Origin of the sequence: Phytohabitans sp. LJ34 (genome assembly GCF_052068095.1) — a bacterium.
In the GTDB taxonomy this organism is placed as follows: Bacteria; Actinomycetota; Actinomycetes; order Mycobacteriales; family Micromonosporaceae; genus Phytohabitans.
In genome coordinates, this window is sequence record NZ_JBQHDG010000002.1 from 452,564 (window position 1) to 506,457 (window position 53,894).

Consider the following 53,894-nt stretch of genomic DNA (forward strand, 5'->3'; position numbering starts at 1 on the left):
TCAAGAACGCGTTCAAGGAGATCTGCCTCGACGGCAAGCCGGTGCAGGGCGTGCTGGACGCGCAGGCCCGGCAGCTCAACACCATCCTCGACGAGCTCAAGGTGGCGTGCTGGCGCCCCGACCCCGCCGGCTCCCCCTGCCGGGTCGCGTAGTGGTCCGCAAAAGAGCCCGCGTACCGGCGGCGGTGCTGCTCATCGCGCCGTCGCTGGTGGTGATGACCGCGCTGTTCGCCTGGCCGCTGCTCGTGGGCGTCGGCCAGGCGTTCAGCGGGCCGGACGGGCCGACCACCGGGTACGTGCGGCGGATGCTCGACGACCCGTACTTCTGGCCCGCCGTGCGCAACACCGCGCTGCTGGTCGTGGTGTTGGTGCCGCTCCAGTTCGCGTTCGCGCTGACGATGGCGCTGCTGCTGCGCGAGCGGCCACGTTTTCACGGCGCGCATTTCTTCGTCTGGGTGATACCCCTCGCGGTCAGCGACCTCGCCGCCGGCCTGGTGTGGCTGTCGATCTTCGCCGACCGCGGCTACCTCAACTCCACGTTGGACCACCTGGGCCTCGACGGCTATGCCTGGCTGTCGTACGAGAACACGACCTCGATGTTCCTCGCCGTGGTGGTCGCCGAGCTGTGGCGGTCGACCTCGCTCGTGCTGGTCATCGTGGTCGCCGGCCTCCAGGGCATCCCGAAGGACTACGACGAGGCGGCGGCGGTCTTCGGCGCCACCTACTGGCAGCGGCTGCGCCACGTGGTGCTCCCCCAGCTCCGGCCGAGCCTCCAGGTCGCGCTGATCCTGCGCACGATCCTGGCGCTGGAGACGTTCGCGGTGGCGCAGGCGCTCACCGGCCGCAACCTGCCGCTGCTCGTCGGCGAGACCTACCAGTGGTACAACGTGCTCCAGAACCCCAACGTCGCCTCCGCCATCGCGCTGGTCGTGCTGGCCGTGTCGATGCTGGCCGCCGTCGGCTACCTGCGGCTGCTGCGCGACCGGACGGTGACGAGATGAGCCGCCGCCGTCGCTGGAATCGCGCGGCCGTCCAGGCCGCCTGCGTCGCGATCACCCTTTTCATGGGGGTACCGCTTTACTTGATCACACTCGCGGCCCTGTCCAGCCGCGCGTCGCTCAACGAGTTCCCGCTGCCACTGGTGCCCACGGACCCGTCGACGGAGACGATGTCGACGTTCCTCGAGTCGACGGGCGTGACCGGCGGCTTCCTCAACTCCCTGACCGTAGGCCTGCTGACGGTCGTGGCGGCGCTGCTCGTGGGCGTGCCGGCCGGTTACGCGGTGGCCCGCTACACGTTCCGGGGCAGGGACACGTACCAGCTTTTCCTGCTGCTCATCCGGGCGCTGCCGATCGTCGTGCTCTCCGTCCCTCTGGCGCGCATCTTCCTGGACACGGGCCTGTACGACACGACGTACGCGGTGACGCTCATCCACACCGCCCTCGCCCTGCCGACCACGGTGCTCATCACCGCGGCGATCTTCGTGGGCGTACCCCGCGAGCACGAGGAAGCCGCCATGATCTTCGGGGCGTCGCCCGCGCGGGCCTTCCTGCGCGTGGTGGCCCCGCAGGCGCTGCCGGGCATCGCCGCGGCCGCGATGTTCGCGTTCATGCTCTCCTGGAACGAGGTGCTCGGCGCCACCGTGCTGACCCTCAACCAGCGCACCCTGCCCGCGCAGGTGCTCACCACCCTTTCCGACTCGCCGCTGGCTTACCGCTTCGCCGGCGGCCTCGCGCTGGTGCTGCCAGCCGTGGTCTTCATCGCCGTGATGCGGCGCTATCTGCTCAACATGTGGGGGACGACGCTGCGATGAGCGCTGTAGTGGTGCGAAACCTCGTCAAGACGTACGCCGGCGGCGACCGCCGCGCCACCGACGACGTGTCGCTGGAGGTGGCCGACGGCGAGTTCCTGGTGCTGGTCGGCCCGAGCGGCTGCGGCAAGACCACGCTGCTGCGCATGGTCGCCGGCCTGGAGTCGCCCGACAGCGGCACGGTCAGCATCGCCGGCAAGGACGTCACCGACCTGCCCGCCCGCCAGCGCGGGCTGTCCATGGTCTTCCAGTCGTACGCGATCTTCCCGCACATGAAGGTCCGCCAGAACATCGGCTTCGGCCTCACCATGCGCAAGGTCCCCAAGGACGAGGTCGACCGCCGCGTCAAGCAGGCCGCCGAGCTGCTCCACCTGGAGGAGTACCTGGACCGCTACCCCGCCCAGCTCTCCGGCGGCCAACGCCAGCGGGTGGCGGTGGCCCGCGCGATCGTGGTCGACGCCGCCGTCCTGCTGATGGACGAACCACTGTCCAACCTGGACGCGCTGCTGCGGCTACAGTTTCGTGCCGAGCTGAAGCGGATCGTCAGCCAGCTCGGCACCACCACCCTCTACGTGACACACGACCAGGCCGAGGCCATGTCACTGGGCGACCGCGTCGCGGTGATGCGCGAGGGCAAGGTGACCCAGCTGGGCGCCCCCCTGGAGGTGTACGACCGCCCGGCCAACCAGTTCGTCGGCGGCTTCCTCGGCTCTCCGCCGATGAACTTCCTGACCGCCCGCGTGACCCGGGGCACCCTGGCGATCGGCGACGCCACGCTGCCCGCGCCCGACCATCTGTCCACCTGGGACGGACGCGAGGTGGTGATGGGCGTCCGCGCCGAGAACATCCAGGTCGCGACGGACCCGGCCGAGGGCTGGGTGCCCGCCCGGGTCGAGGTGGTCGAACCCACCGGCGCCGCCCTGCTCCTGACCGTCCGCCTGGCCGACGAGCAACTGAAGGTCCAGGCCCCCGCGACGTTCCCGGCCCGCCCCGACACCGGCGTACACCTCCGCGCCGCACCTGACGCGCTGCGCTTCTACGACCCCTCGACCGGCCTGGCCCTGACCTCCGACCGGTCACATGATCAGGGCCCGTAGCCCCGCGACCACCGTGCGCCGGTCCGGTTCGCCGGTGAGCGTGTGCTGGACCGCCCACCCCGGCACCAGCGCGAACAGGGCCGCCCCCACCGCGCCCACGTCCGCGTCCGGCGCGAGTTCGCCGCGGTCGCGGGCCCGCCGGGCGAGTGTCACGAAGGTGGCGCGCATCGGCGCGTAGCGGGCGGCCATCAGCTTGTGCAGGCCGGGATCGCGGGCGGCGCCGGCCCACACCTCGAGCGCGAGCGGAAACGCGCCGCCCGGACCGGTTTCCGCCTCGGCGTAGGCGAGTGCCTGGTCGATCGCCTCCAGGAGCGGGGCCGCCGCCGGGTCGGCGGCGAAGCGGACGAACGCGGCGATGACCCGGTCGGTCGCGTCCTCGGCGACCGCCAGCACGATCTCCTCCTTGCCGCTGAAGTAGCGGTAGACGGCGCCCACCGACAGGCCCGCCTCCTCGATCACCTCCTGCATCGACGTGGCCTGGAAGCCCTTGCGCAGGAAGCACGTCCGCGCGGCGTCGATGATCTGGCGGCGGCGGGCGGCGAGGTGGGCTTCGGTGCGGCGTGGCATGACACACATCGTAAAACGAACGCTCGTTCTTGACATCAGATGCCCGTCGATGGGAGTCTGGGCGCAAGAGAATGAGTGTTCGTTTTAGAGGAGTTGTCATGGCTCAGCCGGGAGATGGCACCACCCGTACGCCAGCTCGCCGCCGCCCCTCGCCCGCCGCCCTCGCCCTGGTGATCGCGGTCGGCGTGGTGGCGCTGCAAGCGCTGCTCGTGCCCCTGTTCAGCGCGCCCGCGGCCAAGATCGAGCCGCGCGACCTGCCGGTGGTCGTCGCGGGGCCCGCGCCGGCCGCCGACGGGTTCGCCGGCCAGCTCGAGTCGGCCCGCCCGGGCGCGTTCGAGATCACCAGGCTCGCGGACGCCGCGGCGGCCGACGAGGCGCTGCGCGACCGCGACGCGTACGCCGCCTTCGTGGTCGGGCCGGACGGGCTCACGCTGCGCACCGCGCCGGCCGCCAGCCCCACGGTCGCGACGCTGCTCACCCAGGCCTCCGCGCAGATGAACGGTGGCCAGCCCGTCCGCACCGTCGAGGTCGTGCCGCTGGACCAGGACGACCCGCGGGGCACGGGGTTCGCCAGCGGGTTCCTGCCGCTCGCGATCACCTCGCTGCTCGCCGGCGCCGCGATCTACTTCGCCACCCGCGGGCGCCGGCCGCGCCTTGCCGGCCTGGTCGGGTACGCGGTGCTGGCCGGCCTCGTCTCGGCCGCGGTGCTCCAGATCTGGCTCGGCGTGATCCCGGGCACCTACCTGGCCAACGCCGCCGCGATCGGGCTCTTCACGCTCGCGGTCGCCGCCTCGGTCGCCGGCCTCGCCTCGGTGCTCGGCGAGGCGGGCATCGGGCTCGGCGCGCTGGTGGTCTTCCTGATCGGCAACGCGCTCTCCGGGGTCTCCTCGGCGCCGCAGCTGCTCCCCCAGCCGTGGGGCGAGGTGGGCCAGTGGCTGCCGATCGGGGCGGGTGGCACGCTGCTCCGCTCGACCGCGTTCTTCGACGGAGCGGGCGCCTCGCGGGCGGTGTGGATCCTGGCCGGGTACGCGATCGTGGGTCTGGCGCTGGTGGCGCTGGGCCGGACCAAGGCGGAAGCGGCCACGCCGGCGCCCGCCGAGGACAAGGTCGCCACCACTGTCTAAAGCGGAGAGTCACAGTGGATCCCGCCCGGGAGCGATCCCGGGCGGGATCTCGCACGAGCGTGATGATGTAGCATCGGGCAGCTTGGGCAGTGCGTGACAACTCCCTTCTGATATTTTGCTTTGTTCGAGGAGGCTCGATGCCGACGGGCCGGCCGGCACCCCCCACACACCGGACCCTCGCCGACGCCGCCACCGCGCAGCTGCACGAGGCGATCCTGGCCGGCGATCTCGCCGCCGGTTCGCCGCTGCGCCTGACCGACCTCGCGGAAAGCCTCGGCATGAGCATGATGCCGGTCCGCGAGGCGATCCGGCGGCTTGATTCGCTCGGCCTCGTCGAGGTCGTGCCACACAAGGGCGCGTGGGTCCGCGAGCTGACCCTCGACGACGCGCACGACACCCACGAGATGCGGCTGCTGCTGGAGATCACGGCGATCGAGCGCGCGGCGCCCCGGTTCACCGACCGCGACACCGAGCGGGCCCGCGCCGCGCTCGACCGCCACGTCAGTGCCAGCCAGCTCGGCGACCAGGCCGCGGCCCGCCAGGCGCACACCGACTACCACTTCGCGATCTACGCGGCGGCCGGCTCTCGTTGGCTGCTGCGCGCGCTGGAGCCGGTCTGGCAAAACAGCGAGCGCTACCGTTTCGCCGGCACCCGCAGCCCGGAGGCGGCCGCCGAGCGGCACCGCGAGCACCAGGCGATCCTGGCCGCCTGCATGGCCCGCGACGCGGTGGCCGCGGTCGAGGCGCTGCGCGTGCACATCCACAACTCCCGCTCCCGCGTCATCCAGAAGATGACCCGGCTCGACGAAAAGGACGCCTAGGTGGCGGAGCAGCAGCCCGAGCTCGGACCGGTCGGCTACCGCATCATCCTGGAAAACGACCTGGTGCGGGTCTGGCAGGTCATGCTCGGGCCGGGCGAGACCCAGCCGCTGCACCACCACGAGCACCCATACCTGGTGATCACGATCGAGGGCGCGATCAACCTCGTCGAGACGGTCGACGGCCAGCTCCGTGACGCACCCGAGCCGACCGGCAACGTGATCTTCCGTCCGCCGGGCGACACCCACACGCTCACGAACGTCGGTGAGACGCGCTACGTGGCGCGCATCGTCGAGTTCAAGACACAGTAGAGCGTGCGGGTGGCCCTCGGCTCAGGACAGCGCGACGTAAAGCAGCGCGCCGACCAGGGCGGCGAACGCCAGCAGCAGCCCGCCGACCAGCAGGGTCTCCCCCGCGCCGCCGCCTTCTCCGGTGGTCTTCCGGTCGCCCACGATTCCGCTCCAAGGTTTGATATCTGATCAAAACTCGGCTCGGAGCATAGCGAGATCCCACGATCTTGGGAAGGTCCGGACGGATCTGTCGAATTTTGGGCGTACGAGACGGCGTGGCGACGCCTCCTGTGTATAGAAAAAGTGTCATACCTGAAGGCGACACTCTTGTAGTCGGAAGCCGTTGAAGCGGAAGGCGCATTGGTGGGCAGTAACCATGTATCAGCTGGATCTTTGCAGGTGCGAGGCGCTCTTCGCCTCCGACCTACAGCACTCACAGCACCCCGACCCGACTGACGTGCGCGCGGCGGTGGCGCACACCATCTCCCGGCTGGGCGAGACCGCCTGCCTGGCCCGGATGGCGCAGGAGTTCGGCGATCACCCCGAGGAGGCCGCGGCGCGCATGCGCTGGGCCCGCGAGGCGGTGGAGTCGGCCTACGCACACCACATCCCGACACCGCGCAGTCCCCTGCGGACCGCCGCACCCTGAGGCCCCGACGAGCAGGCCTCTGGCGGTAGCGGAGGACCGCCAGGGCCCGGGCCTCCCCAGGCCCTGCCTCGTGGATCTCGGTAGAGCGAGGCAAGGTCCAAGAGCCAGGCCTTAGGTGTCGATCGGCGACGGAGCCGCGACGTCCGCAAAGCGAAACAGGCCCGGCTCCGGCTCCACGCGGGCGGCCCGCAGGATAAAGCTGACGGCGTGATACCAGCCGCAGAGCGCGAGCAGGTCGAGCAGCTGCCCCTCGTCGAAGTAGCGGCGCAGCTCGGCCCAGAGCCGGTCGTCCACGTCGGAGTGCTCGTGCAGCTGCTCGACGAGCTCCATCAGGGCCCGGTCGCGCGGCTCGCACCAGCAGGGGTCGGCGCTGGAGCCGTGCGCCATCGAGCGCATCTGCTCCTCGGTAAAGCCGGCCCGCTCCGACCAGACCGCCATGTGCAGGCCCCAGTGGTACTCACAGCCGCACAGCGCGCAGGTGCGCCCGATGATGACCTCCCGGGCGCGCAGGTCGACGCTGAGCGCGGTGCTCAGCTCATACCCCATCCACTCGCTCATGGCGTGTGCCATCCGCCGGTTGCGCGCGAAGGTGCGGGCCACCCGTAACGGCGGGATCCCCGGGGGGATCATGCGGGCGAACAGGGCCTCGATCTCCGGCGGAAAGGGCTCCTCCACCGGTGGAATGCGTACCACCACGCCATCGCCTCCAGACAGCGCCCGGCCATAGATCCATCTATGACGATATACCCCTAGGACCCCCTATGAGCCCTAAAGTTGTCCCCTATGGCGAGCTGGGAGGACGTGCGGCGGCTGGCGCTGGACCTGCCGGAGACCGACGAGCACGAGTCGTACGAGGGTGCCCGTGCCTGGCGGGTGAAGGAAAAGGGCTTCGTCTGGGAGCGGCCGCTGCGCAAGAGCGACCTCGCGGCCCTCGGAGAGGCGGCGCCGGACGGGCCGATCCTCTGCGCCCGGGTCCCCGACGAGGGTGCCAAGCAGGCGCTGATCGCGGACGACCCGTCCGTGTACTTCACGACACCGCACTTCAACGGGTACCCGGCCGTGCTGGTGCGGCTGGAGCGCATCGGCACGGCCGAGCTGCGGGAGCTTGTGGTGGAGGCGTGGCTGGCGAGGGCGCCGAAGCGCCTCGCCAAGCAGTTTCAGGAGGGCACGTAGAACTTCGTCGTCGCCTCGACGGCCGCCGCGACCACCTCGGGATCGCCGCCCGCCGCCAGATGCGCCTCGCCCCACGCCGCCGCGCTACGCCGGCTGAGCTCCTTGGCCTCCGGCGACGACTCGAACTCGGCCGGGTCGCCGAGGCTCTCCCCGGCCAGGTGCGCGACAAGGCCGAGCAGGCCGAGATCCCAACCCACGCCGGTCGCGCCCGGACCGTACGTCGGGAAGAAGACCGGGTCGACCACGGCCGCGTGCACCAGCTCGAACTCGGTGTCGCCGTCCGGGCCGGGCGACAGCCGCACCTCCACCTCGCTGGTGCCGTCCGCGGCCTCCGGGCCGAAGAGCCAGGACACCTTCAGCAGGCGCGGCGGCTCGCAGCGGAGGATCTCGCCGCCGGCGTTGCCCTCCAGCTGGTATCGCCCGCCGAGCCGCAGGTCGCCGCTGACCGGGAGGAACCACCGGCGCAGCCGCTCCGCGGTGGTGATGGCGTCCCAGACGTCTTCGATCTCCGCGTCGTACCGCCGGCGGAGCACCACCGCGTAGGCCTCGCCGGCCGGCACGCTGCCCTTGCCCAGCTCGCGGTGTGCGGCGGCCAGCTCGTCGAGTAGGTCCTTCATGTCTCATCCCCATCGATGTCGGAAAGGCTTTCGGTCCGGCGTGCGCGCTTGCCCCGCGCCAGCTCGGTGGCCAGCGCGTCGAGTCGCTGGCTCCAGAACCGGCGAAACGGCTCCAGCCACGCGTCGACCTCGCGCAATGGCGCGGGCTCGACCGCGTAGAGCCGGCGGGTGCCCTCGGCCCGGACCGACGCGAACCCGCTGTCCCGCAACACGCGCAGGTGCTGCGAGACAGCGGGCTGGGAGATCCCGAACTCGGCCCGGATCACCTCCGTGACCGCCCCGGAGGTCAGCTCGCCACCGGCGAGCAGCTCCAGGATGCGGCGGCGCACGGGGTCACCGAGGACGTCGAACGCGTGCACGGGCCAGACTATGCCAGCCGCCGCTTATATAAGTCAAGACTGCTCCAGCACCGACAGCACGTTGCCGGCCGGGTCGGCGAACCACGCGATCGCGGGCCCGTTGCCGCGCATGACGCCCTTGTCGTCCTGGGGGAAGTCGTCGTAGCGGAGCGTCGAGACGCCCCGCGCGGCGAGGTCGTCCACCGCCTTGTCGACGTCGCCGACCGGGAAGTTGAGGATTGTGAACGTGGCGGGCGTGTGGTTTTCCTTCGGGTAGACCAGGATCTGCGATCCGCCCTCGATGTGGAGGGTGAGCATGCCGTGCTCCTCGGTGACCTTCAGGCCCAGCGTGCCGGCGTAGAACGCCTTCGCGGCGGCGATGTCGTCCACCGAGAAACCGCTGAACGCCTTGGCGCTTTCGAACATGGTGTTCTCCTATCTCGCGTATGCCATCCGTGATCCGTACAGCTGATCGACCACACACCGTGCCCAACGCATGCGTGGGGCGGCGGTCTCGGGGTGGTCGCCGTAGGCCGCGGCCACGTCGGCGGCCACGCCACGCGTTCCACCGTGTGAGCGGATCGCGGTGCGGATGGCGGCGTCGACGTCCGCGTAGGACGGGGTGGAGCCGGCGGAAATGTGGCTGGTGAAAAGAGCCTCGGCGCGGGCGGCGGTCAGCGGGTCGATCGTGATGTTCATCGGACTCTCCTCCTCGGTAACAAGCCTTCAAGGAGTAGGACTACCCGGCTCCGGCGAACTCATCGGAACTCGCGAAGAATCCACGGATCTATCTATTCGCGTCCATTGTGGGTAGGGTCGCCGATGCCGACGGGGCGGGGGCCCCGCCGGATCGATTGGGGGAGAAGTATGCGTCGACGCATCGCGATGGTCGCTGCCTGCTTACTGGCGGCTGTCACACTCGCACCGGGTGGAGCCGCCGCGCGGGCCAACCCGGATGTGGACACCAAGAAGGCACTGGCGAACGGCCTCCAGGTCGCACCCAAGTCGACCGCGAAGAGCAAGACGGCCAACGCCAAGCCCGCCGGGGCCAACCCGTACCTCGCGCTCCTGCCCGACCCCGCCGCCGCGGACCTCTCCGGCTGGGACAGGTACCTGGCCGCGCAGGGCAAGGAGCGGGCGAAGACGAAGGCGAAGACACAGCAGCGGGCGCTCGCGGCCGCGCCGATCCTGGTCGACGAGGACGAGCCGACCGGCGTGCGCGGCTCCAACGACACTCCGGCCACCGCGCAGCGGGTCCCCGGCTTCGGCACCAACACCGGCCAGAACCCCGCGGCCCGCGTGCTCGGCACCCTCTCGCCCGAGCCGGTGAGCGCCGAGGACGTCGACCCCAACACCGAGGACGACGGCTCGATCCCGCTCGCCGGCGACACCGGCATCGGTGAGACCCGCGACGGCATCCGGACCTCGGGCGTGGTCGGCGACGGCCCGCACGGCAGCGCCGGCTCCGGTTCCGGTGACTTCGACGTGTACAAGCTGACCGCCACGGCCGGCGACAGCATCACCGCCGACATCGACACCACCACCGAGGAGCTCGACTCGATCCTGCTGCTGCTCGACGCGGAGGGCGAGATCATCGCCACCGCCGACGACGACGGCGTCAGCTTCGACAGCCTGCTCAACTTCCAGTTCACCGAGTCGGGCACCTACTACCTCTTCGTCACCGGGTTCCTGACCCTGCCGGACGACCCGTTCGACTCGGGCAGCGGCAGCGGCGCGGAGAGCGAGGGGCCGTACAACTTGACGATCCTGGTGGGCCAGTCGGACTTCGACTTCTTCGCGGTGCGGCTGCGCAAGGGCGACGTGCTCGGCGCCACGGTGTCCGGCAGCGCCGCGCGCCTGGCCGTGTACGACACGGTGCCGCGCGAGGTGCAGGGCTCCACCCAGGACGCCTCGTTCATCTTCCCGGTCGACACCCCGCTCCCCGGCGGCGGCAACGCGGTCGTCGACTACGTCGCCGAGACGGCCGGCTGGCACTACGTCGCGGTGACCTCCGGCAGCGGCACGTACGACGTGACCGTCGAGGCGCACCGGCCGACCCTGGAAGGCGCGACGCCGCCGGTGCAGACGCTCTTCCTCGACTTCGACGGCGCGCGGGTCAACACCGCACCGTTCGGCGGGCCGGGCGTGCGGACGCTGAGCCCGTTCGAGGCGTTCCTCGGCCGGTGGGGCCTGACCCGCGCCGACGAGGACGCGGTGATCGACGCCGTGATCGCCACGGTGACCGAAAACCTCAAGAGCGACCTCCAGGCCAGCGGCCTCAACAGCCGCTTCCGGCTCCAGATCAAGAACAGCCGCGACCACCGGGACACGTTCGGACAGGAGAACGTGAGCCGCATCGTCGTCGGCGGCACGATCGACGAGTCGGGTGTGCCGACGATCGGCATCGCGCAGACCATCGACCCGGGCAACTTCGAGACCGAGGAGACCGCGCTCGTGCTCCTCGACATCCTCAGCGACCCGGCCGGTGACGACGCCTCGCTGAACACCTACATCACGCCGGCCAGCGACAAGGTGGCCTTCGTCGGGCGGGCGCTCGGCAACGTGGTCTCGCACGAGGCCGGGCACTTCTTCGGCGACTGGCACGTCGACCAGTTCAACGACATCCCCAACCTCATGGACCAGGGCGGCAACTTCCCGGTCATGTTCGCGGTGGGGCCGGACAACGTCGGCGGCACCGAGGACGACACCGACGTCGACTTCGGCGAGGACGTCTTCAACCCGGGTGAGGGCTTCACCGGCACGGAGGACACCCTCAGCCGCATCGTCTTCGGCGTCACCAGCTGATTTTGGTCAAACTGAGCCGGAGCCCAGGAACATCTGGGCTCCGGCTCACCCATAACCAGATCTTCGGCCGTCCGTGGCGAAAAGTGGCCCCTCCAGGGGCCAGAATTCGCCACGCACACGCCGCTCCCCTGCCCCGTCTGTGCGGGCAGGTCGACAGCCCACGCAGCCGGGCCCCGTGGGGCCCGGCTGCGTGACGCTAGGGGTGAGCGTGAGCAACGACGGACGCGATCGCTGGCTAAGGACGTCCGGGTTGATCTAGGTATACCTAGCGCCTCCTTACGCCTGCTCCGGGCGCTGGGTAAGGCCCCCGGAGGGGCCAAGATACGCAAGCGCTCCCGATGTGGTCGCACCCCTTACCGGCCGAGGATGGACACATCAGCGGTACGAGGGAAACCACGAGGGAGAAAACGATGTTCATGCACCCGGACCAGTTTCTGACCCAGGCCAACGCCCGCCACCGCGAGCTCGTCGCCGAGGGCGACCGGGGGCGGCTGCTGGCCTCCGCGCGCAAGGCGCTCCGGGCCCGCCGCGCACGCCAAGCGGCGCCCGTGCGGGGGCAGCCCGCCGGTACGCTGGCCTCGTGCGAGCCGTCCGTGGCGGTGCCAGCCCGGTGATGATCGGGCGCGAACGCGAGCTGCGCCGACTGGCGCAGCTCGCGTCGGCGCGCGTGCCCGCCGTCGCCGTGATCGCCGGCGAGCCCGGCATCGGCAAGACCCGCCTGGTGCAGGAGCTGCTCGACGCGCTGCCGCCGGAGACCGTCGTGCTGGTCGGGCAGGCCGAGCCCGGCTCGCTGTCCCGGCCGTACGAGGTGCTGCTCGACGCGATCGACGGCCGCGCCGAGGTCGACGAGGAGCAGCTTGCCGCGCTCGGCGACCCCAAACGCAGCCCGGTCGAGCGGCTGCACACCGGCCTCGCGATCCTCGCCGACCTGGTCGGCGACTCCCCCGCCGTCATCGTCTTCGAAGACCTGCACTGGGCCGACTCGGAGAGCGCCGCGCTGTTCGAGCGGATCGCCGACCAGCGCGGGCCGCGCCTGCTGGTCGGCACCTACCGGCCCGACGAGGTGACCCGGCGGCAGCCGGTGGCCGGGCTGCTCGCCCGCCTGGAGCGGCGGCACACCGTCTCGCACGTGCGCCTCGACCGGCTCACCCCCTCGCAGACGGCGGCGCTGCTCGCGGCCGCGACCGGCGGGCCGGTGCCGATGCGCGCGGCGACCGCGCTGCACCACCGCACCGGCGGCAACCCGTTCTTCCTGGAGGAGCTGCTGCGCAGCATGCCCGGCTGCCAGCTCGACGACATCGTCGACCAGCCGCTGCCGTGGAGCCTCGCCGACCTGCTCCGCCGCCAGACCGACGACCTCGACCGGGTCAGCCACGGCGTCGTGGAGGCGGCCGCGGTGCTCGGCCAGCGCATCCCGTTCGACCTGCTCGCCGGCGTCACCGGCGCCACCGAAAACGAGCTGATCCAGGTGCTGCGCGACCTGGTCACCCGGGGCGTGCTGGTGGAGTCCGGGGAAGACGAGTTCGCGTTCCGGCACGCGCTGTTCCGCGAGGCGATCGCCGACCAGATGCTCGGCCGCCAGCGGCGCCGGCTGCACGAGGCCGCGCTGGAGGCGCTGCTCGCCGCCGGCTCGTCCGACCCGGCCATGCTCGCCCACCACGCCCGCGGCGCCGGGCGGTACGACGACATGGTGGCCGCCGCCCGCCGCGGTGCCGCGCTCTACCTGTCGATCGGCTCCGCGTACCAGGCGCTCCAGCTCGCCGAGATGGGGCTGGAGGAGGTGCCCGAAGACCCGGAGCTGCTCTCCGCCGCCGCCCGCGCCGCCTGGCTGGCCGGGCTGCTCGACGACGCTGTGCGATACGGGCGCGGCTGGCGCGACGTGGCCGCCTCGACCACCGACCGCGCCGAGTCGCTCTACCTGCTGGTCCGCCTCGCCTGGGAGTCCCGCGAGTGGGACGAGATGGGCGACCTGACCCGCGAGATCGAGACGCTGATCGAGGAGCTGCCGCCCGGCGCCGACCAGGCCCGCGCGATGACCGCGATCGCCCAGTCCTCGATGCTGCGCGACGACCTGCCGGCCACGATGCGCTGGACCGAGCGGGCGATGGAGCTGGCCGAGGAGTTCGACCTGCCGCAGGTCCGCCTCGCCGCCCTCGTCGAAAAGGGCTCGGCGCTCGTCGAGGTGCCGGCCCGCGCCGCCGAGGGGCGGGCGATCCTCTCCGGCATGGTCGACGAGGCGGAGAAGGCCGGCGAGTGGGTCCTGGCCGCCCGCGCGCTGAGCAACCTCGTGCAGGGCGAGCCGCCCGAGTCGCCGGCCGAGTTCGCCGAGGTGCTGGAGCGGATGCGCACCGACGCCGAGCGGGCCGGCTTCGAGTCGCTCGCGGTCGCCGGCTACTTCCAGGGCCGGGCCCGCCTCGCGATGCGCGCCGGCGACCTCGAGGCCGGCATCGAGGCCCTCGAAGAGGGGCGCGAGCAGGATCGCGGGTTCCTGCGCCACGGCCGGCGGGCCGACTACCACGGCGTCTTCCTCGCCGGCCTCTACCTGGAGGCGGGCGAGCTCGACAACGTCGAGAAGGTGATCGCGGAGCTGGCCGCCGTGCCCCGCCTGCCGAAGACATCGCTGCCCGGCCTCACGTTCCACCTCGCCTGCCGGCGCGGCGACCGGGCGACCGCCGAGTCCACTTTGGACGTGCTACTCGCCGAGATGGCCAAGCAGACCTGGCACAGCGGCGAGCAGGCACACGACCTCGTCTCCGCCGCGCTGGAGCTGGGGCTGCCGCTGGAGCGGCTCGACGAGATGGCCGCCGTGCTGCTCGACCACACCAGCTGGGACGCCTACCGCGTGCTCGTCGACGCGCAGATCGCCGAGGCGCGGGGCCGGCACGCCGACGCGCTGACCGGCTATCTGTCCATCGTGGACGCCGACATCCTGCCGCCCTCGACCCGCGGCACCGTGCGGCTCGGCGCGGCCCGCTGCCTGCTGGCCGCCGACCGCCGCGCGGAGGCCACGGCCCAGGTCGAGGCGGCCGCGGCCCTGCTCGCCTCGTGGGGTGGCTGGCGGGTGGCGCAGCTGGAGCAGGCGCGCGCGATGCTCGGCCTCGCTCCCGCCGACGCGGCACCCGCGGTGACCGGGGTGGCGGCGCTGACCCCGCGCGAGCGGGAGGTGGCGTTGCTGATCAGCGACGGGCTGACCAACACCGAGCTGGCCCGCCGGCTCTACATCTCACCGAAGACCGCCGCCGTGCACGTCTCCAACATCCTCCGGAAGCTGGGCGTGTCGTCCCGGACGGAGGTCGCCGACGCCGTCGGCCGCTCCACCTAGCCACTCGTCGCTGCTCACGTCCATGCCGCGCCGCCGGCGCGGTGCGGGCGCCGCGGGTGCCGCCGGCTTCGGCGCACGGGGCCGGCGGGTCGCCGCGAACGCGGCCAGCGCCGTGGTCAGCGGCACCGCGGCGATCAGGCCCATCGTGCCGACCACGCTGCGGACGATCTCCTGGGCGAGCATCTGCGAGGTGAGCGCCTCGCCCAGCGGCGCGTTGCCGGCGGCGAGCAGGATCAGCAGCGGCAGCGAGGCACCCGCGTACGCCAGCACGAGCGTGTTGATCACCGAGGTGATGTGTGCCCGACCGACCCGCGCCGCCGCCCGGTAGAGGCGGGTCGCCGGCAGCGCCGGGTTGGCGTGCGCCAGCTCGCTGACCGTCACCGCCTGGGTGACCGCCACGTCGTCGAGCACGCCGAGCGAGCCGATCAGGATGCCGGCCAGCAGCAGACCCTGCATGTTCACGTCGGTGTACACGATCGTCAGGAAGTTGGTCTCCTCGGTGCCCACCCCCGTCAGGTGCAACGCGGCGGTGGCGCCGGCGGCGAGCAGGCCGGTGAGCGTGAGGCTGGCGAGCGTGCCGACCACCGCCACGGTCGTCGGCACCGTGAAGCCGTGCGTCAGGTACAGCACCGACAGCATGATCGCGGCCGAGCCCACGACCGCGACGAGCAGCGGCGAACGCCCGTCGAGGATCGCCGGCACGATGAAGAACAGCAGCACCCCGAACGTGACGGCGAGCCCGCCGAGCGCCGCCAGCCCTCGCCACCGCCCGAAGGCCACGACCGCGAGCGCGAACGCGACGGCGAGCACCCACAGCCCGGTGCCCCGCTGGTGGTCGAGGATCTGGTAGTCGACGCCGCTGGCCGTGCCCTCGGTGTGGATCAGCGTGAGGTGGTCGCCCTGGCCGATCTCCGGCGAGCCCGGGCCGCGCGGCAGGTCGGTCTCGATCTGCCGGCCCTTTTCGGGCCCGGACGTCAGCTTGATCGTGACCGTGCCGCACTGCTGCGGGCCGCCCTTCGGCGTGACCTGCGGCTGGTCGGGCAGCTCCGGGCACGGCGTGATCGCGACCGCGACCACGTCACCGGTGACCTGCGGCTCGTCGCTCTGCTGGTCGGCGCCGACGTCGCCGCGCGGCCACAGGAGCACCATCGCCACGATCGTCACGACCGCCGCGCAGGCGAGCACGATCAGCGCGGTGCGCCCCGCCCGCTGGTGGTGTGGCCGATCCCCACTGTGCTGGTGGTGGTGCGCGTCCATCGCGCCAAACTATCGTTTCCGGCCCGCGATCAGTCGCGGTGGTCGCCGGTGGCGCCGTCGAGGAGCTCACGCACGATGTCCATGTGGCCGGTGTGGCGGGCGGTCTCCTCGATCATGTGGATCAGCGCCCACCGCATCGTCACCGCCTCGCCGAACCACGCCGTGCCCACGTCGTCGAGGTCGAGCTCGGCGATCACCCGGTCGGCCGCCGCGCGGGACCGGGCGTAGAAGGCGAGCACGTCGGCGGTGCTCTCCCCCGGCTCGACCCGCAGGTCGGCCTCGGGATCGTCGTCGTCGAACGGCAGCGGCTCGGTCTCCCGCCCGAACGTCTGGCAGAACCATCCGTACTCGTTGGCCGCGAGGTGCTTGACAAGGCCGAGCAGGTTGGTGCCCGAGGGGGTCAGGCGGCGCCGCAGGCGCTCGTCGTCGAGGCCTTCGACCTTCCAGAGCACGACCTCGCGATGGCGGTCGAGGCTGGCCTGGAGGCTTTCCTTCTCACCGCCGGTATACGGCACCGATTTCGTCACAGCGCGGACGTTAACAGCACCCACCGACACACTCACGGGCATTTCAGGGTGTGATGCCGCGCTCACCGCCCGTACTCCATCGATGTGTGTCGCCCCGAGCGGCTCGCGCGTCGCGTAGCATCTGCCGGCGTGACCCAGCCACCGAGACAGTTCGCCGAGGACGCCCCCACCGTGCAGTTCACCGCGGTGGGCACGCCGGAGCCGCGGCGGAGCCGGAAGCGGATCTTCCTCGCGGGCGGGATCACCGCGGCCGTGCTCCTCGCCGCCGGCGGTTCCGCCGCTTACGCGTACTCGGGCGAGGTGCCGCGCGGCACGAAGGTGCTCGGCGTCGAGCTGGGCGCGAAGAGCAAGGCGGACGCGGCGGCCGCGCTGCGCGCCGGGCTCGCCGGCCAGGCCGAGCGCCTCGAGGCGCCGTTGCCGGTGCGGCTGGGCGAGCGGGTCGTGGAGATCAAGCCGGCCGACGTGGGGCTGGGCGTCGACGTCGACGCCACGGTGGCGGCGGCCGCGGAGAGCGGCGGCGGGCCGTTGCGCCGGCTCTTCGGCTCGCGCGAGGTGGCACCGGTGATCACCGTCGACGCGGCGAAGGCCGACGGGGTGCTGCGCGCCGCGCTCGGCAAGGACGCGCAGGCGATGCGGATGCCGGCCGTGACGTTCTCCGGCACGACGCCGAAGGCGGTGCACCCCAAGCCCGGCAAGGGCATCGACGGGGAAAAGTCCGCGCAGGCGCTGCGCGAGGGCTGGCTCGGCATCCACCCGGTACCGGTGCCGCTGGTCGACATCCACCCCGCGACCTCCGCCGAAGAGGTCGACAAGCTCGTCGCCGACCTGGCCAAGCCCGCGGTGGCGGGGCCGGTGACCGTGACCACCGACCGCGGCGCCGTGACCGTGCCGCCGGCCGCGATCGCGAAGAGCCTGGTGCTCACCGCCGACAAGACCGGCAAGATCAACCCTCGGGTCGACGAGAAGAAGCTGCGCGCGGCGCTCGCCGGCCCGCTCGCCAAGGTCGAGGTCGAGGCGAAGGACGCGACGATCGCGCTCAAGGCCGGCAAGCCGGCGGTCGTGCCCGGCGTCGACGGCCACCGCCTCGACACCGCCAAGCTCAGCACCGACCTGCTCGCCGTGCTACCCAAGACCGACGGCCGCACCGTCGCCGGCACGCTGGCCACCGCGAAGCCGAAGGTCACCGAGGAGGCCGTGGCCAAGCTCGGCGTCAAGGAGAAGGTCTCGACCTTCACCACGAAGTTTCCCGGCGGGCTCTCCTCGCCGCGCAGCCAGAACATCGTGCTGGTGTCGAAGGAGACCAAGGGCGCGTTCGTGCTGCCGGGCAAGACGTTCTCGCTCAACACGCACACCGGCGAGCGCAGCTACCCGCAGGGGTACAAGGACGCGCCGACGATCGTGGGCGGCAAGCTCGTGCCGGGCGCGGGCGGCGGCGTCTCGCAGTTCGTGACCACGCTCTTCAACGCCACCTACTACGCCGGTCTCGAAGACGTCGAGCACAAGCCGCACTCGTACTACTTCAGCCGCTACCCCGCGGTCATCGAGTCGACGATCTACCCGCCGGCGCTGGACTTCCGGTTCCGCAACAACACGCCGTACGGGGTGCTCATCGACACCTCGTACACGTCGAGCACGATCACCGTGTCGATCTGGAGCACGAAGATCTACGACAGCGTGAAGACGGAGTGGGGGCCGCGGCGCAACCCGACGAGCCCGCAGACGAAGTACCTGGAACCCGGTCCGGACTGCATCGAGACGAGCGGGCTGCCCGGCTTCAGCCAGGACGCGTGGCGGGTCTTCCGCAAGGACGGCAAGGAGACCAAGCGGGAGAAGTTCAGCTGGACGTACCAGGCCGAACCACGCTTCATCTGCGACAAAGCACCCAGTTAGACTATTTCGGACATACCCTGAAATAAGATCTCCCACCGTGACGGTCCACATCGTCCGGTATCCGAAGGGGGATCCATGGCTCGCAGCCGCGTCGTCGCAGCCGCCGCCACCGCTCTGCTCCTGCCGCTGTCCGTCCTCCCGGCCTCGGCGGCGCCGGCCCAACCGTGGCCGGCGCCGGCGGACGACACGCGGGAGCTGACCCACAAGCGCTTCACGCTCGACGGCGGGCGCGGGGACGTACCGAAGGCACGCGCGCGGGCCGCCGCACAGACCCCGCCCGTCGGCACCACACGGCAGTGGCTAGGCCTCGACGACGTCAAGGGCGAGATCTACCGCAAGGACTACACGCTGCGCGGCGTCGGCCGGCACATCGAGGTGTGGGTCGCCAACGACCTCGCCTTCCCCGCCGGCGACTGCCGCGCCAAGGTGCCGGGCGCGACGCGGGTCACCGACGCGCAGGTGGCGCACCTGGTCGACGAGTTCGACACCAACATGTACCCGAAGGAGACCGCGGCCTTCAGCACCCCGCCGGACCGGGACGGCACGAACGCCCAGCTCGGGCCGGACGCGAACGGCTCCGGCGGGGTGTACACGGGTGCCGGCGACCGCACGGTCACGCTCGTCGACAACGTGCGCGACGACAACTTCTACGACTTCCCGGCCCACCCCACGTACACGGCCGGCTTCTTCTCCGCGCAGCTCAACGACCTCTTCGACCGCAACGTGATGACGGTCGACGCGTTCGACTGGGCGCACCGCACCGGCCCCAACCCGCCGAACGACCCGACCGGCGACGTGTGCACCAGCCGGCCGGCCCGGCCCAACCTGTACGAGGGCACGTTCGCGCACGAGTGGCAGCACCTGCTCCAGCACTACACGGACCCGCTCGAGACCACGTGGGTCAACGAGGGGCTCTCCGACTTCGCGCAGACGCTGACCGGGTACGTGGACGCGCGCGCGACCGTCCACCAGCGCGGCGCGGACAGCCACATCTTCTGCTTCCAGGGCTTCGGCACGGTCCGCACGGACTTCAACACCAACCCGCGCGACTGCGGCGGCCCGGAGAACTCGCTCACCCTGTGGGGCGAGAGCCCGAACCCGAACGCGACGCTCGCCGACTACGGCAACGCGTACTCGTTCATGCTCTTCCTCCACGACCGGTACGGCACCGACCTCATCTCCCGCCTGCACCGCGACGGCAAGCGTCAAGGGCTGGCGAGCGTGGCGGCGGCGCTGAAAGCCGAGGGCGTGCGCGACATGTACGAGGTGATCCACGACTACCAGTCGATGGTGCTGCTCGACAAGCTCGTGCCCGGTTGGCGTGTCTACGGGGTCGCGAAGAGCCGCGTCACCACCCGAAGCCTCCGCTCGACGGTCAACCTGGCCAACCCGGCGGTCAACGCCACGCCCGGCGCCGCGCCCAACGGCGCCGATTACGTGCCGCTCGCGGTACCCGGCCGCGACCTGCGCTCGGTCCGCTTCGACGGCGCTCGCACGCTGCCGCCGCTCCCCCTCGCCTGGACCGTCGTGAAGAACGACCCGGACCGGCGCGACAACCCGGTGCTCTGGTCGGGCAACGCCAGCGACCTCGACAGCGCCGCGGTCACCACCGTCACCGTGCCGTCGAGCGGGGCGACCCTGCGGCTGCTCGCCAAGTACGGCGCCGAGGCGGGCTTCGACTACGGCTACGTGATGGTCTCCGCCGACCGCGGGAAGACGTACACGCCGGTGGCCGGCGACAAGACCGTCGAGGGCCCGCTCGGGCCGGCGCTCAACGGGAAGACCAACGGCTTCGAACCACACACCTTCGACCTTTCCCGGTACGCGGGGAAGACCGTGCTGCTCGGTTTCCGGTACGTGAGCGACGCCGGCGTCAACGAGGGCGGCCTGCTTGTCGACGACGTCCGGCTCGGCGGCACGCTGGTCAGCGACGGCGCGAGCCTGGCCGCGTTCGACTCGCCCACCGAGATCCGGGCGACCGAGACGCACAACTGGAACCTGCGCCTGGTCGGCCTCGACGCGAAGCGGAAGGTGGCGGTGCAGGTGGAGGTCGACGGGCGGCGCGCGGTGCGGCTCGACCCGGTGCGGCTGGCCGCGCTGAAGCTCTTCCCGAAGGTGGTCGCGATCGTGGCCTACGACGAGCCGACCGAGCAGGTCGGCCAGTACGCCCCGTACACGCTGACGGTGAACGGCGAGCGCCAGCCCGGCGGCGCGGCGCCCGCGGCCTGAGCCCCAGGGGCGCCATCCCGCGCGGGTGGCGCCCCACCTACTGCTCCAGCTTCGACCAACCGCGAAGGGCGAGGCCGCGGGAGCAACGGTCTGGACCACGACGGACATCGCGGCAGCTCAAATCCCCGTGGTGGCGGCCTCCCGGCGGTCGTAGGCGGCGCGGGCCGCGGCGATCTCCTCCTGGTGCTCCTCGGTCCAGGTGACCAGCGACTTGATCGTCTCGTGCAGGGTGCAGCCCAGGTCGGTCAGCGCGTACTCCACCTTCGGGGGCACCACCGGGTAGACGGTGCGCCGGACCAGGCCGTCGCGCTCCAGCTGGCGCAGGGTCACGGTGAGCATGCGCTGGCTGATCCCGTCGATCTCGTGGCGCAGCTCGGTGAAGCGCAGCGTGCGCCGCTCCAGCAGCGCGATGACCAGCAGCGACCACTTGTCGGCGACCCGGTCGAGGATCTGGCGGACCTCGCAGTCCTCCCGGGTGTCCCACTGGAAGGGGTCGGAGTCGTCGTCGGTGACGTCGCAGCGACTAAGTGACTTCGAAGTGCCTTCTTCCATGCCTTCTGATGTTGCCGCAGGATTCGAATGGTTACAAGAGGGAACCGACAAGCATTCGAGTAACTGGGGAGCGGAACACGTGGCGACGACACGACCCACACGGCGGGCCTGGGCGGTCCTGTTCGTGCTCTGCGGCGCGATCTTCCTGGAGGGCATCGACATCTCGATGCTGGGCGTCGCCCTCCCCTCGATCCGCGCCGACCTGGGCATGACCACCGGCGCGCTCTCCTGGGTGGTCAGCGCCTACGTGCTCGGATACGGCGGCTTCATGCTGCTCGGCGGGCGCGCGGCCGACCTCTGGGGGCGGCGCCGGGTGTTCCTGGTGTGCCTCGGGGTGTTCATCCTCTTCTCCGGCCTGGGCGGGCTGGCGCAGGAGGGCTGGGTGCTGATCGCCGCGCGGTTCGTGACCGGGGTGGCGGCCGCGTTCATGACGCCGGCCGGGCTGTCGATCATCACGACCACCTTTGCGGAGGGGCCGCAACGCAACAAAGCCCTCCTGGTGTACGCGGGTACGGCCGCCGGCGGCTTCTCGCTCGGCATGGTGGTCGGCGGGCTGTTGACGGCGGCGAGCTGGCGCTGGGTCTTCTTCGCCCCGGTCATCCTGGCCACCGCGATCCTCCTGGCCGGCATACGGCTCATCCCCCGCACCCGGCAAGGCGCCACCGCGAACGGCGGCTTCGACCTCGCCGGGGCCACCACCATCACCGGCGCGATGCTGCTGCTGGTACTCACCGTCGTGCGGGCACCGGACGTCCACATCGGATGGACGGCGGGCACGCTGGCCGCGAGCGCCGCGCTGCTGGCCGCGTTCGTGGCGATCGAACGCCGCTCGGCCGCACCGCTCGTGCGCCTCGGGCTGCTGCGCTCCGGCCCGCTGGTCCGCGCCAACGTGGGTGCGATGGCACTGACCGGCTCGTTCTTCGGGTTCCAGTTCGTCACCGTGCTGTACCTCCAGGAGCTGCGCGGCTGGTCGACCGTGCAGACCGGGCTCACGCTGATGGTCGTGGGCATCGACTCGGTGCTCGCGCCGACCCTCACGCCGAAGCTCGTCGAGCGGTGGGGCAACGTCCGTGTGATCTTCGGCGGCTTCCTGCTGGCGGCCCTCGCCTACGCGCTGTTCCTGCCGCTGGGCGCCGACTGGACGTACCCGATGATGCTCCCGACCCTGATCCTCACCGGCCTGGCGTTCGCGCTGGCCTACGGGCCGCTGACCATCGCCGCCACGGACGGCGTCGACGAGGCCGAGCAGGGGGTGGCCGGCGGGCTGCTCAACTCGTCGTTCCAGTTTGGCAGCGCGCTCGGGCTCGCCCTGGTCACCGCCGTCAACGTCGCCGCCACCGAGGCCGGCGACGCGCTGGACGGGTACCGCGCGGGGCTGGTCGTGCCGGTCGTGGCCGCGCTGGTCGGCGCGGCGGTGATGGCGGTGGGGCTGCGCCGCCGCGCGCCCGAGACGGCGGCGGCGCGCGAAGCCGTCAGGGTATGAGCAGCAGCTTGCCCGTCGTGCGGCGGGACTCGAGGTCGGCGTGGGCGCGCGCCGCCTCGGCGAGCGGGTAGCGGCCGCCGACGGTCACCTTCAGGGTGCCGTCGGCGACCCATCGCAGCACGTCGCCGGCGCGGCGGCGCAGCTCGTCGACGGACGCGACGAAGTGCCCGAGCGTCGGCCGGGTCAGGAACAGCGAGCCGCCGCCCTGCAAGCGGTTGACGTCGAAGGGCTCCGGCTTGCCGCTCGCGTACCCGTAGAGCACCAGCGTGCCGCGGACCCGGAGGCTGTCGAGGCTGGCGTCGAAGGTGTCCCGCCCCACCCCGTCGTACACCGCGGCGACGCCCTCCCCGCCGGTCAGCTCGCGGACCCGCTCGGCCACGCCGTCGTACCCGATGACCTCGGCGGCGCCGGCGGCGCGGGCGAGCTTCTCCTTCTCGGCGGTGGAGACGGTGCCGACGACCCGCGCGCCGAGGCTCGTGGCGAGCTGGGTGAGCAGCAGGCCCATGCCGCCGGCGGCGGCGTGCACGAGCACGGTGTCGCCGGCCCGCACCGGGTAGCTGTCGTGCAGCAGGTAGTGCGCGGTCAGGCCCTGGAGCAGCACGGCCGCGGCCTGCTCGTCGGTGACGCCCGCGGGGATCGGCAGGGCCCGCTCGGCCGGGGTGACCGCGTACCGGGCGTACGCGCCGGCGAGGTCGTTGGAGACCACCCGGTCGCCGACCTTGGGCGCGGTGACGCCCGGCCCCACCGCCTCGACCACGCCGGCCCCCTCGGTGCCGGGCACGAACGGCAGCCCGACCTGGTACAAGCCGCTGCGGTGGTAGATCTCGACGAAGTTGACGCCGGCGGCGGTCAACCGCACGAGCACCTCGCCGGGGCCCGGCTCGGGCGTCGGCAGGTCGGTCAGCGTGAGCACGTCGGGCCCGCCGGGCGCGGCCACCTGGATAGCGTCCATGCCGGAGAGCCTATGCCGCGACGCCTCGGACCTGTCTGACGACCGCGGCGGCGTGCTGGTCGGCCCAGGCGACCGCCGCGTCGCCGGCGCCGCCATTGGCCAGCGCCGGCTCCAGCACCGCGAGCGGGGGCACCGGCAGGCGGGCGCCGAGCTCGGCCAGCAGGTCGCGCAGGGCCGCGGAGACCGACCGCAGGTGCGCCTCGGAGGCGGCCACCGCCACGGGTACGGCCACCGCGCCAGCCAGCGCGCCCGCCGCCAACTGGTCGAGGAAGACCTTGAGCAGCCCGGTGTACGTGCCCTTGTAGGCGGGTGTGGCGACGACGAGCAGCCGGGCGGCGCGTACCACCGCGAACGGGTCCTCGACCGCACCGGACCCGCAGGCCGGCTCGGGGCCGAACGTGACGCCGACCAGGTCGGCCAGCTCCAGGACGACCCGGCCGTCGAGCGGGGCCGCGATCGCGTCCGCGGTGGCTTCGGCGAGGGCGCGGGTGCGGGAGGCGGGACGGGGGTTGCCGACGAGCACGACGAGTTCACTCACACGGCTAATCCTACCTGATTGATAGGCTATCGCGGCGGGCCCATCCCATCCCAGGGGTCGTAGTCGACCTCCAGCGGCTCCTGCTCGGGCCGCTCCGCCTCGGGCACGTGCTGGAGGTTGACCCGGATCCGGTACCAGATCGAGCTGCGCCCGCGCATCCCGTCGACCAGGATGTCCGCCGGCTCCAGCTTTTCCACAGTGGACGGATGGCGGGCCTTCCACCGCTCCAGACCCGCCATGGCCTCGGGCTTGGTCTTGGCGCGGGCGATCTCGATGAGCGGCATGGTCTGCTGGCGCCGGCCGGTGCCCTTCGGCGGCTTTTCCGCGGGGCCCAGCCGCTTGGCCAGGTCGAGCAGCCCGTCGAGCGTGCCGTAGGCGGTGTCCATGCCCTGCCACGGGTCGCCGATCGCCGCGTACCGCTCGCGCACCACCGGCAGCGTGAACTCCTCCGGCCGGCAGTCGCGCACCTCGTCCCAGGACAGCGGCGTGGAGACGCGGGCGTCCCGGTTGGGGCGCACCGAGTAGGCGGAGGCGACGGTGCGGTCCTTCGCGTTCTGGTTGAAGTCGACGAACACCCCCTCCCGCTCCTCCTTCCACCACTTGCTCGTGGCCAGGTCGGGTGCGCGGTTTTCCACCTCGCGGGCGACGGTCTCGGCGGCGAGGCGCACGTCCTTGTACAGCCAGCGCGGCTCGATCCGGACGAAGATGTGGAAGCCGCGCGAGCCGGACGTCTTGGGCCACCCGGTCAGCCCGTAGTCGGACAGCACCTCCTTGGCCACCATCGCCACGTCGACGATCTGCCGCCACTCCACGCCCGGCACCGGGTCGAGGTCGATGCGCAGCTCGTCGGGGCGGTCGAGGTCTTCGGCGAGCACCGGGTGCGGGTTGAGGTCGACACAGCCCAGGTTGATCACCCAGGCGAGCGCGGCCGCGTCGCGCACCACGGTCTCCTCGGCGGAACGGCCGGACGCGTACTTGAGCTCGGCCACCTCGATCCAGTCGGGCCGCTTGGTGGGCGCCCGCTTTTGCCAGATCGCCTCCTCGTCGATGCCCTTGACGAACCGCTTGAGCACCATCGGCCGCCCGCGCACCCCGCGCAGGGCGCCGTCGGCCACGGCGAGGTAGTAGTTGACCAGGTCGAGCTTGGTGTGACCGCCGGCCGCGAAAACCACCTTGTCGGGGTGGGTGATCGTCACCTCGCGGCCGGCGACTTCGATGACCGCCGGCGTCGACATGTCCCTACTCTCTCAGAGCGGCACCGATGTCTTCGTCAACTCCGACGTCAGCGTGAAGCCGGAGATCGTGACCTCCTGCTTGACCAGGCCGAAGCCGGGCTTCAACCAGAACGTCCCGCTGGCCTCGGTCACGCCGGCGAAGCCGGCGCCCAGATCAAGGTCCAGATCTATCTTGTACGCCTCCGCGGTGCCCGCCGGCACGGTCACCGACTCGGTGCCGGTGCTGCTCACGGTGTACGTCACCGGCTGGCTCCCGCCGGCGGCCCCCGGGCCGCTCACCTCGATCGCGGTGCGGCCGGTGCCCTTTTTACCGGCCTCCAGGTCGGCGACCGGCGGCACCGACAGGTCCTCACCGGCGCCCTCGACCGTGAACCCCGCGGCCGACGCGGCGAACGCGCCGATGTCGACGGTCAGCCCGCCATCCGCCCGGGTCACGAACTCCCGCTTGGCGGCCGGGGCGGTGCCCTTCTCCGTCACGGTCACCGTGCGCCCCTTCGCACCCTCGGTGACACTGTCGACGGTGACCGAGGTGGTGCCGCTGACCACGCCGCCCAGCTTGTACTCCAGCGTGGCCCCCTCGACCGGCGGGTAGAAGTAGAGCCCGCTGTCGGCGGGCGCGGCCGGTGCGGTGGTGGTAGTGGTGGCGGGCTCGTTGGCCGCGGGCGGCGGCGTCTCCTTGCCGCCCGACTCGCACGCCGTCACGGGCAGGGCCAGGACCAGCACGGCGGGCAGGGCCAGCCAGCGCCGTCGGGGCTTGATCACGCCGCATCCTCCGTACACGAGGGGCTCGGACCCCCGCCAGGCTACCCGCCCCGGTCGAGGGTCCGGCCCGCCTTCGGCCGTGCCACTACAGCAGGTCGAGGTCGACCGCCTCGGCCATCGCGCGCATGCCGGCGTCGTTGGGGTGCAGCGCGTCACCCGCGTCGAACTCGGCACGCATCCGGTCCGGGTCGTCCGGGTCGGCCAGTGCCCGGTCGTAGTCGAACACCGCGTCGTACTCGCCGCTGGTGCGGATCCAGTGGTTGAGCGCGTCGCGCACCGCCTCGCCGCGGGCGGTGTCGTAGCCCGGGTACGGGCAACCCTTCGACGGCGTGACCGTGGCCCCGATGATCCGCACACCGCGCCAGTGCGCGGCCCGGATGAGCGCCTGGTGCCCGGCGATCAGTTGCGCGGCCGTCACCGGCGTGCCGGCCGCCTCGCCGCCGCCGATGTCGTTGATGCCCTCCAGCACGATCACGGTACGCACGCCAGGCTGGCTCAGCGCGTCGCGCCGGAAGCGCTCCACGCCCGCCGTGCCGAAGCCGGGCAGGTCGGTCAGGACCTTGTTGCCGCCGATGCCGGCGTTGACGACGCCGGTCGGCCGCCCCGCGGCCACGAGCCTCTCGGCGAGCTCGTCCGGGTAGCGGTTGTCGGCGTCCAACGTGGACAGCGCGCCGTCGGTGATCGAGTCGCCGAAGGCCACCACCGTGCCACGGCTGCCCTTCGTCGGCCCGCTGACGTCCACACCGGACAGGTAGTAGGAGGAGGTGGACGTCTCGTCGAACGCCGCGGCGTCGCGGTCGAAGCGGTGGTCGCCATCGGCCCGGTACACGGTGGCGGTGGCGAACGGGTGGAAGGTGGCCGGCCCGGTGGGCCCGTCGAAGTAGAGCGTCACGGTCAGCCGCTCCAGCGGCGAGACCCGCAGGGCCACGGTGTCGGAGGACGCCTCCCGCCCGGCCGGCACCACGGTCGACTGGCGCCCCCGGAAGGTGACCGACCGCAGCGAACCCGCCCGCACCGCCGCGCCCTCCGCCGCGCGGCCGATCGTGGCACCGGTGAGCCGCAGCGGACCGTCACCGTACACGTTGGACACCCGGATCCGCACCGTCGAGCCGCCCCGGCTGAGCCGCACGACCTGGCGCACCGAGTGGTTGTCGAAGCCGCCGGACCAGTTCGGCTCCCCGAAGTAGTCGGGGAACGCCGCGATCAGCGAGCTCCCCCAGCCCCCCGCCCAACGCCCAGGGTCACGACCCTGGTGCGCGGCGGCGGGCGACGTGGTGGCGGTGGTCGCGAGGAGCGCGGCGACCGCGGCTGCGGGCAGTGCCCGATAGATACCCCTGAGCAGCATGCCGCCCAGATTAACGTCCACCACTGTCTCTACCGCATCCTAGGAGGCTAGCCCACCTTCCCTCGGCTGCGGTCCCGGGCTGGCGATCCGCTCGTCGTGGGTCAGTGGCCGAGCAGGGCGCGGACCTCGGCGCGGCTGGAGATGCCGAGCTTCGCGTACGCGCGGGCCAGGTGGTTGTTGACCGTCTTGACCTCCAGGCCGAGGCGCTCGGCGATGTGCTTGCTGCTGTGGTGGGCGGCCAGGAGCACGACCTCGCGTTCCCGGGCGGTGAGCAGTTCGGCGACCTCGTCGTTGACCAGCAGCGGTGTGCGGGCCGGGGCGCACCTGGCGCGCGCGCCTTCCGAACGGCCGCGTACCAGGTGTGCCTGCCCGCGCCGCCCCGCGCGGCGGAAGAGGCGGGCGGCGGCCGTGGCGGCCTCGGCGGCCAGGAGGTCCTGGCCCAGTCGTTCGAACGCCTGCGCGGCGCGGGCCAGCGGCCCGCCGTCGCCGCGGGAGAGGCCGTGCCCGGCCAGCGCCAGTGCCTCGGCGAAGGGCGTGCCCAGCCGGGCGGCCAGCGCGTCCAGGCGGCGGCGGTCGACCGGGCCGCCCAGCCGGCCGGCGTCGTAGAGGGCGGCGGCCTCCACTGTGGGCAGTTCGGCGGCGCGGGCCAGGTCGGCGGCGCGGCGGGCGGCCTCCACCGCGTCGGCCTGGGCGCCGCGGGACATGGCCGCCCAGGCGTGGGAGAGCTCCAGCCACGGGGCGAAGACGCGGTTGGGGCCGGCGCCGGCCGCGCCCGCCTCGGCCAGCCAGCCGGCCGCCTCCTCGGGGTCGCCGCCCAGCGCCGCGACCGTGGCCAGCGCGGCGGCGCAGTGGCGGCGGAAGCGGAAGGTGTCGTTCTCCTCGAAGCCGGCGAGGGCCTCGCGCAGCAGCGCGCCGGCGGGTTCCAGGTGGCCCTGCGCGGCGCCGACGAGGCCGGCGAAGAGCGCCCAGCCGCTCACCATCATCGGCAGGCCGGCCTCGACCGACGCGCGGTAGCCCTGGTCCGCGATCGCCCGCGCGCGTACCAGGTCGCCGGTCGCCAGGTGGGCCAGGCAGTCGGCGATCTGGATCTCGTGCGTGCCCCAGGGCATCAGCTCGCGGTGGGCGACCGCGACTGGCATCCCGCGTTCCCGGATGGTCGCCGCCTGGTCGAGCCGGCCGAGGAAGCCGGCGGCCGCCGTGCCGCCCGCGGTGGCCCAGATGACGGCCCGCGGGTGGGCGCCGGGGCGGTCGAGCACCCGGGCGGCCGCGTCGAGGGCCTCGGCGCACCGGCCGTCGAACATCAGGATCCGGCAGAGCGTCCCGTCGGCGAGGTCGCCGCGATCGGCCAGCATCCGCTCGGCCGCGGCGGCGCTGCCGAGTCCCCAGTAGAGGGCGTCCGCGCCGGACCCGGCGAACCCGTCCTCGATCGCCGCCAGCTCCCCGTCCCGTCCGACGAACGGCCACGCATCCATCGACGTCACCTCCCCCAGTCACAGATGGTTCGCCGCCGTGCGGGGGGCGGATGGGTGGCCTTCGAAGTCGGAAACCGGACTGCACTACGTCTATACATATCGCGTATAGACGTGGTGTACAGTGCTCGGCATGTCGATCGGACAGACCTTCCTGGGGCTGCTGGAGTCCAGCCCACGGCACGGATACGACCTCAAGCGCGCCTATGACGAGCGGTTCGCCCGCAGCCGCCCGCTGCACTTCGGGCAGGTCTACGCCACGCTCTCCCGCCTGCTCAAAAGCGGCCTCGTGGAGGTCGAAAGCGTGGAGCCGGGCGGCGGGCCGGAGCGCAAGCGCTACGCGATCACCGAGGCCGGCGTGACCGACGTGTCGCGGTGGCTGGCCCAGCCGGAAAAGCCCGAGCCCTACCTGCAAAACACGCTGTACACCAAGGTGGTGCTCGCGCTGCTCACCGGCCGGCCGGCGGCCGACCTGCTCGACTCCCAGCGGGCCGAGCACCTGCGCCTGATGCGCGAGCTGACCCGGCGCAAGGCCGGCGGCGACCTCGCCGAGCAGCTGATCTGCGACCACGCGCTCTTCCACCTGGAGGCCGACCTGCGGTGGCTCGAGCTGACCGCCGCCCGCCTCGACGAGCTGGCGAAAGAGGTCACGGCATGACCTCGTTGCTCGTCGCGGAGGAGCTGCGCAAGTCGTTCGGCGCGACGCCCGCGCTCGACGGCGCCTCGCTGGAGATCGACGCGGGCGAGGTCGTCGCGGTGATGGGCCCGTCCGGCTCGGGCAAGTCGACGCTGCTGCACTGCGTCGCCGGCATCGTGCGCCCCGACTCCGGCCGCGTCGTCTACGCCGGCCGCGAGGTCTCGCGGATGGGCGACGGCGAGCGGAGCGCGCTGCGGCGGTCGCAGTTCGGGTTCGTGTTCCAGTTCGGGCAGCTCGTGCCGGAGCTGACCTGCCTGGAAAACGTGGCGCTGCCGCTGCGGCTGGAGCGGGTGCGCCGGCGGGAGGCGGAGCGGCGGGCCGCCGAGTGGCTGGAGCGCCTGGAGGTCGGCGACGTCGCGGGCAAGCGGCCGGGCGAGGTCTCCGGCGGGCAGGGGCAGCGGGTCGCGGTGGCCCGCGCGCTCGTCACCGCACCCAAGGTAATCTTCGCGGACGAGCCCACGGGTGCGCTCGACTCGCTCAACGGCGAGCGGGTCATGCGCCTGCTCACCACGGCCGCCCGGGAGGCGCGCGCCGCGGTGGTGCTGGTGACCCACGAGGCGCGCGTCGCGGCGTACTCGGACCGGGAGGTCGTCGTCCGCGACGGCCGCACCCGCGACCTGGCCCGGACGGCGTGATGAGGGATCTGCTGATGGGCGCGCGGCTGGCGTTCGCCGGCGGGCGTGACGGGTGGACCCGGGCCGTGCTGACCGCGCTCGGCGTGGGCATCGGGGTGTCGATGCTGCTGCTCGCCGCCTCGGTGCCGGGCGCACTCGGCGCGCGGGAGGCGCGCGGCGACGCCCGTGACATCCAGGTCGGGCAGGCGCTCGCGGCGGGCCCGGCCACGCTGCTGGTCGCCCGGGTCGACACCGAGTTTCGCGGCACACCGGTGCGCGGCACGATCGTGCGGCCGGAGGGCCCGCGGGCACCGGCGCCGCCGGGTGTCGCCGCCTTCCCCGGGGCCGGCGAGGTGGTCGTCTCCCCCGCGCTGCGCGACCTGCTGGAGTCCGGCGACGGCGCGCTCTTCGCACCCCGGCTCGGCGGCGCGCGGGTGGTCGGCACGATCGGCGACGAGGGGCTGGCCGGCCCAGGCGAGCTGGCCTACTACCTCGGCAGCGACACGCTGGGCACGGACCGGGCGTCCCGCGTCGACGGGTTCGGGACCACGGCGGCGGGCGAGCCCTTCGGGACGCTGCTCGTGCTGCTCATCGTGATCATCTTCGTGGTGCTGCTGCTGCCCATCGTGGTGTTCCTCGGCGCGGCCGTGCGGTTCGGTGGCGAGCGCCGCGACCGGCGGATGGCCGCCTTCCGCCTGGTCGGCGCCGACCGGCGGATGACCCGGCGCCTCGCCGCCGGCGAGGCGGCCGCGGGCGCGCTGCTCGGCGTCGCGGTCGGCGGGGTGCTCTTCGTCCTGGGCCGCCAGCTCGTGCCGCTGTTCACGCTCTGGGACCTCAGCGTCTTCGCCGACGACATCCGGCCCGGCCTCGCCGCGGCGCTGGTCGTCACGTTCGCGGTGCCCGCTCTCGCCGTCGTGGTCAGCATGGTCGCGCTGCGCGGCGTGGTGATCGAGCCGCTCGGCGTGGTCCGCCGCGCCACCGGCGTGCGCCGCCGGCTGTGGTGGCGGCTGATCCTGCCGCTGCTCGGCGTCGTGCTGCTCTACCCGCTCGCCGGCGACGTCCGCACCGCCAGGGGCGACACCCAGTATCAGGTCGCGGTCGGCGCCGTCCTCCTGCTGATCGGCGCGGTCACCCTCCTGCCGTGGCTGATCGACCTTGTGGTACGCCGGATGCGCGGCGGCGCCGTGCCCTGGCAGCTCGCCGTCCGCCGGCTCCAGGTCGACAGCGGCACGTCCGCCCGGCTGGTCAACGGCATCGCGGTCGCGGTCGCCGGCACGATCGGGCTCCAGATGCTCTTCGCCGCCGCGCAGCACGAGTACACGACCCCCACCGGGCAGGACACGAGCCGCGCGCAGGCGTTCGTGCAGCTGTCGACCGGCGACGGTGCCGGCGCGCTCGCCAGGCTCGCCGCCTCCCCGGGCGTCACGAAGGTCACCGGTACCCTCCAGGTGGGTGCCTCCCACGCGGGCGCGCCGGACCGGTTGGCCGTCGTCCACATCGGAGACTGTGCGTCCCTCGCCGAGATGGCCTATGTGGACGGCTGCACCGACGGCGACGTGTTCATGACCGACGGCGAGGTGGCGCGCGGCGACCGCCTGAGGTTCGACGAGGGCCCACAGTGGACGGTGCCGGTGGCCGCCCGCCGGGTCCAGGTCCGCCCCGACCCGATGGGCTGGACCCGGAGCGGCGTGCTCGCCACGCCCGCCGCGCTCGACGCGGGCCGCCTCGGCACGTTGGTCGTCGGCGCCTACCTGCAAACCGACCGCGACGACCCCGACGCCGCCGAGCACGTCCGCAACGCGGCCGCCGCCGTCAGCCCGCTCGCCTCCGTCGACACGCTGTCGAACACCGAGGAGGCGCGCCGCTTCACCAACATCCGGCGCGGGCTCTACATCGGCACGGTCGTCACGCTCCTGCTCGTCGGCGCCAGCCTGCTGGTGGGCGTGCTGGAGCACCTGCGCGAGCGCCGCCGCCTGCTGGCCATGCTCGTCGCGGTGGGCACCCGCCGCGGCACCCTCGTCTTGTCGGTGGTCTGGCAGACGGTCGTGCCCGTGGTGCTCGGCCTCGCGCTGGCGGTCGTGTTCGGGCTGGCGCTGGGCGTGGCGCTGCTGCGCATGGTGCGCGTCACGATCTCGATCAGCTGGCCGGTGGTGGGCCTGTCGGTCGGCCTCGCGGCGGCGGTGATGGCGGTGGTCACGCTGTCGAGCCTGCCTCCGCTGTGGCGCCTCATGCGTCCCGACGGCCTCCGCACGGAGTAAGCCCCCGCGTGGCCGTGGTGGCCGGGTTCGTAAATGGTGCGGTGCGGACTCCTCGCGGCGACGCGTGCCGATCATCGTGGTGGGCACCCCCGTTGTCACGGCAGAAAACGGGAAGGAGAACTCGTGTCCGCCACGACCACATCCTCGGGGATCCGGCCGTTCAGGATCGAAGTCCCCCAGGAGGAGCTCGACGAGCTACGCGTGCGGGTGAAGGCCGCACGCTGGCCGGAAAGGGAAACCGTCCCCGACCAGTCGCAGGGCGTACAACTCCAGACGATCCAGGAGCTGGCGCGCTACTGGGCGTCCGACTACGACTGGCGCGACGTCGAGGAGAGGCTGAACGCCCTACCGCAGTTCATCACCAACATCGACGGGCTGGACATCCACTTCGTCCACGTCCGCTCACCGCACGAGAACGCGTTGCCGATCGTCATCACGCACGGCTGGCCGGGCTCGATCATCGAACAGATGAAGATCATCGACCTGCTGGCCAACCCGACGGCACACGGCGGGAGCGCGTCGGACGCGTTCGACGTGGTGGTGCCGTCGATGCCGGGCTACGGCTTCTCCGGCAAGCCGACCGCGAAGGGCTGGGGCCCCGAGCACATCGCCACCGCCTGGACCGAGCTGATGAAGCGCCTCGGGTACAACCGGTTCGTGGCGCAGGGCGGCGACTGGGGCGCGCTCGTCACCGACTTCATGGGCGTGCAGGCGCCGCCTGAGCTGCTCGGCATCCACACCAACATGCCGGGCACGGTGCCGCCGGACATCGACAAGGCGGTGCAGACCGGCGCGCCGATGCCGGAGGGGCTGTCCGACGACGAGAAGCGCGCGTTCGAGCAGATGGCGTTCTTCTTCAAGCACGTCGCGTACGCGCTGATCATGCAGACCCGGCCGCAGACGCTGACCGGCCTGGCCGACTCGCCGGTGGGGCTGGCCTCGTTCATGCTCGACCACGACGCGGCCAGCCTGGAGATGATCTCCCGCGCGTTCGCCGGGCGGAAGGAGGGCCTGTCGCGCGACGACGTCCTCGACAACATCACGCTCTTCTGGCTGACGAACACGGCCGTCTCGGCGGCCCGCCTCTACGCGGAGAACGACAACTCGTTCCTCGCCACCAAGGGCGTGACCGTACCGGCGGCGGTGAGCGTCTTCCCGGACGAGCTCTACCAGGCGCCGCGCAGCTGGACGGAGCAGGCGTATCCGAACCTGATCCATTACAACCAGCTGGACCGCGGCGGGCACTTCGCGGCCTGGGAGCAGCCCGAGCTCCTCGCCGAGGAGGTACGCGCCGGCTTCCGGTCGCTCCGCTGAGCGGTCGTCCGTCTACAGAGGATGGACCCAGACCAGCAGCGGTGGTTCGTCGCCCGGGGCCGCGTCGTCCACGGTCAGCTCGATCTCGACCGGGACCGCGGCCTTCGGGTCGGCGAGCAGGTAGGCCGCCACGATCGAGGCCAGGTCGCCGGTCGCCCGGTAGTCGCTCCCGAACGGGAGGTCGTGCGCCGGGCGGGAGGTGATCCCGCAGCGCAGCTGGCCGGCCCGCTCCTCGTGCCAGACGTAGAAGACGGCCGGGCCGCGCACCCGCTCGCGGAGCGTGGCCACGGTGGCGTGGAAGGCGCGGACCACCTCGGGGACGGTCAGGATGGCGCGCTCGACCGACGGGGCGTCGAGCCAGTGGCTGTTGCCGGCCTCGGCGTGCGGATCGCCGGGCGCCAGCGTCACCTCGTGATGGGCGATCGCCGCGATGGCCTCCAGGAGCACGGCCGGCTACGCTACCGCCTCCGCCTGGACGGCGGGCTCGTGACGCACCGGGAAATTGACGGAGCTCGCGATGAAGCAGTCCCGGTGCGCGTCTTCGTGCAGCCGCGTCGCGGCGTCGACCATGTCGGGCGCGGCGACCGTGACCTCGGGCCGGAGCACGACCTCGGTGAAGTGCCCGCCGTTGCCCTCCTGCTCCATCGCGCCGAGCGCCCGGTCGATGTAGCCGGTCACCACGACGCCGGCCACCGCGCAGTGGTGCAGGTACGACAGCATGTGGCACTCGGCGAGGGCGGCGACCAGCAGCAGCTCGGGGTTCCACCGCGCCTTGTCGCCGCGGAAGGCCGGGTCGGCGCTGCCCGCGATGCCCGGCCGGCCGTCGGTCTCGACGTCGTGGTCGCGGCCGTAGTCGCGGTATCCGCTGGTGCCGCCGCCACGGTTGCCGGTCCACGTCACGGCGACCTCGTACGAATGCGTCCGTCCCATGGCTGGAATCGTATGGGGCGGCGGTTTCACCGCGCTTTCAGCGCCGCGTGGATCCCACCGCCGGTACGGTAGGCGGCGATGGACGATCCCCTGGAGCTCGTCCGGCGGCGGGGTGCCGCGGCCCAGCTGTGCGTCATCCGGGACGGGCGCGTCGTCCTCGACGAGGCGGTCGGCTGCGCGCCGGACTCGCTCTTCTGGATCTTCTCGACCAGCAAGCCATACGTGGCGTTGCTCGTCCACCTGCTCGCCGAGCGGGGCGCCCTGTCGCTGGACGAGCCGGTGGCCAGGTACTGGCCGGAGTTCGCCCAGCGGGACAAGGGCGGCATCACCGTGCGGCACGTGCTCCAGCACCGGGCCGGCCTGCCGGTGGCGCGGAGCGTGGTAGGCGACGCCCTCGCCATGACCGACTGGCGCCGCTCGGTCCGCGCGCTCGAACGGGCCCGCCCGCGGTACGCGCCCGGCCAGGTGCCCGCCTACCACCTGCTCAGCTACGGCTTCCTGCTCGGCGAGACGGCCCGCCGGGTGGGCGGCGCGCCGGTCGACGCGCTGCTGCGCGGCGAGCTGCTCGACCCGCTCGGGCTCGGCGACACCCACCTCGGCCTGCCCGGCCGGCTGTGGCGGCGGCACGTGCCGGTACGCGGGCTGAGCGGCGCGCGGGTCAGCGCCGCCTACTTCAACCGCCGCGCCACGCGCGGGGCGGTCGTGCCGGCCGCGGGCGTCTCGGCCACCGCCCGGGACGTGGCGCGCTTCTACCAGATGCTCGTCGGCGGCGGCACGCTCGACGGGGTTCGGGTACTCGCGCCGGAGACGATCGAGGCCGCCCGCCGGCCCTCCAGCGAGGGTGAGGTCGACCGCTTCCTGCGCCTGGCGATCCGCTGGTCGGAGGGGTTTCAGCTGGGCGGGCCCGCGGACGACCCGGCGACGAGCCGGCCGATGGGGCGGCTGAGCAGCCCGCTCACGTTCGGGCACAACGGCAGCAACTGCTGCCTGGCCTGGGCCGACCCGACCCGGCGGCTCGCCTTCGCGTACCTGACCAACCTGCTCCTGCCCGGCCACGACGGCGCCCGCCACCAGGCCGCGGTGAGCGACGCGGTGCTGGGGGGTGTTTCATAAGGGCATGGCCGGCCCGCGGCGGACCCTTGTGAAACACGACCTAGCCACCCAGGGTGGCGGCGACTGAGCGGAGCGCGTCGACCACCAGCTGGGCGGCGGGGCTCGGCTCGTAGCGGCCGCGGCGGTGCACGAGCTCCAGGCGGCGGGTGCCGGCCGCGGTGGCCGGAAGCACGCGCACGCCGGGCTGGTCGGCGGGGAGGGCGAGGGCCGGCACGACGCCCGCGGCCAGGCCCGCCGCCACGATCGCCAGCACGGCCGGAAACTCCAGGCACTCGTGCGGCCGGTCGAGCACCGCGTCGTGGCGGGCGGCCAGCCGGTCGAGCGCCCGGCGCATCGCCGAGCCGGGTGGGCCGTCGACCCACGGCCGCCCGAGCACGGCGTCCAGGCCGGCGAGCGGGCCCCAGGCAGCGGGCACGACCACCCGGTACGGCTCGTCGACCAGCCGGGTGACCCGGAGCCCGGCCGGCCCGGTGCCGGTGTCCCCTTCGCCGACGAACAGGTCGAGCTCGCCCGCCCGCACCGCCTCGCGCCCGGGCTCGAGCTGGCGCACGCGTACCTGTACCCCGGGAGCGGTCGTGGCCACCGCGGCGGCCGCCGGCGCGACGAGATGCCGGACCGCCGTGGGGATCGCGCCCACCGTGACCGGCCCGCTCACCTGGCCGGTCAGCGCCGCGAGGTCGCGCTCGGCGGCGGCCAGCACTTCGGAGAGCCGGCCGGCGTGACCGGCGAGCAGCCGGCCCGCGGTGGTGAGCCCGGCCGAGCGGCGGCCACCCAGCCGCGAACGGTCGAGCAGCGTCACCCCGGTCTCCGCCTCCAGGCGCGCGATGTGCTGCGAGACGGCCGAGGGCGTGAGGTGCAGCGCGGACGCGGCGGCGAGGACGCCGCCCGCGTCTGCCACCGCGCGCAGGACGGCCAGCCGCCGCGGATCGATCGGCATTCGGCAACGCTACAGGCCGCATCCACAAACATTCGATACCGCTGAACACCGGAACGGGGCCACCATGCGCGTATGGACGTGCTCACCGAGGTCGTCGGGTGGGGCGGGGCCGGCTGCCTGCTGCTCGCGTACGCGCTGCTGTCCGCCGGCCGGATCGCCGCCGGCGTGACCTTCCAGCTGCTCAACCTCGCCGGCTCGGCCGGCCTGCTGCTCAACGGCGCGGCGCACGGCGCGTGGCCCTCGGCCGCGCTCAACCTGGTCTGGGTCGCGATCGGGGTGCTCGCGCTCCGCAGGACACCCCGCGAGGAGCCCACTGTGCCAGGATGAACCGCGTGGGGGCGATGATCGCGCTACCCCAGCTGCGGCTGCTGCGGATGGCCAAGGACGCCATGGACCGCGACTGGTCCAGCCCCATCGACCTGGACACGGTGGCCGCGCACGCCGGCTACTCGCGCTACCACTTCGTGCGCCTCTTCCGCGCCGCGTACGGCGAGACGCCCGGCCAGTACCTCAGCCGGCGCCGCATCGAGCGGGCCCAGGAGCTGCTCCGTTCGGCCAACCTCACCGTGACCGAGGTGTGCATGCTGGTCGGGTTCACCAGCCTGGGCACGTTCTGCACGCGGTTCAAGCAGATCGTCGGGGTGACGCCGACCGAGTTCCGGCGCGAGGCGCGCCAGGGGGCGGCCGCGCCGATACCCGGATGTTTCGTGATGTTCTGGGCCGGCGGCTTCGCAACATTCGAGAAGCCCGGCGGACCGCCGCGGCCCTAGCGTCAGCGGTGACGGCCCTTCTGACCAGGAGTGAGACATGATCACGGGACTTGGTATCGCCACGATATGGGTGCTCGACCAGGATTCGGCGAAGGCGTTCTTCGTCGACAAGCTCGGCCTCGAGGAGCGCACCGACATGACGCTCGGCGAGGGCGGCATGCGGTGGGTGACGGTCGGCACCAAGGACCAGCCGGAGCTCCAGCTCACGCTCATGGTGCCCGGCCCGCCGTCGCTCGACCCGGAGTCGGCCGCGCAGCTCAAGGCGCTGATCGCCAAGGGCGTGCTGGGCGCCGGGGCGTTCAACACCGACGACTGCCACGCCGAGTACACGGCGCTGGTGGAGCGCGGCGTGTCGTTCGTGCAGGAGCCGCAGGAGCGCCCCTACGGCATCGAGGCGATCTTCCGCGACGACTCCGGCAACTGGTACAGCCTCACCCAGCCCAGGACGACGCTCGACGAGAGCGCGCCCTGGGCCTGCTGAGCCGTCTCCAGCCCGTCAGCCGCCGGTGGGGCGGAGCGAGATGCCCTTGAGGAACACCTGCCCGATCTGGGCCGGGTCCTTGGCCACCAGCACGCCACCGCCGGTGGTCCGGGTGATCTGGTCGAGCGCGCCGCGGTTCACCGCGTCGCCCAGGCCCAGGATGATCACCTGGATCGGCCGCTTCGGGTCCTTGAGCTCCTCGAGCCGGTTGAGCAGGGCGGGCAGCGAGAGGCCGCCCTCCGGGTCGTCGTTGCCGATGCCGTCGGTGAGGATGAGCACCGAGTTGACCCGGCCCGCCTGCCAGCCGTCCTGCACCGTCTCGTACGCGGCGGCCAGCGTGTCGTACAGGCCGGTGTCGCCGTTCTGCTTCGGCTGGATCCCCGAGATCTTCTGGAGCAGCTCGCCGCGGGTGCTGGCGAGCGGGCCGATCGGCGCGATCTCACGCCAGTCTCTGCCGCCGCCGAGGTTGGTGGAGAAGACCCACACGCCGACCGCCCAGTCGTCGCCGAAGAGCCCCAGCCCCCGGCGGGCGGCCTCCTTGGTGACCTCCATGCGGCTGGCGCCGCCGGCCGTCGGCACCGGGCCGCGCATCGTGCCGGAGATGTCGAAGACGGCGAGCATCCGGGACGGCGCGGTCACGGCCGTCCAGGTGGACAGCGCGGCGTCGACCACCTGCGTGTCGGGCGCCCCGCCCTTGCCCGCGGCGGACGGCGGTGCCGTCTTCGGCGGCGCGCCGGAGGGCGTCGTGAAGCCGGATCCGCCGGAGCCGTCCGGCCCGCGCAGCCCGAGCGCGCCGAGCCGGTCGCGGAACGAGGCCGCGTTGAGCGCCTTGTGCAGCGAGTCGGCCGCCGCGGCCTTGTCCGGGTCGGTGCCGGGCATCACCGCGTACGGGTAGTCGAGCGGCAGCGGCGCCGGGTCGAGGTAGATCGCGGCCAGCGGCACCGGCGGCTTCTTCGCGTTGTACCGGATCACGTCCTCTTCGGACAGTGCCGCGACGCCGAGGCCCTGCGTGATGGAGGCCTGGTCGGCCGCCTGCGGAAACTTCGCCGTCAAGTCGTCGCGCACCGCCGAGCGGCCGCCGGCGAGCAGGCGGAGGGCCGCGGTCTGCGTCTCCCTGGCGTTGCCGCCGGTCTGGCCCGCGGCCGCGCCGAGCGCGAGCAGGCCGGACATGCCGGCCGCGTCGCGGGTCGGCTCGACGAGGCCGGCCCGCAGCCCGCTGCCGGTGAGGATCTGCTGGAGCAGCGCGGGCAGGTCGACCTTCTTGGCGGGCCAGCCGACGCCCTTCGCGACCGGCTCGGGCATCGCGAGCACGACCGGGCTGAGCGCGAGCGACGCGCCGTCGGTCGGCGTGAACCCCGGCGCCGCGGCCCGGAGCCGGTGTAGCCAGATCGAGGAGTCGGAGATCCACACGTCGGGGATCGTGGTGCTGCCGCTCGCCCCGCCGACGCCGGTCAGCGCCACGCCGTGCTTGGCCGCGAGCGCGGCCGCCAGGTCGACGGGACTGGTCTCGCTCACCTCCACGCCGACACAGACGCCGTTGGCGGATGCCCCTTCGGACACCCAGGCGTCGGCGGTGGCCCGCACGTCGGCCACGAGCTCCTGGGGCGCGGCGACGGTCAGTTTGACCTGACCGCTGCACTTATCGCCCGAAAGCTCCTGATATCCGAAGTACGAACCGCCCACGACAACAATGAGCGCCACCGCCGCCGCGATGGCGCCCGCCGCGGGAAAACGTTCTCGCATGCGATGACGGCCAGGCACGGGCTCCATCCTGCTGAGCCGGACGGCTGGTTGCCACCGCCATTCGGTGGAACGTTACCGAGAGGAAAGTTTTCACTAAGATTCGACTACTCTTCGCAGTCGTCGCACTCCAGCGTGTACGCGGATGTTTGCGAAATCGACGCGGGGGTCAATGTCTGGGACATGTCCCGCTCCCCCCTCGCTGTGTTAACTCGCATCGGCTTCATCGGATACGGCCTCGTGCACCTTCTCTTCGCCTGGCTGATCCTCCAGATCGCGTTCGGCAAGCCCACCGAGGAAGGCGACCAGTCCGGCGCACTCCGCACTCTGGCCGAGCAGCCACTAGGGAAATTCCTCGTCATCGCGACCGCGGTCGGCCTGCTCGCGATGGCCATCTGGCAGGCGTACGAGGCGGTCGCCGGCCACCGCGCCGACCGCGGTAAGGAGCGCACCGCCGAGCGGCTCGCCTCCGCCGGCCGCACCATCGCCTACCTCTACTTCGCCTGGACGGCCTTCAAGGTGTACCAGGCCGCCGGCTCGTCCAGCGCCGACAAGCAGCAGAAGCTGAGCAGCGACCTGATGAGCTCCACCGGCGGCCGCTGGCTGGTGGCCCTCGCCGGCATCGCCCTGGCCGCGCTCGGCGCCGGCCTCATCTGGTACGGCGTCGTCAAGCGCTTCGAGAAGCACCTGCTCACCGGCCAGATGAGCCACCGCGCGCGCATGGTCGCGCGGCGGCTGGGCATGGTCGGCTACACCGCCAAGGGCACCGCCTACGGCATCGCCGGCATCCTGTTCACCGTCGCCGCGGTCACCTACGACAAGGAGAAGGCCCGCGGCTTGGACGCGACCCTGGAGACCCTGCGCGAGCAGGCGTACGGCACGGTGCTGCTGGTCGTCATGGCGCTGGGCATCGCCGCGTTCGCCACGTTCTGCGCCGTGCAGGCCCGGTACCGCCAGGTGGACACCCCCGACGTGACGTCCGCGGTCCGCGACAAGGTCTCGGCATGACACGGTTTTCGCTGACGGCCGCGGTGCTCGGCGCGCCGGACGCCCAGGAGCTGGCCGCCTTCTACGAGCGCCTGCTCGGCTGGCACCGCGAGCAGGACGAACCCGACTGGGTCAAACTGGTCCCGCCCGGCGGCGGGACCGGCCTGTCGTTCCAGACCGAGCCCGGCTACGAACCCCCGGTGTGGCCGCACGGCCCCGGCGACCAGCAGATGATGCTCCACCTGGACATCGAGGTCGACGACCTGGCGGCGGCCAGCTCCCACGCGGTCGCGTGCGGCGCCAAGCTGGCCGACTTCCAGCCCCAGGAGGACGTGCGCGTCCACCTGGACCCGGCCGGCCACCCCTTCTGCCTCTGGACCAACCCCTAGGCGGCCAGACGCTAGAGGTCGAGGGTGACGAAGGTCTTGCCGGCCGTGTTCTGGACTTCGACCGCCACCACCTTGTCCGGTGCCACCGCGGCGCTGCCGCTGAGGTTGGTGCCGGCCTGCTCGCCCTGCGGGGAGACGACCCAGCCGGACGCGATCTCGCGCTTGCCGTCGCTGCCGACCACGATGAGCCGGCAGTTTTCGCCGGCGGGGATGCCGCCCACGGAGGCGCTGATCCGCACCCAGCCGAGCGCCGGCACCACCTTCGCGGTCATCCGCACGTCGCCCTGGACCGTGGACTGGACCCGGGTGCCCGGAGGGTCGGGCGAGACGGTCGGCGCGGGGCTCGGGGGCAGCTGGGCGACCTGCTCGGGGGCGGTGCCGCGGCCCAGTGCCACGCCACCGCCGATCGCGCCGGCCAGCAGCACCGCGGCCGCGGCCACGGCGGGCACCCAGCGGCGCCGCGCGGATGACGTGACCTCTTCGCGGACCTGGCGCAGCGTGCGCTGGAGCACGAGGTCGGCGTCGGGCGGGCCGTGCATCAGCGCCTCTGGCGGGATGTCCTGGAGCACGTCCTTCACCGCCTCAAGCTCCACCAGGTCGGCCCGGCAGATCTCGCACTCGGCCAGGTGGGCATCGACATCGCGCCGCTCGTCGGGGTCCAGCGTCTCCAGGACGTACGCGCCGAGCATCTGCGCGTCATGCGCCTCGGCAGTCATCATGCGGCCCCTTTCAGGGCGGCCGACCGCCCGGCGAGCAGCTCTCGTAGGTTCTTCAACGCGTTATGGGAACGGGACTTGACCGTTCCGGCCGGGATGCCGAGCTGCTCGGCGGTCTCGGCGACGCTGCGCCCCTGGAAGTAGATCTCCACCAGGACGCGGCGGTGGTCTTCGGAAAGATGCTCCAACGCTTGCATGGCCACCATCGAGTCGACCACCCGGTCGGCGTGGTCCCGCTCCACTGGCCCGGTCGAGGCGGACTCGGCCACCTCGATCGGGCGGATGGCCCGGGCGCGGGCCTTGTCCGTCATGACGTTACGCGCGACGGTGAACATCCAACCCCTGATCGACCCGGTCTGCTCGGACAGGGTCTCGGCGTGCCGCCAGGCCCGGATGAGGGTCTCCTGGAGCACGTCTTCCGCGAGGGCGCGGTCCCCCGTGATCCTGGTGATGTACGCGAGGATCGCCGCGCCGTGCTGCTCGTAGAGCGACCGGACCAGCGCCTCGTCGCTGGATGTCGGTGGCCGTCGCCTTGCCATCCGCCGTCCCGCCCTTCGTCAGAGAGTCAACACCACTACGGGCACCGGACCGGACCGGTTCACGGGCATCCATCTCCTGTGTTGAGACAGCGCACGACCTGCGCCATCAGCGGCTCGGGCATGAGGTTGACGAAGAACGCGTGGTCGGTGCGCGGCGAGTTGCGCTGCGGCGGGAACGCGTCGATCGCGAAGCGGTCGCCGTCGGGCCGCGGGTACTCGACCGAGATCCGCAGCCGCGGGACGGCGAAGGTGCCCGCCGCGCAGGCGCCGTCGGCGGCCGGGAAGACGAGGTGGGCGCGGTGGTTGTCGCTGTCGAGCCGCCGCCCGTCCCAGCAGCTCGGAAAGTCGAAGACCCGCACCACCCGCTGGCCGCGGCCGCAGAGCGGGTAGCGGTCGGTGCGCCGCTCCGGGGTGCCGGAGCAGGTCCAGGCCCGGGTGGCCTGGCCGGCGGGCGTGGTGGCGGTGTTGGCGTCGCCGACCGCGCCGCGCAGGCGCCGCGGCATGGCGACGACCGGACCGGCCGGGCTGCCGAACGCGGTGAGTGTCACCGCGACCGGCTCCGCGATCTCGCCGTGGGCGCTCTCCCCGGCCCGCGCGCCGGTGCGCAGGACCGGCCAGTAGTACGTGGACCGGTCGCCGTTGGCGCAGCTGGTCGCCGCGCGCGCGAGTGTGTCGTCCGTCGAGTCCACATCGGTCGACAGGTTACCGACATATTCGTGTACGTGGTGGGACGGCCCGACAACACGCGGCGCGACCACCAGGTTCGCGGTGTTGCGGTGCCCTTCCTCGTTTCGCCCGCAGGACCACGTGTACGCGCGGGCGGCCGGCAGGGCGGGTGCGTAAGGCGCGTCGGCGATCTCGACGTAGTCGGCGCCGGGGCGAGGGGACATCCACTGTGGAACGACTAGCGCGGCGGCCACGAACACGAGCCCCACAGCCAGGGCGAGGAAAAACCACGTGAACCGGCCGGCTCCACCCGTCGTATTGGAGCCAACCAAATGAATCACCACACCGCGTCGCTTCCGCTGACTATGCCAGGCGTGGCGACCCACCGCAATGCCGCCGTATCTCGGCCGTCGTATCCCGCCTGAGGAGACAGTCCACATGAGAGCCCCCCGTGTCTTCGCCATGCTCGGCGGCCTGGTCGCCGCCGCCAGCCTCTCCGCCTGCGCCCTGTCCGCGCCGAAGGCCGAGCCGGTCTTCCAGGCCCCCACCGAACCCACCGCCAGCGCCGGCGCGGGTGCCGCCGCGGGCGGCGAGGCACCGGCCGGCATCGGCGGCCCGCAGGTGCTGCGCATCGCCCAGGTCGACGGCTTCTCGCCGCTCCTCGTGAACGGCAAGGGCCGCACGATCTACCGCTTCGACAACGACTCGAACGACCCGCCGACCACCACCTGTGTCGAGGCCTGCCTGAAGACGTGGCAGCCGGTCCTAGCCCCGAACGGCGTCGAGGTGGACGCCGGCCTCGAGGAGGACCTCGTCGGCACCGTGACCCGCCCGGACGGCGACGAGCAGCTCACGCTCAACGGCTGGCCGATGTACTACTTCCACGAGGACCTCAAGCTCGGCCAGACCGCCGGGCACGGCACCGGCAACGCCTGGTTCGCGATCTCGCCAAGCGGCGGCCGCGCGGAGAAGTCCGCCGACGGGCCGGCCCCGGCCAACAAGCCGCAGGTGCTGCGGGTCGCCGAGGTCGACGGCCTCACCCCGGCCGTCGTGGTCAACGCCAAGGGCCGCACGATCTACCGGTTCCAGAAGGACGACAACAACCCGCCGCGTACCGCCTGCGCCGGCGACTGCCTCAAGACCTGGCAGCCGGTGCTCGCCCCCAACGGCGTGCAGGTCGACGACGGCATCGACGAGGACCTGGTCGGCGCCATCACCCGGCCGGACGGCAGCAAGCAGCTGACGCTCAAGGGCTGGCCGCTGTACTACTTCCACAAGGACCTGAGCCTCGGCCAGATCGCCGGGCACGGCGTGAAGGACCAGTGGTTCGCGATCACCGCCGGCGGTGGCCGCGCGCAACGGGACTAGACGACCCACTCGGGGGGTACGCACGGGCCGGCGGCCGCCACCGCCGGCCCGTGCGTTGTCGCCGTCAGGGCAGCTCGGACTCCACGGCCTTGACCACCTCGGGGTCGTCGGGGGTGGTGCCGGGGCGGAAGCGCCGCACGACCTCACCCTCCGCGGAGACCAGGAACTTCTCGAAGTTCCACTGGATGTCGCCGGCCTCGCCGTCGCCGTCCGCCACGGCGGTCAATACGCCGTAGAGCGGATGCCGGCCCGGCCCGTTCACCTCGGACTTCTCCAGCAGCGGGAAGGTCACGCCGTAGGTGGTGGAGCAGAACTCGGCGATCTCGTCGGCGGTGCCCGGCTCCTGGCCGCCGAACTGGTTGCACGGCACGCCCAGCACGCTGAACCCGCGCGCGGCGTAGGTCTCGTGCAGCTGTTCCAGGGCGGCGTACTGCGGGGTGAGGCCGCACTTGGAGGCGACGTTCACGATCAGCAGCGCCCGGCCCCGGTAGTCCGCCAGCGAGGCGGGCTCCCCGGCCAGCGTGCGGACGGGGATGTCGTATATCGTCATGCGCTCAATCATGCCGGCGCCCGGATGGCGCGGCTGTGCCCGCCTCACTACCGGCGTGCCCGGCGATGGCCCGCCCCGTTAGCGGTGGGCCCGGCGCCAGCCGGCGAACGCCACCCCGAGCCCGGCCACGCCCAGCGCGGCGAGCCGGGCGGCGGTCCACCGCCGGTGGTGCCAGCCACCGTCCAGAGCGGACTCGTCGTCGCCCGGCGCGAAGACCGCGCCGGAGGTCGGCGCGGCCGGCTCGTCCCGGAAGGTGGTCCGGCCGGCGTATCCGCCCATGACCCGTTCGAGCAGGCCGGGCGCGAGCTTCCACTGCTGGGCGAGCAGCGCGCCCGCCCGGCCCGCGTGCGCCTCGCGGCGCGGGTGTTCGAGCAGCCGCACGAGCCGCCGGGCGGCCACGTCGGGCGCGTACACCGGCGGGATCGGCCCGACCCGCACGCCGGTGTGGTTGGCGGCGTGCCGGTACATCGGGGTGTCGATCGACGAGGGCAGCAGCACGCACACCGAGATCTGGCGGTCGCCGGCGAGCCGCAGCTCCTGCCGGACCGCGCCGGACAGCGCGCGCACGCCGTGCTTGGCCGTGGTGTAGCCGCTCAGGTACGGCACGGTCACCTCGCCGAGTACCGACGCGACGTTGACGATGACGCCGCCGCCGGTGGCCCGCAGGTGGGTGATCGCGGTGCGGGTGCCGTACGCGACGCCGAGCAGGTCGGTCTCGATCACCCGGCGGAACTCGTCGATCGGTTCGTCGGTGAACGTGCCGTACGCGGCGACCGAGGCGTTGTTGACCCAGGCGTCGAGCCGGCCGAACTCCTCGACCGCCCGCCGGCCCAGCGCCTCCACGGCCGCCGGGTCGGCGACGTCCACCGCCACCCCGATCGCCCGGCCGCCCCGCGCCTGGCAGGCGCTGACGACGTGGGCCGTGGCGCGCGGGCGTCGGGCCCCAACGACGACGGCCGCGCCGCGGCGGGCCAGGCGCAGCGCGGTGGCCGCGCCGATCCCGCCCGACCCGCCGGTGACGACCACGACGGAGTCCGCCAGGTCACGGATGAGAGGCACGCGGCCTCCCGGTCGCCGGGCGCGTGGAGCCGGTGTCGGCCAGCGAGCTGGGTGCGTCCGGGTTCGCGCCCTCGTGCACGCCGATGCCGAGCCGGTCGACGAGCTCGCCGCCGAACCAGGCGGCGGCGCCGCCGAGCGCGACCGCGATCACCTCGAGGGTGAAGGCGCCGCCGCCGGGCGCGTGGTTGGTGTTGTCCACCCGGACCAGCCACGAGATGGCGAACAGCACGAGCACGGCCGAGTTGAGCGCGCCGTGTATCCGGCCGACACGCTTGGCGCGGGTGCCGGACGGGATGCTGGTCCAGTCGGCGAAGCCGGTGAGCGCGGCGAGCACCGCGCCGATGATGCCGGCCGAGATCATCCAGAACCCGACCTCGGCGAACGTGCCGTTGTCGCTGATCAGGTGGATGAGGTCGAAGATCGTGCCGGTGACGAAGAGCCCGAGCGGAAACACCACCAGCATCTGATGCACCGGGTGCCCGAGGGCTCGCACGCGTGTCTGCACTGTTCCTCCTTACAGATTTTCGGCGCGCCGCTCGGCCAGGTCGGCCAGGCGGCGCAGCGACTCCCTGTTGCGGCGGTGCATGACCAGGTCGTTCACCTTCGTCCGGGCCCACCGCAGCGGACCGGCGCGAAAGTCCTCCGCCAGCCGCACCGTGGTGTGTCCCCGGTCCAGCTCGGTCAGCGTGATCACGACCTCGGCCTCGCCGAGAGGCCACATCCTGGGCCGCAGGTGCAGCAGGCGCGGCTCGTCGCTCGCGATGACGCTGGTGCTGTCGTGTACCGAGACCGGCCAGGGACCGGCCTTGTGGTGGATCTCGGCTCCGGGGGTGGGCCAACCGGCGTCGACGTCGCGGATATGGGCGGTGCCCACCACCCAGTCGCTGTACGACCACCCGTCGGCCAGGACGGCCCAGACCCGGTCGGGAGTCGCCGCCACGGTCCGTTCCACCACAGCCATGGGGTGTCGTTTCCCCGGCCGGGGGCGATTTATGCGCTGTGTCGCATGCGGGTACGGATCCGCACCACCGTGCCCGAGGGGCCGCTGTGGATCTCCATGCCGTCGGTCATCTGACCGGCGATCCACAGCCCCATCCCGCCGTCGCCGGACGGGACGGGCCGGTCGCGGCGCCCGATGTAGGGGTCGGCGGCGAAACCGGGACCGCTGTCCCGTACCTCGCAGAAGAGGTCGCCGTCCGCCCAGACCCGCAGCTCGCCGGCGCCGCCGCCGTGCCGCACGACGTTCGCCATCAGCTCGTTGACCGCGGTGACCCAGTCGCTGGCCTGCTCGGGCGGCAGGCCGCAGTCGTGCGCGAGGGTCTCCACCAGCATGCGGATGGCCGGGAGCCGCCCCGGGACGATCGCGACGGCGAGAAGCGACCGCGTGGGGGCCAGATGGCGATCCGGCGAGCGCCCCACCACCGTGGCCTCCCCCTCCGGGCTGTCCTTCCTGCGACATCGATCACTGCGTGGAGGAATGTACCCAGCTCTGTCCGACTGAACCCCGTCCGTTCGGCCGGCGGTGTGGTGACCGGGCGTCGCACCCGTCCCACGTACTACGCTTCACGCCGTGATCGAAGGGTTGGGGAGTGGCAGCGACGAGCGGCTGCGCCGGATCGAGGCGCTGACCGACACGTCCCTGTCCCAGCTCGACCCCGACGACCTGCTGGACGAGCTGCTCGACCGGGTGCGCGAGGTGCTGCGCACCGACACCGCCGCGCTGCTGCTCCTCGACCCGCACGCCCAGCAGCTTGTCGCGACGGCGGCCAAGGGGCTGGAGAAGGAGGTCCGGGAGGGCTTCCGGGTCTCGGTCGGGCGTGGCTTCGCCGGCCGGGTCGCCGCCGAAAAGCGCGTGGTGGCGCTGATCGACTTCCAGCCGGGCGAGGTCGTCAACCCCCTGTTGTTCGAGGCGGGGCTCCGGTCGCTGCTGGGCGTGCCGATGTTCGCGGCCGGCGAGGTGATCGGCGTGCTGCACGTCGGGTGCCGCGCGCCGCGCGAGTTCAGCCAGGACGACGTGCGGCTGCTCCAGCTCGCCGCCGACCGAGCCAGCGCGGCCGCCCAGGTGCGGGCGAGCACCATCGACCGCACCGCCGCGCTCGCCCTCCAGCGCAGCCTCCTGCCCACCCGCCCGGTCGAGGTGCCCGGCATCGAGACCGCCGCCCGGTACGTGCCGGGTCACGACGCGGGCGTGGGCGGCGACTGGTACGACGTGTTCACGCTGCCCAACGGGTGGCTCGGCGTGGTCATCGGCGACGTCTCCGGGCACGGCCTCGCCTCGGCGGTGGTGATGGGGCGGCTGCGCAGCGCGCTGCGGGCGTACAGCCTGGTCTGCGACGACCCGGGCGAGGCGCTCACCCTGCTCGACCGCAAGGTGCACCACTTCGAGGCCGGCAGCCTCGCCACCGTGCTGTACGCGATGGTCTCGCCGGACCACGAGACGGTCCGGATCTCGCTCGCCGGCCACCTGCGCCCGATCCTCGCGACACCGGGCGAGCCGGCGGTGGTCGCGGAGGTGCCGGTCGACCTGCCGCTCGGCCTCGGCGGCCGCCGCGCCCGGCGCCGGTACACCGAGGTGCCGCTGCCGCCCGGGTCGGTCCTGGTCTGCTACACGGACGGGCTCGTCGAGCGCCGTGACGAGGTGATCGACAAGGGCATCGAGCGTCTGCGCGCCGCCGTCCTGCCCGGCCCGGCGGAGGTGGTGTGCGCCACCGTTATGGCCAGCCTGGCCGAGGAGCGCCCCGGCGACGACATCGCCCTGCTCGCCATCCGCCGCGCCGCCTCCCAGGAAACGTCCAGAGACCGGACGTAGCTTCGCTGGCGTGTCCACCCCGAAGGTCGCCGGCGCCCATAAACGGCGAAAAGCCCCGCTCTGGGCCAGGCTGACCGTCATCGTCGGCGCGGTGCTCATGGTGACGAGCGGCGCGGTGGTCGTCGGCGCCCGCCTGCTGATCTCCCACGTCACCGGCGACATCGCCCAGACGACGCTCATCGACGGCGCGGCCGGTGCCGCCGCCGCCGCGAAGGGCAACGACATCAAGGGCCCGGTCAACCTGCTGCTCGTCGGCCTCGACGAGCGTGAGGGCGGCGACGAGGAGGGTGCCCGGTCGGACACGATCATCATCCTGCACATCCCGGAGAGCCACGACCAGGCCTACCTCGTCTCGATCCCCCGCGACACCCGGGTGCGGATCCCGCCGTACGCGAAGAGCGGCTACCCCGGCGGCACGGCCAAGATCAACGCCGCGTTCGACGCCGGATACGAGGGTCCTGGCACCGAGCTGGAAAAGCGCGCCCGCGGCTTCGACCTGCTCGCCAAGACGATCAACTCGCTCACCGGCATCACGTTCAACGGCGCGGCGATCATCGACTTCACCGGCTTCGAGGCCGTGGTCGACGAGCTGGGCGGCGTCGACATGTGCGTCGACACCCGCGCCGAGTCGATCCACATCGGCGTGACGAAGGACGGCAAGCTGGTCCGCGGCTGGTACAAGGAGGGCGTCGGCATCCAGGGCCTCCCGCCCGGTGCCAAGCCGATGGTCTACGAAAAGGGCTGCCGCCGGATGAACGCGATCGAGGCGCTCGACTACGCCCGCATCCGCAAGAGCCTGCCCGACGGCGACTACGGCCGGCAGCGCCACCAGCAGCAGCTGCTCAAGGCGATCGCGAAGGAGGCCACCAGCACCGGCGTGCTGACCGACCCCCTCAAGCTCAACCGGGTGCTCGAGGCCGCCGGCAAGGCGTTCGTCCTGGACACCCAGGGTGTGCCCGTCGAGGACTTCCTGTTCACGTTCCGTAGCCTCTCCGCCAACGACCTCGCCCTCGTCAAGACCAACGGCGGCAAGTTCGCCTCGGAGACGATCGGTGGGCAGGCCTACGAGACGCTGACCCCGGAGACCATGCGCATGTTCGCCGCGGTCCGCGACGGCACGCTGCCCGAGTTCCTGATGGCCAACCCCGCGTTCCTGGCCCCCAGTTCGTAACGCAGCCCCAGCTCTTGACACGTCTTTGAAGCCGGCGCCGCCTAGGCTGGCCGGCGTGACAGCTTTCACGGGGCCGGTCTTCAGGCCGGGAGACGACGGATACGACGACGAGCGGGCGGGTTTCAACCTGACCGTCGACCACCATCCGGAGCTTGTCGTGGGCGCGACCGGCCCGGACGACGTGATCGCCGCGGTCGACTACGCCACGACGCGCGGCCTGGCGGTGGCCGTGCTGACGACCGGGCACGGGCCCGCGCTGCCCGCCGACGGCCAGGTGCTGGTCAACACCCGCCGCATGGACGAGGTCCGCGTCGACCCGGCGGCCCGCACGGCCCACGTTGGCGGCGGGGTGCGCTGGCAGCAGGTCCTACCGCGCACGGCACCGCACGGCCTGGCCCCGCTCAACGGCTCCAGCCCGAACGTCGGCGTGGTCGGCTACACCCTCGGCGGCGGCGTCGGACCGCTCGGCCGGTCGTACGGCTACGCCGCCGACCGGGTGCGGCGGGTCGACATGGTCACCGCCGACGGCCGGCTGCGCCAGGTCACGGCCGACAGCGAGCCGGAGCTGTTCTGGGCGGTACGCGGCGGCAAGGGCAACTTCGGCGTGGTCGTCGGCCTGGAGTTCGAGCTGGTGCCCGTCGCCCGGCTGTACGGCGGCGCCCTCTTCTTCCCGGCCGAGGCGGCGGCGGACGTGCTGCACGCCTGGGCCCGGTGGGCGCCGACCGTGCCGGAGGAGATGTCCTCCTCGGTGCTGATGCTCCAGTTCCCGCCGCTCCCCCAGATCCCCGAGCCGATCCGCGGCCGGTACATCGCCTGCGTGCGGTTCGCCCACACCGGCACCGCCGAGGAGGGCGAACGCCTGGTGCGGCCCCTGCGCGACGCCGGGCGGCCGATCCTGGACACGCTGGGCGAGCTGCCCTACGCCCAGGTCGGGACGATCTACAACGACCCCACCGAGCCGGCGCCGGCGTACGACTCGAACAGCTCCCTGCACACCCTCGACGAGGCCGCCGTCGACGCGATCCTGTCCCAGGTGGGCCCGGAGGCCGGCTCCCCGCTGGTCATGGAGCTGCGCCAGCTCGGCGGCGCGTACACCCGCGCGCCGGCGATCCCGAGCGCGGTGGGCGGCCGCGACGCCGCGTACGCGCTCTTCGCCGCGGCGCTGCTGCGGCCCGGGCAGGAGGACGCGGTACGCGGCGCGCACGACGCGCTGCACGAGGCGCTGAGCCCGTGGGCCACCGGCGGCTCGACGTTCAACTTCGCCGGCGTCCACGACGCCGCCCCGGAGCGGGTCAGGCGGGCCTTCACGCCCGCCGACTACACGCGCCTCGCGAAGGCCAAGGCCGTCTACGACCCGGACAACGTGTTCCGGATCAACCACAACATCCCGCCCGGTTGATCTTTTCGCCGCTTCTCCGCGTACCCACCGTCAGGAACAGGGGCGGGGATGTGGATGAGCGAGGAACGCGGGCGGCCCGGGGCGTTCGAACTGCTGCCGTGGGTGCCGTCGGTGCTCGGTGTGCTCGTCATGCTCGGGCTGCTCGGCTTCGCCGTGGTCAACCTCCGCCCGTCCGGCGGCGACCTGGCCGCCACGCCCGCGGCTCCGCCGCCGTCCTCCACACCGCCGTTCCTCGCCGGTCCGGCCGAGCCGGAGCCGCCCCCCAACGGCGGGGCGGCGACCGCCCAGACGCCACGGCCGTCGCCGTCACCCTCGCCGCCGACGACCACCCAGGCGCCGCCGCCACCGCCGCTGGTCGGGCGGTTCGTGGTCGTCGACACGTTCAAGGACTCGTTCATCGGTGAGGTGCGGGTGACCAACACCTCGAAGACCGCGCGCGGCTGGACCGTCCGGCTGCGCTTCGGGTCGAGCGTCGGTGGCCTGCGCACGTTCTGGGTCGAGCGGGCGCCACGGCCCACGCTCGAGCGCTCCGGCGACCTGCTCACCTTCACCAGCGGGGCGCCGATCGCCGCCGGCAAGGCGGCCCAACTGCGGTTTCAGCTCGACCGCGACGGCTCCGGCGTCAAACCGTCAGCCTGCTCGGTGAACGGCAGCCCCTGCCTCTGACCGCGGCAACGTGTCCACCGCGTCGCACGGGTCCGGCCTGGGCTCGATGTCGCGAAGGTCGCACGCCACCCGCCGCAGCAGGTGGCGGAGCGCCTGCCGCTCGGTCGGCTCCAGCCCGGCCAGCAGGGTGTCCTCCGCCGCGCGGACCCGCCGCTCCAGATCGGTGTACAGGCCGACACCCGCGTCGGTCGCGACGATCTTGCGCTGGCGGCGGTCGGCGGGGTTGAGCCGCCGCTCGACGAGGCCGGCCGCGACGAGGTCGTCGATCAGGTAGGTCATCACGGTGCGGTCGATGCCCAGATGGGTGGCGAGCGCGAGCTGGCTCGGCTGGTCTCCGTGCACCACGGCGGCGAGCGTCTGGTAGCCGCGCGGACCGTGCGGAACCTCGCCGAGCACCGTGACGACCGAGCTCTGGTAGGCGCTGAGCAGCACTCCCAGGTGCCACCCGAAGTCGCCGTGGTAGGCCGGTCGCGCGCTCGTCATGACGGGAATCATACCGGCCAACACGCGGTTGCCACTATCATCTGTTACGAATACGATCTGCGTCACCACTCATTTGCCCTAGCGGGAGCCCCTACCGATGAACTACGGACATCCGCTCGAGTTCGGCACCTTCGTCACCCCCACCGGCGCGGGCGCGGTGGCGCTCGCCCAGCGCGGCGAGGCTCTCGGCTACGACCTCGTGACGTTCCAGGACCACCCCTACCAGCCGGCCTTCCTCGACACCTGGACGCTGATGTCGTGGGTCGCCGGCCGCACCGAGCGGATCCACATCGCGGCCAACGTCCTCAACGTGCCGCTGCGGCAGCCGGCCGTGCTCGCGCGCGCCGCCGCCAGCCTCGACCTGCTCTCCGGCGGCCGGCTCGACCTCGCGCTCGGCGCGGGAGCGTTCTGGGACGCGATCGAGGCGATGGGCGGCCGGCGGCTCGCGCCCGGCGCGGCGGTCGAGGCGCTCGAAGAGGCGATCGACGTCGTCCGCGGCATCCTCGACGCCGGCGAGCCCGGCCCGCTGCGCTACGCCGGCGCGCACTACCGCCTCCTCGGTGCCGAGCGCGGGCCGCTGCCCCGCCACCACATCCCGATCTGGCTGGGCGCCCGCCGGCGGCGGATGCTGCGGCTGATCGGCCGCAAGGCGGACGGCTGGCTGCCCTCGCTCGGCTACCTGAAGCCCGGCGAGTTCCGCGCCGGTAACAAGATCATCGACGAGGCGGCGGCCGAGGCGGGCCGCGACCCGGCGGAGATCCGCCGCCTGGTCAACATCGCCGGCCGGTTCACCGACCGGCGCGAGTCCTTCCTCCAGGGGCCGCCGCACGCCTGGGTCGACGACCTGCTCCCGCTCGCGGTCGAAGACGGCGTCGGCACGTTCATCCTCATGTCCGACGACGCCGGCACCATGGAGCGCTTCGCGCGCGAGGTCGCGCCGGCGCTGCGCGAGGCGGTCGACCGGGAGCTGCCGGCGCCCCTTCCCACCGGCGCGGCCCGGAGCGGCGCGGTGCGCGCCAAGCGGCGTGCCGGCATCGACTACGACGGCGTGCCACGGTCGCTGGCCGAGACGGCCGTCGAGCCGGGCGACATCGACTACGGCCGGGTGCGGTCCAACTACATGCGCGGCGGCGCCCCCGGCATCGTGCTGCGCCCGCGGAGCACCGCCGAGGTCGCCGACGCGCTCGCGTACGCCCGGCGCCACCCCGACCTGCCGATGGGCGTACGCAGCGGCGGTCACGGCATCAGCGGCCGCTCCACCAACGACGGCGGCATCGTCGTCGACCTCGGCGCCCTCGACGCGATCGAGGTGCTCGACGAGGCCACCCGGCGGGTGCGGGTCGGGCCGGGCGCGCGGTGGAAGCGGGTGGCCGCCGCCCTGGAGCCGTA

General features: G+C 72.7%; 59 protein-coding genes (2 of these 59 running past the window's edge). 31 read left to right on the forward strand and 28 right to left on the reverse strand.

Annotation, left to right across the window (positions count from 1 at the left end; genetic code table 11):
• The 4 genes in view from ACTMTJ_RS05070 to ACTMTJ_RS05085 are tightly spaced (each overlapping or abutting the next) and all read left to right on the forward strand, a layout consistent with a single transcriptional unit that may run on beyond the window.
• Positions 1–152: the final stretch of an ABC transporter substrate-binding protein gene (locus ACTMTJ_RS05070; protein WP_441214872.1), read on the forward strand. It extends 1,189 nt beyond the left edge of the window; 152 of the gene's 1,341 nt are visible here — the last part of the coding sequence; the start codon falls outside the window, past its left edge; it ends in the stop codon at positions 150–152.
• On the forward strand, positions 152–1,000 hold the full coding sequence (locus tag ACTMTJ_RS05075; RefSeq protein ID WP_441214873.1) for a carbohydrate ABC transporter permease: 849 nt from the start codon (positions 152–154) through the stop codon (positions 998–1,000). Before ACTMTJ_RS05070 ends, ACTMTJ_RS05075 begins: the two co-directional genes overlap by 1 nt.
• Positions 997–1,812 carry a carbohydrate ABC transporter permease gene (locus tag ACTMTJ_RS05080; protein ID WP_441214874.1) on the forward strand — a complete coding sequence of 272 codons (816 nt, stop codon included), beginning with the start codon at positions 997–999 and terminating at the stop codon, positions 1,810–1,812. The genes ACTMTJ_RS05075 and ACTMTJ_RS05080 overlap by 4 nt, the downstream gene beginning before the upstream one ends.
• The gene (locus tag ACTMTJ_RS05085) at positions 1,809–2,906 is read left to right on the forward strand and encodes an ABC transporter ATP-binding protein (protein WP_441214875.1); all 1,098 of its coding nucleotides are present in this window, start codon (positions 1,809–1,811) and stop codon (positions 2,904–2,906) included. The genes ACTMTJ_RS05080 and ACTMTJ_RS05085 overlap by 4 nt, the downstream gene beginning before the upstream one ends.
• On the opposite strand, the gene ACTMTJ_RS05090 is transcribed toward ACTMTJ_RS05085, so the two are convergent.
• On the reverse strand, positions 2,886–3,473 hold the full coding sequence (locus ACTMTJ_RS05090; RefSeq protein ID WP_441214876.1) for a TetR/AcrR family transcriptional regulator: 588 nt from the start codon (positions 3,471–3,473) through the stop codon (positions 2,886–2,888). The two genes, ACTMTJ_RS05085 and ACTMTJ_RS05090, sit on opposite strands and share 21 nt — an antisense overlap.
• Positions 3,474–3,571: 98 nt before the next feature.
• On the opposite strand from ACTMTJ_RS05090, the gene ACTMTJ_RS05095 reads away from it, so the two are divergent.
• The 4 genes from ACTMTJ_RS05095 to ACTMTJ_RS05110 all read left to right on the forward strand — a co-directional run bounded on the left by ACTMTJ_RS05095 (position 3,572) and on the right by ACTMTJ_RS05110 (position 6,355).
• Positions 3,572–4,597: a hypothetical protein gene (locus tag ACTMTJ_RS05095; RefSeq protein WP_441214877.1), complete on the forward strand. Its 1,026-nt coding sequence runs from the start codon at positions 3,572–3,574 to the stop codon at positions 4,595–4,597.
• Positions 4,598–4,734: 137 nt separating this feature from the next.
• Positions 4,735–5,418 carry a GntR family transcriptional regulator gene (locus ACTMTJ_RS05100; RefSeq protein ID WP_441214878.1) on the forward strand — a complete coding sequence of 228 codons (684 nt, stop codon included), beginning with the start codon at positions 4,735–4,737 and terminating at the stop codon, positions 5,416–5,418.
• A complete protein-coding gene (locus ACTMTJ_RS05105; RefSeq protein ID WP_441214879.1) occupies positions 5,419–5,727 on the forward strand; it encodes a cupin domain-containing protein in 309 nt (102 codons plus the stop codon).
• A gap of 355 nt (positions 5,728–6,082) precedes the next feature.
• The gene (locus ACTMTJ_RS05110; protein ID WP_441214880.1) at positions 6,083–6,355 is read left to right on the forward strand and encodes a hypothetical protein; all 273 of its coding nucleotides are present in this window, start codon (positions 6,083–6,085) and stop codon (positions 6,353–6,355) included.
• A 111-nt stretch (positions 6,356–6,466) separates the two neighbouring features.
• Here ACTMTJ_RS05110 and ACTMTJ_RS05115 read toward each other — a convergent pair whose 3' ends face one another.
• Positions 6,467–7,051, reverse strand: a complete 585-nt coding sequence (locus ACTMTJ_RS05115) for a carboxymuconolactone decarboxylase family protein (RefSeq protein ID WP_441214881.1) — start codon at positions 7,049–7,051, stop codon at positions 6,467–6,469.
• 87 nt (positions 7,052–7,138) lie between these two features.
• On the opposite strand from ACTMTJ_RS05115, the gene ACTMTJ_RS05120 reads away from it, so the two are divergent.
• Complete coding sequence (locus tag ACTMTJ_RS05120) at positions 7,139–7,528, forward strand: MmcQ/YjbR family DNA-binding protein (RefSeq protein WP_441214882.1); 390 nt, start codon at positions 7,139–7,141, stop codon at positions 7,526–7,528.
• Here the strand turns inward: ACTMTJ_RS05120 and ACTMTJ_RS05125 are convergent.
• From ACTMTJ_RS05125 to ACTMTJ_RS05140, 4 genes are read right to left on the reverse strand one after another with little or no spacing between them, the layout of a single operon-like run.
• Positions 7,513–8,145: an SRPBCC family protein gene (locus ACTMTJ_RS05125; protein WP_441214883.1), complete on the reverse strand. Its 633-nt coding sequence runs from the start codon at positions 8,143–8,145 to the stop codon at positions 7,513–7,515. The two genes, ACTMTJ_RS05120 and ACTMTJ_RS05125, sit on opposite strands and share 16 nt — an antisense overlap.
• A complete protein-coding gene (locus tag ACTMTJ_RS05130; protein WP_441214884.1) occupies positions 8,142–8,504 on the reverse strand; it encodes an ArsR/SmtB family transcription factor in 363 nt (120 codons plus the stop codon). The genes ACTMTJ_RS05125 and ACTMTJ_RS05130 overlap by 4 nt, the downstream gene beginning before the upstream one ends.
• A gap of 33 nt (positions 8,505–8,537) precedes the next feature.
• Positions 8,538–8,909 carry a VOC family protein gene (locus tag ACTMTJ_RS05135; RefSeq protein ID WP_441214885.1) on the reverse strand — a complete coding sequence of 124 codons (372 nt, stop codon included), beginning with the start codon at positions 8,907–8,909 and terminating at the stop codon, positions 8,538–8,540.
• 9 nt (positions 8,910–8,918) lie between these two features.
• Positions 8,919–9,182: a hypothetical protein gene (locus ACTMTJ_RS05140; protein ID WP_441214886.1), complete on the reverse strand. Its 264-nt coding sequence runs from the start codon at positions 9,180–9,182 to the stop codon at positions 8,919–8,921.
• A gap of 168 nt (positions 9,183–9,350) precedes the next feature.
• On the opposite strand from ACTMTJ_RS05140, the gene ACTMTJ_RS05145 reads away from it, so the two are divergent.
• The 3 genes from ACTMTJ_RS05145 to ACTMTJ_RS05155 all read left to right on the forward strand — a co-directional run bounded on the left by ACTMTJ_RS05145 (position 9,351) and on the right by ACTMTJ_RS05155 (position 14,610).
• Positions 9,351–11,288, forward strand: coding sequence for a PPC domain-containing protein (locus ACTMTJ_RS05145; protein WP_441214887.1), 1,938 nt, complete (start codon positions 9,351–9,353; stop codon positions 11,286–11,288).
• 410 nt (positions 11,289–11,698) lie between these two features.
• Positions 11,699–11,902 (forward strand): hypothetical protein, encoded by a 204-nt coding sequence (locus ACTMTJ_RS05150; RefSeq protein WP_441214888.1) that lies wholly within the window; start codon positions 11,699–11,701, stop codon positions 11,900–11,902.
• On the forward strand, positions 11,869–14,610 hold the full coding sequence (locus ACTMTJ_RS05155) for an ATP-binding protein (protein ID WP_441214889.1): 2,742 nt from the start codon (positions 11,869–11,871) through the stop codon (positions 14,608–14,610). The genes ACTMTJ_RS05150 and ACTMTJ_RS05155 overlap by 34 nt, the downstream gene beginning before the upstream one ends.
• Here the strand turns inward: ACTMTJ_RS05155 and ACTMTJ_RS05160 are convergent.
• Together ACTMTJ_RS05160 and ACTMTJ_RS05165 are read right to left on the reverse strand one after the other, a co-directional pair.
• Complete coding sequence (locus ACTMTJ_RS05160; RefSeq protein WP_441214890.1) at positions 14,512–15,867, reverse strand: YibE/F family protein; 1,356 nt, start codon at positions 15,865–15,867, stop codon at positions 14,512–14,514. The genes ACTMTJ_RS05155 and ACTMTJ_RS05160 overlap by 99 nt on opposite strands.
• Before the next feature lie 29 nt (positions 15,868–15,896).
• Positions 15,897–16,394, reverse strand: a complete 498-nt coding sequence (locus ACTMTJ_RS05165) for a DinB family protein (RefSeq protein WP_441214891.1) — start codon at positions 16,392–16,394, stop codon at positions 15,897–15,899.
• 129 nt (positions 16,395–16,523) lie between these two features.
• Here ACTMTJ_RS05165 and ACTMTJ_RS05170 point away from each other — a divergent pair, with 129 nt between their 5' ends.
• Complete coding sequence (locus tag ACTMTJ_RS05170; protein WP_441214892.1) at positions 16,524–18,284, forward strand: VanW family protein; 1,761 nt, start codon at positions 16,524–16,526, stop codon at positions 18,282–18,284.
• A gap of 75 nt (positions 18,285–18,359) precedes the next feature.
• Positions 18,360–20,513, forward strand: coding sequence for a peptidase M6 immune inhibitor A (locus ACTMTJ_RS05175; RefSeq protein ID WP_441214893.1), 2,154 nt, complete (start codon positions 18,360–18,362; stop codon positions 20,511–20,513).
• A gap of 117 nt (positions 20,514–20,630) precedes the next feature.
• Here ACTMTJ_RS05175 and ACTMTJ_RS05180 read toward each other — a convergent pair whose 3' ends face one another.
• Positions 20,631–21,065, reverse strand: a complete 435-nt coding sequence (locus ACTMTJ_RS05180) for a winged helix-turn-helix transcriptional regulator (protein WP_441214894.1) — start codon at positions 21,063–21,065, stop codon at positions 20,631–20,633.
• Positions 21,066–21,144: 79 nt separating this feature from the next.
• On the opposite strand from ACTMTJ_RS05180, the gene ACTMTJ_RS05185 reads away from it, so the two are divergent.
• The gene (locus ACTMTJ_RS05185; protein ID WP_441214895.1) at positions 21,145–22,548 is read left to right on the forward strand and encodes an MFS transporter; all 1,404 of its coding nucleotides are present in this window, start codon (positions 21,145–21,147) and stop codon (positions 22,546–22,548) included.
• Here the strand turns inward: ACTMTJ_RS05185 and ACTMTJ_RS05190 are convergent.
• From ACTMTJ_RS05190 to ACTMTJ_RS05215, 6 genes are all read right to left on the reverse strand, one after another.
• Positions 22,538–23,500: a quinone oxidoreductase family protein gene (locus tag ACTMTJ_RS05190; RefSeq protein WP_441214896.1), complete on the reverse strand. Its 963-nt coding sequence runs from the start codon at positions 23,498–23,500 to the stop codon at positions 22,538–22,540. The two genes, ACTMTJ_RS05185 and ACTMTJ_RS05190, sit on opposite strands and share 11 nt — an antisense overlap.
• 10 nt (positions 23,501–23,510) lie before the next feature.
• The gene (locus ACTMTJ_RS05195) at positions 23,511–24,038 is read right to left on the reverse strand and encodes an NAD(P)H-dependent oxidoreductase (RefSeq protein ID WP_441214897.1); all 528 of its coding nucleotides are present in this window, start codon (positions 24,036–24,038) and stop codon (positions 23,511–23,513) included.
• 26 nt (positions 24,039–24,064) lie between these two features.
• Positions 24,065–25,273, reverse strand: coding sequence for a DNA polymerase domain-containing protein (locus ACTMTJ_RS05200; protein ID WP_441214898.1), 1,209 nt, complete (start codon positions 25,271–25,273; stop codon positions 24,065–24,067).
• A 12-nt stretch (positions 25,274–25,285) separates the two neighbouring features.
• Entirely contained in the window at positions 25,286–26,035 is a 750-nt protein-coding gene (locus ACTMTJ_RS05205) for a TapB family protein (RefSeq protein WP_441214899.1), read from the reverse strand.
• Positions 26,036–26,120: 85 nt separating this feature from the next.
• A complete protein-coding gene (locus ACTMTJ_RS05210) occupies positions 26,121–27,380 on the reverse strand; it encodes an SGNH/GDSL hydrolase family protein (protein ID WP_441214900.1) in 1,260 nt (419 codons plus the stop codon).
• Between the two features lie 101 nt (positions 27,381–27,481).
• On the reverse strand, positions 27,482–28,852 hold the full coding sequence (locus ACTMTJ_RS05215) for a helix-turn-helix transcriptional regulator (RefSeq protein ID WP_441214901.1): 1,371 nt from the start codon (positions 28,850–28,852) through the stop codon (positions 27,482–27,484).
• A 130-nt stretch (positions 28,853–28,982) separates the two neighbouring features.
• Here ACTMTJ_RS05215 and ACTMTJ_RS05220 point away from each other — a divergent pair, with 130 nt between their 5' ends.
• From ACTMTJ_RS05220 to ACTMTJ_RS05235, 4 genes are all read left to right on the forward strand, one after another.
• Positions 28,983–29,507, forward strand: coding sequence for a PadR family transcriptional regulator (locus tag ACTMTJ_RS05220; RefSeq protein ID WP_441214902.1), 525 nt, complete (start codon positions 28,983–28,985; stop codon positions 29,505–29,507).
• Positions 29,504–30,181 (forward strand): ABC transporter ATP-binding protein, encoded by a 678-nt coding sequence (locus tag ACTMTJ_RS05225; RefSeq protein ID WP_441214903.1) that lies wholly within the window; start codon positions 29,504–29,506, stop codon positions 30,179–30,181. The genes ACTMTJ_RS05220 and ACTMTJ_RS05225 overlap by 4 nt, the downstream gene beginning before the upstream one ends.
• A complete protein-coding gene (locus tag ACTMTJ_RS05230) occupies positions 30,181–32,418 on the forward strand; it encodes an FtsX-like permease family protein (protein WP_441214904.1) in 2,238 nt (745 codons plus the stop codon). The genes ACTMTJ_RS05225 and ACTMTJ_RS05230 overlap by 1 nt, the downstream gene beginning before the upstream one ends.
• A 123-nt stretch (positions 32,419–32,541) precedes the next feature.
• The gene (locus ACTMTJ_RS05235; protein ID WP_441214905.1) at positions 32,542–33,732 is read left to right on the forward strand and encodes an epoxide hydrolase family protein; all 1,191 of its coding nucleotides are present in this window, start codon (positions 32,542–32,544) and stop codon (positions 33,730–33,732) included.
• 12 nt (positions 33,733–33,744) lie between these two features.
• Here the strand turns inward: ACTMTJ_RS05235 and ACTMTJ_RS05240 are convergent, their stop codons facing one another.
• The gene (locus ACTMTJ_RS05240) at positions 33,745–34,179 is read right to left on the reverse strand and encodes a hypothetical protein (RefSeq protein ID WP_441214906.1); all 435 of its coding nucleotides are present in this window, start codon (positions 34,177–34,179) and stop codon (positions 33,745–33,747) included.
• A 6-nt stretch (positions 34,180–34,185) separates the two neighbouring features.
• Complete coding sequence (locus tag ACTMTJ_RS05245) at positions 34,186–34,662, reverse strand: OsmC family protein (RefSeq protein WP_441214907.1); 477 nt, start codon at positions 34,660–34,662, stop codon at positions 34,186–34,188.
• Positions 34,663–34,740: 78 nt separating this feature from the next.
• Between ACTMTJ_RS05245 and ACTMTJ_RS05250 the strand changes: the two genes are divergently transcribed.
• Positions 34,741–35,775, forward strand: a complete 1,035-nt coding sequence (locus ACTMTJ_RS05250) for a serine hydrolase domain-containing protein (protein ID WP_441214908.1) — start codon at positions 34,741–34,743, stop codon at positions 35,773–35,775.
• A gap of 40 nt (positions 35,776–35,815) precedes the next feature.
• Here the strand turns inward: ACTMTJ_RS05250 and ACTMTJ_RS05255 are convergent, their stop codons facing one another.
• Positions 35,816–36,712: a LysR family transcriptional regulator gene (locus ACTMTJ_RS05255; protein ID WP_441214909.1), complete on the reverse strand. Its 897-nt coding sequence runs from the start codon at positions 36,710–36,712 to the stop codon at positions 35,816–35,818.
• A gap of 72 nt (positions 36,713–36,784) precedes the next feature.
• Here ACTMTJ_RS05255 and ACTMTJ_RS05260 point away from each other — a divergent pair, with 72 nt between their 5' ends.
• From ACTMTJ_RS05260 to ACTMTJ_RS05270, 3 genes are read left to right on the forward strand one after another with little or no spacing between them, the layout of a single operon-like run.
• Positions 36,785–37,039 carry a CBU_0592 family membrane protein gene (locus ACTMTJ_RS05260; protein ID WP_441214910.1) on the forward strand — a complete coding sequence of 85 codons (255 nt, stop codon included), beginning with the start codon at positions 36,785–36,787 and terminating at the stop codon, positions 37,037–37,039.
• On the forward strand, positions 37,036–37,482 hold the full coding sequence (locus ACTMTJ_RS05265) for a helix-turn-helix transcriptional regulator (RefSeq protein WP_441214911.1): 447 nt from the start codon (positions 37,036–37,038) through the stop codon (positions 37,480–37,482). The genes ACTMTJ_RS05260 and ACTMTJ_RS05265 overlap by 4 nt, the downstream gene beginning before the upstream one ends.
• A 37-nt stretch (positions 37,483–37,519) precedes the next feature.
• The gene (locus ACTMTJ_RS05270; protein WP_441214912.1) at positions 37,520–37,963 is read left to right on the forward strand and encodes a VOC family protein; all 444 of its coding nucleotides are present in this window, start codon (positions 37,520–37,522) and stop codon (positions 37,961–37,963) included.
• Positions 37,964–37,978: 15 nt separating this feature from the next.
• Here ACTMTJ_RS05270 and ACTMTJ_RS05275 read toward each other — a convergent pair whose 3' ends face one another.
• Complete coding sequence (locus ACTMTJ_RS05275; RefSeq protein ID WP_441214913.1) at positions 37,979–39,706, reverse strand: substrate-binding domain-containing protein; 1,728 nt, start codon at positions 39,704–39,706, stop codon at positions 37,979–37,981.
• A gap of 180 nt (positions 39,707–39,886) precedes the next feature.
• On the opposite strand from ACTMTJ_RS05275, the gene ACTMTJ_RS05280 reads away from it, so the two are divergent.
• Positions 39,887–40,711: a DUF1206 domain-containing protein gene (locus ACTMTJ_RS05280; protein WP_441214914.1), complete on the forward strand. Its 825-nt coding sequence runs from the start codon at positions 39,887–39,889 to the stop codon at positions 40,709–40,711.
• Positions 40,708–41,079, forward strand: a complete 372-nt coding sequence (locus ACTMTJ_RS05285) for a VOC family protein (RefSeq protein ID WP_441214915.1) — start codon at positions 40,708–40,710, stop codon at positions 41,077–41,079. Before ACTMTJ_RS05280 ends, ACTMTJ_RS05285 begins: the two co-directional genes overlap by 4 nt.
• 11 nt (positions 41,080–41,090) lie before the next feature.
• On the opposite strand, the gene ACTMTJ_RS05290 is transcribed toward ACTMTJ_RS05285, so the two are convergent.
• Genes ACTMTJ_RS05290 through ACTMTJ_RS05300 form a run of 3 tightly spaced genes read right to left on the reverse strand, consistent with a single transcriptional unit; the run spans position 41,091 to position 43,269 of the window.
• Positions 41,091–41,795 (reverse strand): anti-sigma factor family protein, encoded by a 705-nt coding sequence (locus ACTMTJ_RS05290; protein ID WP_441214916.1) that lies wholly within the window; start codon positions 41,793–41,795, stop codon positions 41,091–41,093.
• The gene (locus tag ACTMTJ_RS05295) at positions 41,795–42,334 is read right to left on the reverse strand and encodes a sigma-70 family RNA polymerase sigma factor (RefSeq protein ID WP_441214917.1); all 540 of its coding nucleotides are present in this window, start codon (positions 42,332–42,334) and stop codon (positions 41,795–41,797) included. The genes ACTMTJ_RS05290 and ACTMTJ_RS05295 overlap by 1 nt, the downstream gene beginning before the upstream one ends.
• A 59-nt stretch (positions 42,335–42,393) precedes the next feature.
• Positions 42,394–43,269, reverse strand: a complete 876-nt coding sequence (locus ACTMTJ_RS05300; RefSeq protein ID WP_441214918.1) for a DUF1996 domain-containing protein — start codon at positions 43,267–43,269, stop codon at positions 42,394–42,396.
• Between the two features lie 169 nt (positions 43,270–43,438).
• Here ACTMTJ_RS05300 and ACTMTJ_RS05305 point away from each other — a divergent pair, with 169 nt between their 5' ends.
• The gene (locus ACTMTJ_RS05305) at positions 43,439–44,368 is read left to right on the forward strand and encodes a hypothetical protein (RefSeq protein WP_441214919.1); all 930 of its coding nucleotides are present in this window, start codon (positions 43,439–43,441) and stop codon (positions 44,366–44,368) included.
• A 64-nt stretch (positions 44,369–44,432) separates the two neighbouring features.
• Here ACTMTJ_RS05305 and ACTMTJ_RS05310 read toward each other — a convergent pair whose 3' ends face one another.
• From ACTMTJ_RS05310 to ACTMTJ_RS05330, 5 genes are all read right to left on the reverse strand, one after another.
• A complete protein-coding gene (locus tag ACTMTJ_RS05310; protein WP_441214920.1) occupies positions 44,433–44,918 on the reverse strand; it encodes a glutathione peroxidase in 486 nt (161 codons plus the stop codon).
• A 78-nt stretch (positions 44,919–44,996) separates the two neighbouring features.
• A complete protein-coding gene (locus ACTMTJ_RS05315; RefSeq protein WP_441214921.1) occupies positions 44,997–45,977 on the reverse strand; it encodes an SDR family NAD(P)-dependent oxidoreductase in 981 nt (326 codons plus the stop codon).
• A complete protein-coding gene (locus ACTMTJ_RS05320) occupies positions 45,961–46,482 on the reverse strand; it encodes a DUF2231 domain-containing protein (RefSeq protein ID WP_441214922.1) in 522 nt (173 codons plus the stop codon). The genes ACTMTJ_RS05315 and ACTMTJ_RS05320 overlap by 17 nt, the downstream gene beginning before the upstream one ends.
• A gap of 9 nt (positions 46,483–46,491) precedes the next feature.
• Positions 46,492–46,938: an SRPBCC family protein gene (locus tag ACTMTJ_RS05325; RefSeq protein ID WP_441214923.1), complete on the reverse strand. Its 447-nt coding sequence runs from the start codon at positions 46,936–46,938 to the stop codon at positions 46,492–46,494.
• 29 nt (positions 46,939–46,967) lie between these two features.
• A complete protein-coding gene (locus ACTMTJ_RS05330; RefSeq protein WP_441214924.1) occupies positions 46,968–47,399 on the reverse strand; it encodes an ATP-binding protein in 432 nt (143 codons plus the stop codon).
• Between the two features lie 148 nt (positions 47,400–47,547).
• On the opposite strand from ACTMTJ_RS05330, the gene ACTMTJ_RS05335 reads away from it, so the two are divergent.
• The 4 genes from ACTMTJ_RS05335 to ACTMTJ_RS05350 are packed head-to-tail and all read left to right on the forward strand — an operon-like array spanning position 47,548 to position 52,022.
• The gene (locus ACTMTJ_RS05335; RefSeq protein WP_441214925.1) at positions 47,548–48,786 is read left to right on the forward strand and encodes a PP2C family protein-serine/threonine phosphatase; all 1,239 of its coding nucleotides are present in this window, start codon (positions 47,548–47,550) and stop codon (positions 48,784–48,786) included.
• A gap of 10 nt (positions 48,787–48,796) precedes the next feature.
• Complete coding sequence (locus tag ACTMTJ_RS05340; RefSeq protein WP_441214926.1) at positions 48,797–49,957, forward strand: LCP family protein; 1,161 nt, start codon at positions 48,797–48,799, stop codon at positions 49,955–49,957.
• A gap of 55 nt (positions 49,958–50,012) precedes the next feature.
• On the forward strand, positions 50,013–51,356 hold the full coding sequence (locus ACTMTJ_RS05345) for an FAD-binding oxidoreductase (RefSeq protein WP_441214927.1): 1,344 nt from the start codon (positions 50,013–50,015) through the stop codon (positions 51,354–51,356).
• Positions 51,357–51,410: 54 nt separating this feature from the next.
• Positions 51,411–52,022, forward strand: a complete 612-nt coding sequence (locus ACTMTJ_RS05350) for a cellulose binding domain-containing protein (RefSeq protein ID WP_441214928.1) — start codon at positions 51,411–51,413, stop codon at positions 52,020–52,022.
• On the opposite strand, the gene ACTMTJ_RS05355 is transcribed toward ACTMTJ_RS05350, so the two are convergent.
• Entirely contained in the window at positions 51,987–52,505 is a 519-nt protein-coding gene (locus ACTMTJ_RS05355; protein ID WP_441214929.1) for a MarR family winged helix-turn-helix transcriptional regulator, read from the reverse strand. The genes ACTMTJ_RS05350 and ACTMTJ_RS05355 overlap by 36 nt on opposite strands.
• A gap of 97 nt (positions 52,506–52,602) precedes the next feature.
• Here ACTMTJ_RS05355 and ACTMTJ_RS05360 point away from each other — a divergent pair, with 97 nt between their 5' ends.
• A protein-coding gene (locus tag ACTMTJ_RS05360) for an LLM class flavin-dependent oxidoreductase (protein WP_441214930.1) crosses the window boundary here: on the forward strand, positions 52,603–53,894 show its 5' portion. The gene runs 976 nt beyond the window's last position; the window shows 1,292 of its 2,268 coding nt (coding positions 1–1,292); the start codon lies at positions 52,603–52,605; the stop codon falls past the right edge of the window.

Bases quoted from the DNA above. Each gene is read 5' to 3' on its own strand.
- ACTMTJ_RS05100 (WP_441214878.1), top strand. From the start codon at position 4,735: ATGCCGACGGGCCGGCCGGCACCCCCCACACACCGGACCCTCGCCGAC.
- ACTMTJ_RS05255 (WP_441214909.1), bottom strand. From the start codon at position 36,712: ATGCCGATCGATCCGCGGCGGCTGGCCGTCCTGCGCGCGGTGGCAGAC.
- ACTMTJ_RS05270 (WP_441214912.1), top strand. From the start codon at position 37,520: ATGATCACGGGACTTGGTATCGCCACGATATGGGTGCTCGACCAGGAT.
- ACTMTJ_RS05145 (WP_441214887.1), top strand. From the start codon at position 9,351: ATGCGTCGACGCATCGCGATGGTCGCTGCCTGCTTACTGGCGGCTGTC.
- ACTMTJ_RS05260 (WP_441214910.1), top strand. From the start codon at position 36,785: ATGGACGTGCTCACCGAGGTCGTCGGGTGGGGCGGGGCCGGCTGCCTG.
- ACTMTJ_RS05090 (WP_441214876.1), bottom strand. From the start codon at position 3,473: ATGCCACGCCGCACCGAAGCCCACCTCGCCGCCCGCCGCCGCCAGATC.
- ACTMTJ_RS05120 (WP_441214882.1), top strand. From the start codon at position 7,139: ATGGCGAGCTGGGAGGACGTGCGGCGGCTGGCGCTGGACCTGCCGGAG.
- ACTMTJ_RS05250 (WP_441214908.1), top strand. From the start codon at position 34,741: ATGGACGATCCCCTGGAGCTCGTCCGGCGGCGGGGTGCCGCGGCCCAG.
- ACTMTJ_RS05150 (WP_441214888.1), top strand. From the start codon at position 11,699: ATGTTCATGCACCCGGACCAGTTTCTGACCCAGGCCAACGCCCGCCAC.
- ACTMTJ_RS05230 (WP_441214904.1), top strand. From the start codon at position 30,181: ATGAGGGATCTGCTGATGGGCGCGCGGCTGGCGTTCGCCGGCGGGCGT.
- ACTMTJ_RS05290 (WP_441214916.1), bottom strand. From the start codon at position 41,795: ATGACTGCCGAGGCGCATGACGCGCAGATGCTCGGCGCGTACGTCCTG.
- ACTMTJ_RS05285 (WP_441214915.1), top strand. From the start codon at position 40,708: ATGACACGGTTTTCGCTGACGGCCGCGGTGCTCGGCGCGCCGGACGCC.
- ACTMTJ_RS05355 (WP_441214929.1), bottom strand. From the start codon at position 52,505: ATGACGAGCGCGCGACCGGCCTACCACGGCGACTTCGGGTGGCACCTG.
- ACTMTJ_RS05215 (WP_441214901.1), bottom strand. From the start codon at position 28,852: ATGGATGCGTGGCCGTTCGTCGGACGGGACGGGGAGCTGGCGGCGATC.
- ACTMTJ_RS05110 (WP_441214880.1), top strand. From the start codon at position 6,083: ATGTATCAGCTGGATCTTTGCAGGTGCGAGGCGCTCTTCGCCTCCGAC.
- ACTMTJ_RS05080 (WP_441214874.1), top strand. From the start codon at position 997: ATGAGCCGCCGCCGTCGCTGGAATCGCGCGGCCGTCCAGGCCGCCTGC.
- ACTMTJ_RS05200 (WP_441214898.1), bottom strand. From the start codon at position 25,273: ATGTCGACGCCGGCGGTCATCGAAGTCGCCGGCCGCGAGGTGACGATC.
- ACTMTJ_RS05135 (WP_441214885.1), bottom strand. From the start codon at position 8,909: ATGTTCGAAAGCGCCAAGGCGTTCAGCGGTTTCTCGGTGGACGACATC.
- ACTMTJ_RS05095 (WP_441214877.1), top strand. From the start codon at position 3,572: ATGGCTCAGCCGGGAGATGGCACCACCCGTACGCCAGCTCGCCGCCGC.
- ACTMTJ_RS05220 (WP_441214902.1), top strand. From the start codon at position 28,983: ATGTCGATCGGACAGACCTTCCTGGGGCTGCTGGAGTCCAGCCCACGG.
- ACTMTJ_RS05180 (WP_441214894.1), bottom strand. From the start codon at position 21,065: ATGGAAGAAGGCACTTCGAAGTCACTTAGTCGCTGCGACGTCACCGAC.
- ACTMTJ_RS05175 (WP_441214893.1), top strand. From the start codon at position 18,360: ATGGCTCGCAGCCGCGTCGTCGCAGCCGCCGCCACCGCTCTGCTCCTG.
- ACTMTJ_RS05085 (WP_441214875.1), top strand. From the start codon at position 1,809: ATGAGCGCTGTAGTGGTGCGAAACCTCGTCAAGACGTACGCCGGCGGC.
- ACTMTJ_RS05245 (WP_441214907.1), bottom strand. From the start codon at position 34,662: ATGGGACGGACGCATTCGTACGAGGTCGCCGTGACGTGGACCGGCAAC.
- ACTMTJ_RS05190 (WP_441214896.1), bottom strand. From the start codon at position 23,500: ATGGACGCTATCCAGGTGGCCGCGCCCGGCGGGCCCGACGTGCTCACG.
- ACTMTJ_RS05325 (WP_441214923.1), bottom strand. From the start codon at position 46,938: ATGGCTGTGGTGGAACGGACCGTGGCGGCGACTCCCGACCGGGTCTGG.
- ACTMTJ_RS05350 (WP_441214928.1), top strand. From the start codon at position 51,411: ATGAGCGAGGAACGCGGGCGGCCCGGGGCGTTCGAACTGCTGCCGTGG.
- ACTMTJ_RS05310 (WP_441214920.1), bottom strand. From the start codon at position 44,918: ATGACGATATACGACATCCCCGTCCGCACGCTGGCCGGGGAGCCCGCC.
- ACTMTJ_RS05125 (WP_441214883.1), bottom strand. From the start codon at position 8,145: ATGAAGGACCTACTCGACGAGCTGGCCGCCGCACACCGCGAGCTGGGC.
- ACTMTJ_RS05275 (WP_441214913.1), bottom strand. From the start codon at position 39,706: ATGCGAGAACGTTTTCCCGCGGCGGGCGCCATCGCGGCGGCGGTGGCG.
- ACTMTJ_RS05140 (WP_441214886.1), bottom strand. From the start codon at position 9,182: ATGAACATCACGATCGACCCGCTGACCGCCGCCCGCGCCGAGGCTCTT.
- ACTMTJ_RS05280 (WP_441214914.1), top strand. From the start codon at position 39,887: ATGTCCCGCTCCCCCCTCGCTGTGTTAACTCGCATCGGCTTCATCGGA.
- ACTMTJ_RS05210 (WP_441214900.1), bottom strand. From the start codon at position 27,380: ATGCTGCTCAGGGGTATCTATCGGGCACTGCCCGCAGCCGCGGTCGCC.
- ACTMTJ_RS05295 (WP_441214917.1), bottom strand. From the start codon at position 42,334: ATGGCAAGGCGACGGCCACCGACATCCAGCGACGAGGCGCTGGTCCGG.
- ACTMTJ_RS05265 (WP_441214911.1), top strand. From the start codon at position 37,036: ATGAACCGCGTGGGGGCGATGATCGCGCTACCCCAGCTGCGGCTGCTG.
- ACTMTJ_RS05160 (WP_441214890.1), bottom strand. From the start codon at position 15,867: ATGGACGCGCACCACCACCAGCACAGTGGGGATCGGCCACACCACCAG.
- ACTMTJ_RS05305 (WP_441214919.1), top strand. From the start codon at position 43,439: ATGAGAGCCCCCCGTGTCTTCGCCATGCTCGGCGGCCTGGTCGCCGCC.
- ACTMTJ_RS05225 (WP_441214903.1), top strand. From the start codon at position 29,504: ATGACCTCGTTGCTCGTCGCGGAGGAGCTGCGCAAGTCGTTCGGCGCG.